This window comes from Sporosarcina sp. P32b (genome assembly GCF_002743335.1).
In the GTDB taxonomy this organism is placed as follows: Bacteria; Bacillota; Bacilli; order Bacillales_A; family Planococcaceae; genus Sporosarcina.
On the sequence record NZ_PDZB01000024.1, the window covers coordinates 1 to 45,859 of the forward strand.

Below are 45,859 nucleotides of genomic sequence, written 5' to 3' on the forward strand. Positions count from 1 at the left end.
TTGTAATCTCAAAATCCGTATCGAATGGAATGGTTATGTACATATCTATCACCTCCGCTTTAGTATGCGAGAGATCGGTAGATTTGTACATATTTATCCCGGCGACAGTGTACATATTTATTTTAGCGTTTATAGTTGGCTGCATGTAGCCGTTTTTTCTCTTCGGTTTCCGTTTTCAGCCATCCGAATTGTTTGGGAATTGTTTGGGGACCTGGTACCGTATTTGGAAACTTTCATGATTATTTAAACATTCACATTTGTTTCTTGCACAGGTACCTAGTTTTAATAAGAAGACTCTGGAATGCTTATGAATTCGAGTACGTCCTTCAGTCTGAATTCTTCTTTGAGTTCGAATGATAGCGCTGTTTGTGCTTTTCGAGATACCCGTCCGGATCCATCTGAAAAGCTTTTACCTTTTTTATGTACGCTACCTCTAGACGCAAGAGCTCTTTCTAATTTCTGTTCACGTGTCATTTCTTCTTGCAGGGCAGGCTGTGTACGTGTGATGTTTTTCGATTTATGTGACATAGGAGGCCGTCCTTTCGGTTGGTCCAGGGCTACTTCACCGCCTTTAACAAACTTCTTTTTCCATGAAGAAATCATCGATGGATTCGTCTGGTTGAAATGAAGTGCGGTTTTCATCTGCGAAGCACCTATCCTTTTCATAATGCTTAGTACATCTAGCTTGAATTGAACAGAATAAACTTCATGAGTTTTCTTCCTGTATTGTCCATTCACGCCATATTTCCCGTACGCGATACCCAATTTTTAATTTGTCAATCTGACTTTATTTAAAGGTACCTTGCACTAATATTAAGTTTCATTTTCGCAGAGGTATCTTGCTTTTACCTATCTAATCACTCAATCATATTTAAACAAGCAATGATAGCAAAGATATTCTTCACCATAATACTCACCTTCTTCATCTCCAACTACGTGTGTAATTAAACAATCTCCACATTCTACATAATCACTAGGTTCTATAACTCTTAGGCAACTTAAACAAACACATTCTTCCAAGGCAACTATCATAGAATTTTTAAAGCAATATGGACAGCATTTAATTTTATTAAACTCTTTATAAGTAAATACATCTTGCTCATTAGTAAATTTCGGTATAAGTTCTCTAGCTAAATTTCTGAAATGTGTATTACAAAAATAGCAATATGCTTCATCGAGCCTTAGTGTTTCTTTTTGCATACAGTACGGACAGTCAAGTAATTTTATATTATCAGATACTTCTTTTAACATTGAAGTGATTTCTTTATATCTTTGAGTAATATAGCTATCCATTTGTAGCAGTTTATTGTTTATGTAATTCAATAATTCACTATCTCTACTAACTAGTTCCTCTCTATGAATGAAGGGTATTAAAAAAGAGAGAACCTCAAACGTTGTGGCTTCAAGGGCCATTATATGTATATTAAGATTATAATGCTCCATTTTATTCCTATGCATTTTGAGATTTTGTAATCTTTTTTTTGTCCTATCACTAATTTCAATTTGACAAATGTTCACAAGCCTACTTAAAAGATTTTCAAAGGATACACTTTTAAATTCTCCACTTACATAATTTTGATAATTAGCTTTGTTTATGTCTTCAAATAAAAATGACCAATGTTCTTTTTGTAAGCGTGACTTTAGAATTAACTCTAAACCTGCGCTCAAATGAAGAACAGCGTATTTAATACTTAATTCGTCGGCTTCTTCCATTTCCTTTAGAGAACATTTTATAAAATCAAGCCCATTGTCCGTCATTGAAATTTCAACTGAAAAATTACTATCCATAGCTAGCACCCCAATATGTATACTTATTAATTTTATTTAAAGGTACCTGTGCGTCAAACTTTCATGATTGTTTAAACATTCACGTTCGTTTCTCACACAGGTACCTTAGTTTAGGTACCCTCTTTTCAAGTTACTTTTATACTCTGTTCGGATTTGTTAGCTTATTTTCAATTCATTTCTGATTTATCACTACTCAGTCTCTGAATAGTTTCATAGTTCTTCACAATTGTACCGTACACTAAAAGTACAAACATGAGAATTAAAATCAGCCACCAGCTTACAACAAAATAATTGAAAAAGAGTGAAGCAGTTATTGCTAAATTGATGACAACCGTAATCAGAAACCCTGTTTTTCTCCAACTGTACAATTGACTAAGCAACGACTTATACTTCGGTGGATGACACAGTTCTTCATGGAACTTTACATGATTTAACCGTTCTCTAGAATAAAACAAGTACCCTCCATCCTTCGCTTGTAGTAGATATGTATGCTTATTAACCTTTTTCACAACCTCTAGCGGTTCTTCATCCACTATATGAAAGGATGTCTTTACACTGAATATGGAAAAGAAACCGTATACGAAGAGTAAAAGTAGAGTCACAAAAAACACCGCAAGAGAATATGATAGTCCCGCTATCAGTTTCCATGAAATTTCAGAATCTCCCCCTGCTCCCACGCTCACACCGTCTAACACTAGCGTGAATATTGCTGTACCAATCAATGCAGACAAGGTAAGCCATTGTGCAATCTGCACTGTTAATCTCTCACTTTCCGTTAAACGCAATTTTTCAATCGGCCTCATAAAAAATGAATTGTGGGCAATGCGAAAAAAAGGTAATAAGGAGATAGCAAGCAATATCACTACCTTCCACGGCTCCTGGATATAATCGAGAATCTGCACATTCATCTACTCCTTACTATCACATCTTAATTTGTGTTGCCATGATTGCAGTATAAGAATTATAAAATTGTAAAGGTACCAGGTCCTCACACAACTATTCTTAATAATACCCATGTTAGAGAATGATGAATTTGGTTCATCATATAACCCAGTGGAACTCCTATAACAGCTAGAAAAGCTCCTATAGCTACTACATCTATATTTTCTGACAAGTCTTTTATTTCTTCTTGATAAATAAAAAATATATTAATTAAATAAACCAGGTCCTCACACAACTCTAGTTCAATTCAAAATTGTTTCCAATTTGCGTGTGGACCTAGTACTCTGTTTGTGTTTTTCACACAGCAGCCTCACTACAAATCTTTCTTCCGCCTTTGGATTTATAAAAGCCAAGAATATATCAAGCAATAACTAACTCTTTTTTAGTTTCTTCTAGCTGTTTTCTGTGTGCAATAGTTTGTCTATAGTCTTCAGCTAAAGCAGTTGTTTTAAATTCAATTGTTTTATCATGATTTCTTTCTACAACGTCTTGTATTTCTTCTAGAGACACCTTGAAAAATTCTTTTCTTTCATTAATAAGGTTTAACCGTTTATCATTAAATGTTCGATGTAAAGTGTTTTCTAATGTTGGTGCATCTTCACTAAAAATCATTGCATGGACATCGAATAAGAATGGAACAGAAGCACTTCCTAATTCTTTAACTCGATCCAACGGTTCCAATCTTCTTGTCATTCCTATTTTATAAACATCTTCTCCGAATGATCCTATATTTGATATTACATATACATAACCAGCTCTAGTATTTCTTTCTCGGTTTAAAACATCCTCTTTTTGCTTATTAACTTCTTCTAATTTTTGATTTAATTCAGCGATTTTTAATTCTATTTCTGATAGTTGTTCTTGCGTTGCGTTTTCTTTTTGACTCTCTAACTTTTCTAAAGCTTGAATGAAATGTTTTTCTTCTTTTTCAATTGCTTCTTTTAATTTCGCAATTTCACGTCTAGCTTTTTCTTCTTCTTTTATCTGCTCACGGATTTCTCGTTGCTCTTCTTTTTCTTTTTCTAATTTTTGATTGTATTCAAGTGCCAGATATAACTCTTCATGTTTCAAATTTAAATAATTTACTTTCAATTGAATCTGATTGCTAGCGTTTAGTTTATTAATTATTTCAAATGTCCGATTAATCCGATCTTCCATAGACTTAATATTTGATACTTTAACTTTAGATATAGCTACATCACATTCATTATTAAATGAACGAATTGCAAGTTTAAGTAAGTTATTATTCATTTTCCTTCCTTCAGCCTTACTGCCATTTACTGTCCAATTAGAATTAAACGAGGCAGCATCTTTCTTAATTACCATTTCCTTCTGCTTATTTCTTATTTCGCTCAAACGTATTTTATATGCAGCAGAATCTTCTAAGTCATATTTAGGTTCGAAAAATCCAAAAGACTGCAAAAGCACTTCATCTTCAAGTTCAACATACTTAGTTTTCAAATTAGCATATTCAGTTTTATATGCGTTTAGAGATTCGGTTAACTTTAAATACTCTTGTTGTTTAACTTCCAGTTCTTCTTTCTGCTTTACAATAAGGTCAGCTATTTCAATCGATTCATCATAGCCATTGTTTTTTAGTTCTGATAGTAATTCTGCTTTTCCCTTAATTTTATTCAGTCTCTTTGTATGTAAGATTATTAAGATCGGTATAATTATTAGTCCAGGCAAAATTATTAGCATTGGATTAATTATGGCTAATAATACTGTTAGCAACGAAATGAACCATGCGCTTAATAACCATGGCATTGAGTCCTTGTTCATAATAAACCTCCATTTTTATGTTGTTAATTGTGATGAGATAGAAATATTTGATTGTAATAAATTTCATCGATAATTAAAGTAGCTGCGCCTGAATTTTTCGCGATTATTTAAACTATCACTTTCGCTTCTTACACAGACTTTTAACCTCTCATTTCTCACAAACCAGCTTGATCAACAGCTTACCCTTTCAAATCAACTTCGATTTTCTCAACTGCATAGGCAGCATAAATGTTGTCGAAGCCTTCAAACTCTAACTGTTTTATTAAGCCTATAAATTATGATAAAAATAATATCAAGAAAATAAATTGTTCATTCTATTATACTTCTAGTTGACGTTAAATAAATGGTTTTACTATACAATTTCTGTCTTTCAATTGTCCTTTCTGAAATCTAAATATCTAAAGTAGTTTTACACTATCCTTTAAACAGCCTATAGACGACAAATCTCATTAATAGTTTCAAAAATTATTACTATATTTATGATTTGAAAATCAATAACCTTCCCGCTCATCCACCAAATACAACAGCTGCTCCTGATCCCTACGATTCGCTGTCACTCTCTTCAATCGTTCTTTCAAATAAGACTGCAACTCTGGATCCGTACAATAAATAAAACATCCCTTTTGCCCCCGTGTCATAAGGGTCCGATACGTATTCCGGATAATCGAATCCGCCACCTCGTAAGCTTTTTCAGGATCTTCTCTAGCTAGCTTCTTAATACCTCTCAGTGATTGATCCGACTTTGCGCGCTTAGTAAAATCCGTGACCAGTTTCCCGTCCTCCATGCGGAGATCGTCCCCTATAATCACACCGACATAGTCAAACTCCAGTCCTTGAGCTGTATGGATACACCCTGCTTCACGAACAGAGGAATTCTCTATAGCCCACGTATTTTCTATGTTCCAACTAATACCGAAATCATGCTCCGGAATCGTAATGTCAAAATGATCTACGTCACGCCGATTGGATTTCGGCCACTCCCAGCAGTACCCCGCCATCAGACGTGATTTGTTGTTTCTCTTATTTAGCTTTTCAATTTCATTAAGCATTTCATTCGGATCATCAAACATCCTGAAATCGTAGTCCATCCCCATATCATTGATGTTTGCTGTATGTCTAATTTGCAATACATCATCCAACCATGCAATATAACCGTCTGATCCGCCACAACGGAATTGTGATACTAGCTCACGTGAGATGATCTCAGCGCCCAGTTCTTTTGCATATTTTTCAATGGTTTCTATACTGCCAATGTCGTGTATGGTAACTTTCTGATGTTCATCAATAAAGAAAATTGTAAATTGAGAGCCCTTAATCAGCTCTTTAACCTGATTCTCTCCTAGATTACGAAATAAGCCTGACTTCTCATTTAATCGATGAGCTTCATCGACGATTAAAATATCAAATTCATTTGGCTCTACTTCTGTAAAGCTGCCAGATCCTTTGAAGAGATTATCAATATGCGACTTTTTAAAATCCTTTTTCAGCTTTGTAGAATAAATATGCCGCGGCGCAGCATTCTTCGTTACATACATCGCCACCAGTTCTTCAGCTATCAACTTCACCATTAAATTAATAGCGAGCACAGATTTACCTGTACCGGGTCCCCCTTCCACTATCATCACTTGTTTAGTTCCTGTCCGGATACTATTGAGCGCTAAGTGGAATGCCTCTTCATAAAACACTTTCTGCTCATCGATCATGATGAACTCTTCATTTCCTTTTAACATATTGTTCAATGCATCCTGAAGAGATTTTGACGGTCGGATTCTACCATTTTCAATCTGATAAATTAAATGATTGCGGTCACCTTCGCGTATGTACTTTTTAATGAATGTCCGCAACTTGGAAATTTCACCTTTAACAAAAACAGGTGCCTTTTCTAGATGATCCGTATAGTGATCATCTGTTAACGGATCATTATCTGTTTTACGATAGTTATGTAAGTAAGCACACGGTTCCAAACGAATTTCTTGTTGCTGAACGTTTTCATTGAAATCTTCAATGAGGGCCGCATACGACCATGCCTGATAGGAGGGATGGACGACTTCTCTAACACCTCCACCGACATATGTGCGAACCAACGCATCACGGGATGGTACTTTTTCTACTTCTTCCCACTGCTTTAATTCTACAATGACTACATGATCTTGCGTCCCGTCATTACCCGCAATAAGAAAGTCCACCCGCTTGGACGTATTAGGAATATTGAATTCAATAGCGACTGCTGCATCGCGCGGTATATCGTCATCCTGCATCACATTGGACATTTTCTGCAAAGAATTTTCCCACGAACGAATCTCCGCTTTACTCGTTCTTCCTATTTTCTTTTGATAGGAGCTATATAACCGATCAATCAACAGTTCATTTACGACATCACCAACAAATTGTTCTTTCGTCGATTCATATATAATCAATACATCACCCACATACTTTATATTTACGTTCTATCCACATCCTACCATTATAATAGTATAACGACAATACTTGACAAAATAATCAGTATACTAAGAATTACTTTTTCATACATTTCATAAATCCAACATACATACCCCATCTATCATGTATAGTTAAACTAAACTCAATAATCACACACCTAATAAAATACAAACAGGAGGCGACATACAATGAATAAAATCATCTTAACAACAGAAAGCGGTGCCGATTTGCCGGAGTTTTTAGCGAAGAGACATAATGTACAAGTAGTACCCATGCACGTCATCATGGACGGCCAGGACTATTTAGACGGTCATCTACCCGTACAAGACATCTTTGATTTTTACGATCGTACTAAAAAAATTCCGTCCACCGCCGCCACGAATACCCATGAATACCAAGAGTTCTTCAAAAAGATTCGAACAGAATTTCCTGATCATACAATCGTTCATATAGGCTATACATCGAAGGCATCTGTTTCCTATCAAAATGCGTTAACCGCAGCGGAAGATGTAGAGGATATTTATTTAATCGATGCATTAAACGTCACAGGCGGATTAACTGCGGTGATTATGTATGCGGTTGCTCTGCTGGAGGAAGAACCTGAAATGGATCCTGTCCACTTGCTAGAAAAGATCGAAGCAAAGGTTCCCAAAGCGAGACTTGCCTTCCTTCCGGGTAGCTTAGACTTTTTACGGGCTGGCGGACGAGTCAGTAATATGGCGTATCTAGGCGGGGCTTTGTTAAAAATCAAACCGTGTATTGAATTAGTGGAAGGGAAGCTTGTTTCGACTAAAAAATATCGTGGGAACATGAGCAAAGTGGCTGAAAGTTTGCTACTAGACTATTTACAGCAATATGACATTGATAGACAACAAATTTATTTTATATACTCTATCGGGCTTAGTGAGACTATTAAAGAACGGATCAATGAAATTGCACGAGAACGAGGATTTGAAAATAGTCTTTGGATGGAAGCGGGTGCGATGATTTCGTCACATTCTGGTCCTGGAGGATTTGGGATTGCGGGGATAGAGGTTTAATATCAAAAAGGTATCTGTGTTATACAGGTACCTTTAATTATGTTGAGCTCTATCTAATAAAACACAAATACCGTCCTCAACAACAAACGAGCTCCATTGCCATCAGTGGAGGTATTTTCCAACCCGCTATGGAGAATTACAGTTTCGTACACAACTATAGATCAGTTACTTGTTTTTCATAAGAGAACTCTCATTTAAACCCTTACTGAATATAATTCCAAACATCTTCCACAGATTCATAACCGAAAATATTAGACAATAACAGCCCCAATTCAATCGAGTCCGCTCGCATTATCGCTTCTTTAATGTCTACTTGTGCCTCTGCATCATATTAATTTAGTTTCGTATATTTCAAGCTTAAAAAGCCAACAATGGAATTAATATCGAATTTTACCGTTCTTCCAAAATGCTTTTTAACATATAGAAGTGAGGAATGTACATGTTTTGGAAAAAACAATCAGATGAAAATAAGCCTGATTCTCAATCAAATGCAGAATCAGAAATATCAATAGAGACTCTAAAAAAAGCCCTCGTTCAAATGGATGATGCGGAATTTGTGGAAATCAACATTTCTGAAAATCAACATGTTGATCTTATCTACGTAAGAACTCTGATTGACCAAGAAAGATTAAATGAAAGCATTCTAAAACCTTTATCTAACTGTTCCAAACAATCCATTCAGGAATGCAATGTTCACTCAACAATAAACCCCATTTCCACTTTTAATGAGGCAAAAAAGCAGCTGTTTAAAGGATCTGTTTTGTTATTTGACTCTTCGTCAAATCTTTGGTTCGCTATCCCTTTAGAAAATCCACTTGGACGAGCAATTGAACCATCCGATACTGAAACCATCCTTTTAGGAGCAAAAGACAGCTTCAGTGAACAGCTAGAACAAAATATTACGCTCATTCGTAGGCGTCTTCCAACACATGATCTGAAAACAGAGAAGTTCACCGTTGGTTCTTTAAGTGAGACAAATGTGGTCTTATTGTACATAGAAGGGCTGACCAATCCAGAATTTGTTTCAACCGCCAAAAAGAAGATTTCGGAAATTAATTATGATCTCTTATCTGATTCTTCTCAAGTAGCGGAATTCATGGAGGAACATCAAGATAGTATTTTTCCTCAGTTTCAGCAAACTGACCGACCTGATGTTGTTGCTTATTCTCTGGGATCAGGAAAAATTACGATTCTGGTAGACAATACACCTTTTGCTCTCGTTGCCCCAATTACTTTTTTTCATTTGTTCCAATCACCAGAGGATTATATTAATCGATGGGTAGTTGCCAGTTTTTTGCGCATCATCCGATATGTAAGTTTTATTCTGTCTATCACATTGATCCCATTCTACGTGGCATTAACAACTCATCACTATCAAATGATTCCTTTACAAACACTTTTCGTCTTGGTGGAGTCAAGGAGCAAGCTTCCGTTCACTCCTTTTTGGGAAGCATTTATCATGTTGATTTTTATTGAAATTATAAAAGAAGCAAGTTTAAGGATGCCAACAAAGACTGGTCAAACGCTTGGGGTTATTGGGGGCATTGTAATCGGTCAAGCAGCAGTTGAGGCTGGTATGGCAAGTCAGGTGTTAATTGTCTTGGTAGGGATTTCAACTATTGGATCTTTTCTTGTTCCTAATTACCTTGTGACAAAGGCGAATTCATTGATTCAATTCATTCTTCTTATATTTTCTTCGTTTCTTGGGATAGTAGGGATTGTTTTGGCAATGATTATCATTTTAGCCCACCTTAATGGCTTGTCTTCACTCAAGCAGCCATATTTATCTCCTGTTGCCCCTTTCTACGGAAAAGATTGGCTTGACCTATTCATTCGAGGGCCTTTAGTCAAAATGAAGGAGCGTCCAGAACATCTTAAACCGCTGAAGATGAAGAGATATCAAACTAGGAGATGAACTGATGGAAGCCCTTCAATTATTTAATAAGAATGAAACCTATAATGGGTTCTATGTCATGTTGATGGTAAATCGCCTCCAAATGCTTTACTTTTTTTTGATTATGCCAAGGTTTTTGATCCATTCATATATGATTTGGGTGATTATAGCGGTCGGCATATTGTCTCAACTAAACATTCTTCTTTTATCCAAATGGTTTTTAACCCGGTTTTCTAGCGAAGGATACAACGGATTTGTCCAATTATTCGGAAAAAAACTTGTACGTCTCCTCTCATTCATCGGGTTGTTCTTTATCCTGCTTAAACTTTTCGTGATTTTGTTAGGATTCTCGGAAATGGTTCAAATATTTATGTTTCCAGCTACAGATTCAAATTGGCTTATCTTTTTTATTCTGTTGTCTTGTTTGTATGTAGCATGGAAGGGCGTTGAAAAAACTATACGTTTCGTCGTGATTTCATTTTTGTGTACATTTTGGATGTTCTTATTCTTTGCTTTTTTCTTCTTTCCTCCAATAGCTCAACTCAGTGATTTGTATCCGATTATTCCAATGGAATTAAGTGTGGATTCCTGGAAAGGAATATTTTTAATTTTATCTTCATTTTCAGGGCCTGAATTTCTGGTATTTTTAGGACCGTGGTTTAAAACAAATAATAAGACATTTCGCTATTTGTCTTATGGCAATGCTCTAACCGTTATAGAGTATGTATTTTTATATATGGCGTCCTTATTCTATTTCGGTTCCAATTATTTAAGTAAAAGTCAATTTCCAATTGTCACTATGGCTCGTTATTTTCAAAATCCAGTAATTGAACGTATTGATATGGTCATGCTTTCTTTAGAATTATTTAACATCGTATTTGCGGTTTCAATTTTTCTACTGTTGTTTTATGGAGCATCTAAAATAGCTAGTGGGAAAATGGAGAGACCACCCAGTCGAGTAGGCTTTTTATTCAGTGTATTCATTATTTTAATTGGAATGATTCTTGTAAATGAATGGATTTGGAAGTCAGATGAAAAGCAGGTTATTTTACTTAATCTTCAAATTTTAGCAGGAAGCTTAAGTTACTTAGTGGTTCCAATTACTATGATCGTAGTGATGAAGATAAAGGGGTTTAATAAACATGAGACTACGAAAGAAGATGGCTAAAAAATTGTCAATCATATTTATGGCGTTATGGTTAACTGGATGTGCCCCTTTTACTGAAAATAACATTATTGAAGAGCTTACTCCAGTCACATTTTTATCACTTAGTAAAGGGGATGAAGGTAAAATAAAAATCAGTACGATTTTGCCTTCTCTAAGCAAAGAAAAAAAGAGTGTAATAACGCAAGAAGTAAGCTTAATAAAGGAGGTACTAAGGAGTTTTAATTTAAGCTTCTACCAGGAAATGAAATTTGGGCAAATGCGAATGCTGATAATTAATGAAGACCTCGGAAGAAACGAAGGTATTATGTCCATTATTAATGTGTTATTGACTGATCCGGATATTTCTTTGAGAATCTATTTAGTTATCGTAAAAGGAAATTTTGAAGAATACTTGGAAAATCAATTGGACAAACAAGAAAATCTTGATTACTCTTTTTACCGAATGCTGAAGCACTATGAGGAAAAAAATCAGGGAGAATTAAGTGTCGTTAATCTACATGAATTTAAAAAATTGTTATATACTCCTTATTCAGATCCTTTCTTACCTGTATTCAAAATAGAAAATGACGCTATCAGCTATGAAGGTACAGCCCTGTTTCAAAATGATAAACTAGTTGAAATAATAACAACTTATGATGATCGTATCTTCCAACTGTTACACAACGATCACTACTTAGCAGTTTTACCGATCCCAGAATTACAAGTTGTTCTAGGTCATGTTAGGTCTAAAACGAAAGTGGATATCAATAAAAGCTTGTCTACAATGACCTATACAGTGAATATAGACTCAAGAATTGAAGAATACCGGGGAGAAAAGCAATTATTTGACCCACAGGATTTAGAAGATTTTAAAAAAGATATCCAATCCAATCTTGAAAAACAAACACAAGAACTAGTAAAAAAGATGCAAGAATTGAATGTGGATCCATTACAGCTAGGCATTCATACATTAAAACCATTCTCAAAACCAATGGATGAAAAAAAATGGATTGAACTTTACAAGAAGATGGACATTAAAATAAAATACAATATTAATATTAATCCTTTGACGGATGCAAATTCAAAAAGGCAAAACCTTTAATTCTTCCTATTGCAATCTCTTTCTCATTAATCGGACGTGCGTCTTCTTCAGCCTGCTTTTCCTTTAACCATTGTTCACGTTCGGCCTTCGGCTTCCGTCCGCGCTTTTTCGGTACCTGCTTCTTTTTCTTTTTGGCGGCTTGGACTCGTCTCTTGCCTCAAAATGTGTGGCATCGAAGGCGACATATTCATCGCTGATATGCCCTTGTAGAATTAGTTCATCATGGATCTGTGGAACTACTACAGCATCAGGTGGCGTATGAGAGGCACCTGATATGATTACATTCTGCTCTCTATACTTCCCTGCATTTGTTCTGTCTATTGAATGCAAGACGATGCCATGCAATTCTTTAATCACTATTTCTGAGAGGGGCTGATCTTGCTGCACCATTTCTTCGGCAACTAAAATTGCTTCTTTATGATTAATAGCTTCTAGGTGCTCTCTCATGGATTTTCCGGCAATAACTATGCCATCATCTAGCACTGCTTTTGTTTCATAAATCGATAATCTATTTCCTTCAATCGCATTGGAATGATATGTATTTTTAATTAAAAAGTCTTCTTTCAGGCTACGAATAAGCCCTTTTGAAATTGGTCGTCGTTGATCGACATTCTTTTTTAACAGTGAAAGTCGATCCGTTTTTTCTATCACAGCTTACATCCCCTTTATTAAAATAAGGGATATTGTGCAAGAGCTCACTCTTGTACAATATCCCTTCATCGAAAAAGTATAGAAAACCGATTCATCACTGGATATATTTCCAGATGTATTCAACGTCTTCGTATAGCTGCTTCACTACAATTCATTTTCTAAAATTCGATCTATTATTCGTATGATTTCCTTTACAGATATATCTTCTTGTTCGTTTTTAGAGTAAATGGTTAACGGATATATTTCTAAGGCGGCTGTGACTAAATACCATATTACACGGAATCCGCCACTCTTGCCTTTGTCTGCATTTGGATTACTCAATCTGGTTTTATATACGACATTTCCTTTGGTTCTGGGAATTCGGTCCCCATATAATTTACCTTCTTCAAAATCTGCAAAAAGGGAATCCACTAAATCAACCACTACTGGATATTTTCTAGCGATTTTTAAAAGCTCTTTTTCGAACGCTTTAACACCAAGCACTTTATACTTCATTATTTTTCTTCTAAGCTCTTCCTCACTCGGTTCATCATATCCTTATATGAATGTTTGGGTAGCTTTCCCTTTCTCATTTGGTTTACTTCTTTTATAGATTCTGTCAGTATTTTTTTACTATCTGCCTGATTGTCTTTTAAAATGGCCATTTCATTTTCCTCCTTCTCATCCACACATACCACATCCTTTCAGATTATGTATATGTGTAAGTATGTAATGAGCATGATGATTTAAACATCGTTTTACTTTATTTTTAAAAATAAGGGATATCACACAAGAGGTTCTCTTGTACAATATCCCTTACATCTTATTACACCTTAATCTCATAATGGAGACGGTGGGAGTCGAACCCACGTCCAAAGGCTCTGCTACTTCAGCGTCTACGCGTGTAGATTGACTACTTAGGTTTCGCGCAAGCATTCTGCCATCAATCAGGGCGTCCTGTGCGCTATTCCGGGAATCTCTTATGACACCCTCAGAATGCAGATGTCATCGTAGCTCACTAATAAGTGAACCTTACGCCTCCACATGAGCGATGGAAACGGAAGGTAGATTCAACAGCTTACGCTGCGAATGCTAGGTTGTTGTTTGTTTTGCCAGTTATTATTAACTGTCGTTTCTGACGGAGACGATCCCTCCGACGCGCGGCTCAAGCCCAGACCACCCCTGTCGAATCCGTAACGTCCCCGAAGGAAAGTCCGGAACCCAGACCCGTTTCACTTAAAACGGCGGGTCGTACTTGATACTTCATCTAGTATATAATAAATCGGTTCGATTATCAATCTTGTTGATTGGATTTGAATACTCGTTGCATATCACGCTTATGCTCTTTTTCTTTCAAGTCTTGGCGCTTATCATAGAGTTTCTTCCCTTTACCTACACCGATCAATACTTTAGCGAAGCCATTTTTAATATACATTTTCAACGGGATGATGGAATAACCTTGTTCTTTCATCGTGCCTGCGAGTGAAGCAATTTGTTTTTTGTGCAACAGTAATTTCCGCACACGAACGGGATCGTGGTTATGAATATTCCCTTGTTCATACGGGCTGATGTGCATATTTGACAACCATGCTTCGTTATTACGGATTAGAATAAATGCGTCGCGCAACTGGACTTTCCCTTTGCGGATCGATTTGATTTCCGTTCCTTTTAGCACGATGCCTGCTTCAATCGTTTCTTCAATTGCGTAATCAAAGTTCGCCTTTTTATTGACGGCGAGTACTTTTCCAGATCCTTTGGCCATGCAACTTCCTCCTTGCTAGAAGACCGGAGACGTGCTCCAGTCTTATTTTTTCTTCGGTCGTTTCTTAGATTTCTTTGGCATACCTTCGTAAAACTTCTTCTTTGGCTTTTCGTACTTTTTATTGCGCTTGTCGCTAGAACTTTTCGCTCCGCCACCTACACTTGGTTTACTACTAGACGCTTGGCTTCTTCCTCTGCCTGCACCTTGGCCTCTGCTCTTGCCTCTACTAGCTTGGATGACTGTTGGTGACTCTTTACGAGAACCTCTGAAGTTTTCTTTCATGCCGACGATTTCGAAGTCTACTGCTTGTTCTTCTGGTTTAACAGATGTCACACGCACTTTTACTTCGTCCCCGATACGGTATTGTTTCGCTGTCCGTTCGCCGATCATCATCATTTGGCGATCGTCGAAACGATAATAGTCGTCGTTCATGTTTTTGACATGTACGAGTCCTTCTACCGTGTTCTCCAGTTCGACAAAGATTCCGAAGTTCGTCACAGAAGAAATAACGCCTTCAAACTCTTCTCCGATTTTATCTAACATGAACTGTGCTTTCTTCAGTGCGTTCGTATCACGCTCTGCGTCTACTGCACGGCGTTCACGTTCAGACGTGTGTCGAGCAATCTCAGGCAGTGTAGCAGACCAATGTGCAACCGTTTGTGCCGATGTGTCTTTATTGAATAAATACGTACGGATCAGACGGTGAACGATTAAGTCTGGGTATCTTCTGATCGGTGCAGTGAAGTGCGTGTAGTATTCTGTAGACAAACCGAAGTGACCGATACTGTCTTCAAAGTACTTCGCTTGTTGCATCGAACGTAATAACATCGTCGAGATCAGTGATTGTTCTGGCATTCCTTCGATCGATTTCACGATTTCTTGCAATGCACCTGAATCGATTTCTTTCCCTGTTCCTTTGACGACGATACCGAATGTCGTAAGGAACTCGAAGAAGCGTTGTAATTTCTCTTCTTTAGGATCTTCGTGGATTCGGTATAAGAACGGCACTTTCATGCGGTCGAAGTGCTCGGCGACGGTTTCGTTGGCAGCTAGCATAAATTCCTCGATCAAACGTTCAGATACTGTACGCTCGACAATGATGACGTCTGTTGGCCATCCTTCTTCATCTACTAGAATTTTGGATTCTTTGAAGTCGAAGTCGATTGCACCACGATCTTGACGCTTCTTACGGAAAATGCTTGCCAGTTTCGCCATGTCGTTTAACATTGGGACGATTTCTTCGTATTTCTTTGAAAGTTCTTCGTCTTGATGATCGATGATTTGATACACTTCATCGTATGTCATGCGGTAACTGGAATTGATAACACTCGGATAAATATCATGATCAATGACTTTACCATTTGCATCGACTTTCATTTCGCATGTCAAAGTTAAGCGATCTTCTCCTGGATTGATAGAACAGATACCGTTAGACAAGCGATGCGGTAACATCGGAATGACGCGGTCTGTTAAATAGACACTCGTACCACGGTCTGCAGCTTCTACGTCCATTGGAGAGTTCTCTGTGACATAATAGCTGACGTCCGAGATATGCACAAATAGACGATAAGATCCGTTGTCTTCTTTGAAGACGGAAATCGCATCATCCAAGTCTTTTGCATCGGCACCGTCAATGGTCATCGTCAATTCTTTACGTAAATCTCTACGACCTTCGAAGTCTTCTGGCTGAACTGTCGTCGGTACACTGTTCGCGTGTTCCATAACATCTTCAGGGAATTCGATTGCAATACCATGTTTGTGAATGATCGATAGGATGTCTACACCTGGGTCGTTTTTATGCCCGAGAATCTGTGTGATCATGCCCGTTGCATTGTTTTCATCGGTTGGCCAGTTCGTAATTTCCGCGATCACTTTCTGACCGTCTACCGCTTCTAGTGAATGACCTTTTTCGATATATAAATCCATCGGCAATTTCTTATCGTCTGGTAGAACGAAACCATAGCCTTCATGGGCTTGATACGTTCCGACGACTTGTGTCGTTTTACGCTCGACCACTTTCGTGATGACGCCTTCGCGACGATCTCCGAATGAGCTGCCGGATACGCGTACAAAGACGATGTCGCCGTTCATAGCGCCGTTTACTTCATGGGGTGGGATGAAGACATCATCGCCCTCTACTTCCTCTGGTACGACAAAGCCGAAGCCTTTTGCGTGACCGATGAATTTACCGCGAAGTAGATTCATTTGTTCTGGCAAGCCGTAGCGGTTATTGCGTGAACGAACAATTTTCCCGCTCTGTTCTAATTGTACGAGCATTTTTACTAAGTCTTTAAATTCGTCCGCCTGTTCTAAGTTGAGTGCTTCTTGTATTTCGTGGACAGTGGACGGCATATAGGATTTGTCTTTTAATAAAGACATAACCCGTTCTTGTAACTCTTTTATATTTGGTTCCAAACAATCATCTCCTCCTTTTGTTCCTTTAGTTATATCTTCCCCTGTTTTCACTCTTGCCAATCAAGGGATTCTAAAAAATGTAGTACGTTTTCGTGAAGTTGTGCTTTTTCGGGACCTAGTGTAATGACGTGGCCGGATTCTTCGTACCATTGTAGTTCTTTGTCCGTGGATTCTGCTTCGTCATAGATGATTTGCGCGGAATTTGGATCGATTACGTCGTCATGACGTGATTGAACTACGAGTAATGGTGTGTAGATGCAGTCGACTTGGTCGCGTACGCCTTGTACCATCGATTGCAAACCGTCTAGACCTGGCATCGACTTCGTTTTTAAGTCGTCCATTTCTTCTTTGATTTGCTCGTCTGACAGGCCTGCGAACTTTTTGTAATCTCGTGCATATTTCAGCACGCCTGACCACATCAAGTCAGTCGTTTTCATCGTCATCGGTGCACACATCGTGACGATGCCTTTGAGCGGAAATTGCGCTGCGAGTTTCAATGAGAATACACCGCCGAGCGATAATCCCGCCACGGCAATCTCTTCATATCCTGCCCCTTTTAGCTCATTATATGCATCCAATACATCTTGCCACCACTGGTCAGGATTCGTCAGGATTAGTTCCTCAGGCGGCACACCATGACCGCGGTAATGTGGTGCTAATGAAGTATAATTATGTTTTTCAAGGAAGCGGCCGAGCATCCGCACGTCCGCGGATGTTCCTGTGAAACCATGCAACAGTAATACCGCACGTTTTCCATGTTGAAAGAAGAATGGTTTCGGTTGGGCAATTCGCATGTCTTTCGTTCCCTTCTACGAAAAGCGCCTGACCGTTCAAACATGGTCAGGCGCTTGCATTTTATATTTTCATAATCGCAATGGTTAGGACAAAAAATAAGACGGATAAGACGATTGTCGCTCTTTGTAGAACGAGATCTAATCCACGTGCTTTTTGTTTTCCGAAAAGTTGCTCTGCGCCTCCGGAGATGGCCCCTGACAGTCCCGCACTTTTACCGGATTGCAATAAAACGACTACTATTAATGCTATAGCTACGACTATCAGCGATGCTGTGAAAACTGCATGCATGTTTTTCCACCTCCAAAAATAGCAAGTTACAACATTTCTATTCTACCAAAGCAAGTCTCTCGGCACAACCTTTTGTTACAAATTATGCCGATTGACCAGTAGTAGCGTTTATTATTTATTCAAATTATAGAATGTGTCTTTGCCTAGGTACTGTGCTGTTTCAAACAATTGGTCTTCGATACGAAGCAATTGATTGTATTTCGCGACACGATCCGAACGAGAAGGTGCACCCGTTTTGATTTGGCCAGCGTTTGTTGCGACTGCGATGTCTGCAATCGTGACGTCTTCTGATTCACCTGAACGGTGAGAGATGACTGCCGTATAGCCTGCGCGTTTCGCCATTTCAATCGCATCGAATGTTTCAGTCAATGTACCGATTTGGTTCACTTTGATAAGGATCGAGTTACTGATGCCTTCTTTAATTCCACGTGATAATTTTTCCGTGTTTGTCACGAATAGATCGTCACCGACTAATTGAACTGTATTGCCAAGACGTTCTGTCAATAGCTTGTGGCCAGCCCAGTCGTTCTCGTCCAAACCGTCTTCGATTGATACGATTGGGTACTTTTCGCAAAGCTCTTCATACCAAGCAACCATTTCTTCAGATGTTTTACGAATATCTTCACCTGCAAGGTAGTAGTTGTTTTGGTCTTTATCGTAGAACTCAGAAGAAGCTACGTCCATTGCAAGCAAGATATCTTCGCCTGCTTTGTACCCTGCTTTTTCGATCGCTTCGATAATCGTTGATAGTGCTTCTTCGTTAGATGCTAAGTTCGGAGCAAATCCGCCTTCGTCTCCAACCGCTGTGTTCAAGCCTTTACTGTGAAGTACAGATTTTAGGCTGTGGAAAATTTCCGTACCCATGCGAAGTGCATGTCGGAAAGATTCTGCGCCAACTGGCATGATCATGAATTCCTGGATGTCGACGTTGTTATCTGCGTGCTCTCCACCGTTTAGGATATTCATCATCGGTACCGGCAATTGCTTCGCGTTGAATCCGCCAAGGTACTGGTACAATGGAACGTCTAGGTAATCTGCTGCTGCGTGTGCAACTGCCATAGATACTCCTAGAATTGCGTTCGCACCGAGCTTGCCTTTATTGTCTGTACCGTCTAATTCGATCAATGCTCTGTCGATGACGACTTGATCCAATACCGAATAGTTTTCTTCTAGTTCAGAAGAGATCACTTCATTGACATGATCGACTGCTTTCAATACGCCTTTACCGTTATAACGATTTTCGTCGCCGTCACGCAATTCTACCGCTTCATACTCCCCAGTAGATGCACCAGATGGTACGATGGCACGTCCAAAGGCACCGCTTTCTGTGAATACTTCTACTTCTACAGTTGGATTGCCTCGTGAATCCAATACTTCTCTAGCTTGAATGTGGGTAATGATTGGCATGAAAATCTCTCCTTAGAATAATGATTTTCCGGTCATTTCAACCGGTTGTGGAATTCCTAACATTTTCAACATCGTCGGTGCCAAGTCTGCAAGAATACCGTCTGTGCGCAGCACTACATCTGGATTCGTCACAATGACAGGTACAGGATTTGTCGTGTGCGCCGTCATAGGTTGTCCACCGATAGTAGTGACTTCATCCGCATTGCCGTGATCCGCTGTAATGATAGCCGATCCGCCTTTTGCAGATAAGGCATCAATGATTCGGCCTAAACAAGTATCGACCGTTTCAATGGCTTTAATCGTCGGCTCTAGCATTCCGCTATGACCGACCATATCCGGATTCGCGAAGTTCAGGATGATGGCATCTTGTCGTTCCGCTTCGATTTCCGCCACTAACGCATCTGTTACTTCGTATGCGCTCATTTCCGGTTGCAAATCATACGTCGCGACTTTGGGCGAATTGATCAGAATGCGGGTTTCCCCTTCAAACGTCTCTTCGCGTCCGCCACTCATAAAGAACGTCACATGCGGATACTTTTCCGTTTCCGCAATACGCAACTGACGCTTGCCTTGGTCTTCTAGCACTTCACCGATTGTTTTGGTTAGATTGACAGTATGAAATACAATGTCTGCTACTACATCATCATTATAATGCGTAAAGCCGACAAAATGTAAGTCCGTAAATTTTTTCACGCCGCGATCGAAGCCATCAAAGTCAGGTTGCGTTAAAGCGCGTGACAATTGAATCGCACGGTCTGGGCGGAAATTGAAGAATATAACCGCGTCTCCGTTATGAATCGTCGCTACTGGTTTGCCGTCTTGTTGAACGACAAATGGTTCGACAAACTCATCATGTATTTCTTCGGCATATGAAGCGCGGATTCCTTCTTCTGCTGAATCACAATGAGGTCCGATACCGTAGACCATCGCGTCATACGTTTTCTGCACGCGTTCCCAGCGCTTGTCGCGGTCCATCGCAAAATATCTGCCGGACACCGTTGCGATTTGGCCAACACCGACTTCTTCCATGACATCTTCTGTACGTTTGATATAAGGAAGTGCTGTCGTTGGTCCTACGTCACGTCCGTCGAGGAATGCATGCAAGTAGACACGCTCCACGCCATGTTCTTTCGCCATTTTCAATAAAGCGAATAAATGCTCATAATGACTGTGGACGCCGCCGTCAGATAGTAACCCCATCACGTGAAGTGCAGAGTCTTTCGTTTTGACGTGCTCCATCGTTTCAAGCAATGTCGCGTTATCAAAGAACTCGCCTTCACGAATCGACTTGTTGATGCGCGTCAAGCTTTGATAGACGATACGCCCAGCCCCAATGTTCAAGTGTCCTACTTCAGAGTTCCCCATTTGTCCTTCTGGTAACCCTACCGCTTCTCCACATGCCGTCAATGTTGCGTGAGGGTAGTTCTCCCACAGCAAATCAAAGTTTGGAATGTTAGATTGCGCTACCGCGTTGCCGTACGATTCATCTCGTAAGCCAAAACCGTCCAAGATAATTAACGCGACCGGTTTATTCGCCATGAGTTCCAGCCTCCACTAATTTTACGAATGCTGTCGGATCAAGACTTGCTCCTCCGACTAACGCACCGTCAATATTGTCCTTGCTAAGTAATTCAGCGATGTTTTCTGGTTTTACACTGCCGCCGTATTGAATACGCACTGCATCTGCTACATCTTTTGTATAAAGTGTTTCGACCTTATGACGGATCGCTGCACATACTTCATTGGCATCGTCAGCTGTTGCGGTTTTGCCTGTGCCGATTGCCCAGATAGGTTCGTACGCAATGACTGCTTGTTTCGCTTGTTCCGCTGTTACGCCGTGAAACGCTTTTTCTACTTGTGCGGAAACAATTGAAACCGTTTCAAGTGCTTCGCGTTGTTCTAACGATTCCCCTACACAAACGATCGGTACGAGGTGATGGTTGAACGCTGCGAGTACTTTTTTATTTACCGTATCGTCTGTTTCATTGAAATACTGACGACGTTCAGAGTGTCCAAGAATGACATACTGTACGCCTAAGTCTTCCAGCATAGCTGGGCTGATTTCGCCTGTGAATGCCCCTTCGTCTGTATCATGCATCGTTTGAGCGCCTACTTTAATCGCAGTCGTTTCAAAACGTTGTTGTAAATCGTTCAGATACAATGCCGGAGGGCAAATGACTGCTTCGACTTGATCTGATGCCGTGAGTTGTTCTTTAATGTGTTCCGCAAAATCTGCAGCTTCACCAGATAATTTAAACATTTTCCAGTTGCCCGCAATTATTCGTTTTCGCAAAAGAATTCCTCCTTATTCTCGATCTTGTAGTACAGCGACTCCTGGCAATTCTTTACCTTCCATGAACTCGAGTGAAGCGCCGCCACCTGTAGATACGTGATCCATTTGTTCTGCTACTTCAAACTTTTCCACAGCCGCTGCAGAGTCTCCTCCACCAATTACCGTGTAAGCTGCTGTTTCTGCCATCGCGTCCGCCACTGTTTTCGTACCGTTTGCGAATGGTTCCATTTCGAACACACCCATCGGCCCGTTCCAGATGACAAACTTCGAGTTTTTAATCACTTGCTCATAACGCGCTGCTGTTTCCGGTCCGATATCGAGACCCATCCAGCCTTCTGTAATCGCATCGACTGAAACCGTTTTCGTTTCTGCATCCGCTGCAAACTTATTCGCTACGACTGCATCTGTCGGCAAGTATAGAGTCACTGCCCGTTGCTTCGCCTTTTCAATGAAAGATTTCGCCAACTCTACTTTATCTTCTTCTACTAGTGAATCTCCAGTTTCGTGACCTTGTGCGCGTGTGAATGTATATGACAATCCGCCACCAATTAACAAGTTGTCGACATTATCCAACAAATTATCAATAACGCCGATTTTGTCTTTTACTTTCGCACCGCCAATGATCGCTGTGAACGGACGATCAGGATGAGACAAGGCTTTTCCGAGAACATCTAATTCTTTCTCAAGTAAGAAGCCAAGAACGCCTGGTATGTACTCTGCAATGCCAGCAGTGGAAGCATGTGCGCGGTGCGCTGTTCCAAATGCGTCATTCACAAAGACGTCAGCAAGCTCTGCATATTGCTTGGACAGTTCTGTATCATTCTTTTCTTCGCCTGGATTAAAGCGAACGTTTTCCAGCAAGATCACGTCGCCGTCTTTCATTTCGGCAATCGCTTTTTCTACTTCTTCACCTATTGATGAATCGAGTTTCTTCACTGTTTTCCCAAGAAGCTCAGACAATTTATCGCCAGCAGGTGTCAAACGCATTTCTTCTTGTACTTCACCTTTAGGACGTCCGAGGTGGCTAGCTAAAATCACTTTTGCCCCTGCGTTTGTCATATATTCAATTGTTGGTAGTGCCGCTCTAATGCGTGTATCATCCGTTACCGCTCCATCTTCCATCGGTACGTTGAAATCCACGCGACAAAATACGCGCTGGCCGTTCAATTTAATATCTCTGATCGTCTTTTTCATGTTCATACAATAAGTCCTCCTCGGCTTAAATACAAAAAGAGGAACGGGGTTCTCCGTTCCTCTCACCCATATTTATTCATTATAATCGGTTACTTGTGGAATGGCTACGATTTATAACAGAATTCATGGTTTTCTCGGCTTATAGGCCTTGTTTGCTCATATATCGTGCAAGATCGATACAACGAGCAGAGTAACCTGACTCATTATCGTACCAAGAAATTACTTTTACCATATTGTCTTCCATCACCATTGTAGACAATCCATCTACTGTGGAAGAAGCAGTGTTTCCATTGTAATCAACAGATACTAATGGCAAGTCACTGAAGAATAGAAGTCCTTTTAATTCGCCTTCAGAAGCTTTCTTCAATGCAGCGTTGACTTCTTCTACCGTTACGTCTTTTTCTAATTCCGTTACAAAGTCCACAAGTGACACGTTTGGAGTTGGCACACGTACGGCCATTCCATCTAGTTTCCCTTTCAGTTCAGGAATTACTTTCGTTACAGCAGAAGCTGCACCCGTTGTCGTTGGAATCATCGACACGCCAGCCGCACGCGCACGTCGGTAGTCGGAGTGTGGTAGATCAAGAATTTTCTGGTCGTTCGTATACGAGTGAATCGTCGTCATCATACCGCGCTTAACGCCGAATGAATCATTCAATACTTTCACGACAGGTGCTAAACAGTTTGTCGTACAAGACGCGTTCGACACGATGTGGTCGTTCGCTGCATCGTACGTTCCTTCATTGACACCCATCACAAGTGTTGTCATGTCACCTTGTGGTGGAGCTGATAAGATGACTTTCTTTGCACCTGCGTCGATGTGCTTTTGCAATGCTTCTTTTGAACGGAAGACACCTGTACAATCGATCACGATATCTACGCCAAGGTCTTTCCAAGGTAAGTTCGCAGGATCTTTTTCTGCAAACACGCTAATCTTTTTGTCATTTACCATGATTGAAGATTCATCTGATTGCACATCTGTATCAAAAATGCCGTGCACTGAATCATATTTCAATAAATGAGCCAACATCGCTGCGTCTGTCAAATCATTAATTGCCACTACTTCTACATCTTTTGTTGCAAATGCTTCGCGAAGTACCAATCGTCCAATTCGTCCAAATCCATTAATCGCTATTTTTACTGTCATACTAAATCGCCTCCGTTAAAGTGGTTGTTATGTTTTTGCCTTCTAGGCATTGTGTTCGCGTTTTACATGAGCGACAGCATATTTTCCGCTGCCCCTTCGTCTGTTACTAAAATCGTCTGAGACGGTGCACTGGCTAAATACGACAGCAGTGCTTCCGCTTTACTTGCTCCGCCGGCTACTGTGAGCACGAGCGGAACGTCTTGCAATTGCTCCATCTGAATTCCAACTGTACGGATCCGATGGACAATTTCACCTTGCTGATTGAAATAAAAGCCGAACGCTTCTCCCTTCGCTTGCCGATCCTGTAGAATCTGCTGTTCCTCTTCAGGAGAGTTTCGCAATACAGCCATTTTCGTCGCATTCCCGACACCGTGGATCACGCAATCGGTGCGACTATATAACTCCAGCATCTCTTTCGCAGCAGGCTCATGCTGGAATACCGCATGTGCTTCTTCACTCAAAGTATCTGGATAATAAAACGCTTTGTATGTCGCTTGACACGTTTCTGCAAACGAAGCAGCAATCATATTCGCCTGTAACCCAATTTCTTCCCCTACGCCACCTCTTGCTGCAATGAATTGCACATCCGGCAATTCATCTTGCTGCATAAACGATGGAATCGCGGCTACTGAACTGCCGCCAGTTACTGCGACAATTTCATTGCCTTTAATGCGCGAGCGAAATTGTTTCGCCGCTTGCATACCAAGCAACTTTTTCGTTAAAGGTGAATCATCGGAATCCCCTTCTACTACATGTACTTTTAGAATGCCGAGACGCTCCGCCAACTCATTCGCAAGTTGTCGTCTGCCCGATCTTTCCTCCATCGTATCATGCAATGCAAAGAGCACTTCTATACCTTTTTCTGTAGTCGATACGCCATCTTTCGCAATATGCACCAATTCCTGCTCTTTCAATAAATCAAGCATCGTGCGCGTTTCCCGCTCGGAATAACCAGACACAGAACTAAGTGTTCGTCTGCCAACAGGTCCCGACGCTTTGATTAGCTTCAACATATGGTAGCGTTGCTCGATCAACAGCGGAAGTTCAGGTATAAGTGCGAGTTGCGCTTCATAAAATGACAAGTTCACTCACATCACTCTTTTCAAGTGGGTTATATTTGATCCCTGTTGTTTATTCTTGTCCCACCTAGTGTAAAAAAATACTATACGTGAAGTATAGCATGTTTGAAAATGAAACACAACAAGAAAGCGTTTTCATTGTTCAATTAATTCCAAAACATCGACATAGCCGATATTTCCATATGCCAACACTTGTCCTTCGTGCTCGATGACCGGGATCATCAGCATATATTTCTCGTGGATTTCGTCATCTTCTTCTATATTGATCGTCTGCCACTCGAGTCGGTAATCTTCCGCGACCAAGTGAAGCATTCGTTCCGCTTCTTCGCATAGCTCACAATTGGGTTTTGTGTAGAGTTGAATTTTCATATGTGGATCACCTCGTTTGTACTTATGATGGCATGGATTGGGTTGTTTTTCTAGGGATTTGCATTTTTTGGAGTGGGTGGGTGTTGAGGTTGAGGTTGGGATGGGGTATGAGCGGTTGTGGGGTTTGATAGAGCGGGTAACTTGGATTTATGAGCGGTTGTGGATTGGGATAGAGCGGATGGCATTGCGGATAGAGCGTTGGCGGGATTACATTGAGCGGATTTTGTGATTCATTGAGCGGCAAACAGCAAATGCCAAAGATAGATGGCGCGGCGGATTGGATACGGGTGGACGAGCTGTCGTGCCGCGGGCTTTGAGCGGATACGCAGCTACTTAGAGCGAATAACATGAAACTATGAGCGGCTGCGGATCGCGATAGAGCGGATATCGCTACGTATAGAGCGCTGGTGGGATGGGATTGAGCGGATTTTGTGATTCATTGAGCGCTAAATCGCAAATGCCAAAGATAGATGGCGCGGCGGATAGAATGTGGGAGGACGAGCTGTCGTGCCGCGGGCATTGAGCGGATACGCAGCTACTTAGAGCGAATAACATGAAACTATGAGCGGCTATGGACCGCGATAGAGCGGATAGCATTGCGGATAGAGCGCTGGCAGGATGGGATTGAGCGGATTTTGTGATTCATTGAGCGCTAAATCGCAAATGCCAAAGATAGATGGCGCGGCGGATAGAATGTGGGAGGACGATTTGTCGTGCCGCGGGCATTGAGCGGATACGCAGCTACTTAGAGCGAATAACATGAAACTATGAGCGGCTGCGGATCGCGATAGAGCGGATAACGCTATGGATAGAGCGTTGGCAGGATGGGATTGAGCGGATTTTGTGATTCATTGAGCGGCAAACAGCAAATGCCAAAGATAGATGGCGCGGCGGATCGGATACGGGTGGACGAGCTGTCGTGCCGCGGGCATTGAGCGGATACGCAGCTACATAGAGCGAATAACATGAAACTATGAGCGGCTGCGGATCGCGATAGAGCGGATATCGCTACGTATAGAGCACTCGCGAAACTTCATAGAGCAGATAGCGTGAATCATTGAGCGCTTAGCCTACCTCATTGAGCGCCCCGTGGCCACATAGAGCACTCAACCAACCAATCCAAACAAAAAAGTGACGATAACTCAAAATTCGAGTTATCGTCACTTCCCGCGAAGTAAGCTATTACCAACTTCGGCCTGCTCCGCCACCACCACCCGAACCACCGCCGCCGAAGCCACCAAAGCCCCCGCCGCCACTTCCACCTCCGAAGCCACCGCCACCGGAGCCAGGGAAGAATATCGGGCCGACACTAGATCGACCACCTGGACCGCCGCCACCGCCTCTTCCTCCACCGCCGAAAAAGATGCGGAAGAGAATATAGAGAACGATGATCACGAAAATAATCGATGGCATGCCTACGTCTTCTTCACCTTGCTCAGGGTATACGACTGGCAACTCATCGCCTTCGAGTCCGTATTCCGCGGCTATTTCATTATAAAAAGCTTTGTATGCTTCCATAATCGCGAGGTCTGGTTGTTCTTGCCTTAAATACGGCATCGCTAGTTCATCAATATAACGTCCCACTTTACCGTCAGGAAGTGCTCCTTCCAAACCGTAGCCGGTCGTTAAATAAAACTTCCGCTCAATACCTGCAGCTTCATTTTTTTCTGTGGAAACGACGAGCAATGCGCCGTTGTCCATTTCTTTATCGCCTAATTGCAATTCACGGAGCAAGCGTAATGCGTATTCCTCAACCGACTCGCCTTCTAGGGAATATACTGTACGAACAGCGAGTTCGGCTTTCGTTGCTGCTTGCAAGCGAATGCCATACTCTTCTATCTCTGCTTCTTGCTCGGGTGATAAAATGTCCGCATCGTCCACTACTACTTCTGTAATCGCATGAACGGTCGTAGTACCAGTAAGGGCCACTAGTAGTGCTACGAAGAACATGCAGATGCGGTTGATCACTTCGCGTCATCCCCAAAATCGACTGATGGCGGTTGTTGCGCCCCTTCGACCGCTTTGAAGTATTCTTTTTCATCGAATCCGAAGATCGAAGCAACGATTTTACCTGGGAATCGTTTAACGGTTCTATTAAAGACCGACACGACGTCGTTATAATCTTTGCGTGCAACCGCGATACGATTTTCCGTACCTGCTAACTCATCCATTAATTGTTGGAAGTTTTGATTTGCTTTTAAGTCAGGATAGTTTTCTACAACGACTAGTAAACGACTTAATGCGCTCGATAGTTCTGAATCTGCGGCTGCTTGTTCTTCAGGACCTTGTGCCCCGGCCATTTTACTACGTGCGTTGGCAATGTTTTCAAGCACCTCTTTTTCATGTGAGGCATACCCTTTCACTGTATTGACTAGGTTCGGGATTAAATCTACTCTACGTTGTAATTGCGTTTCAATCTGCGCATACGACTGGTCGACGTCTTCTTCTAGATTGACTAATTTGTTGTAAGAAGGAACGATCATAATCGCTGCGATTACTACTAACACTATGATGGCTATAAGCGGGCCAGCTACTTTCTTCATACATCACTACTCCTCTCATCATCTCATTAGTATGTACTTACCCTACTTCTTTCACTCACCAAACTTCCAGTTGCAATAATTTTAAAGCGAGTCATTGGGTTTATGTCCAGTTTACTTCCTATATATAAGCATAAACTACATACAATATGACGCATCTATTCAAATACATGTGCTTCTTGAGGAAATCTGCAAGAATATATTTTCAATTACCGCTTTACAGATATTTTTGAGTAAGTTATACTAATAAATGTTGCACGAAGGAAACAATATAGTACCAATCATGCATTAGAGTTGCATAAGGGAAACTATTGTTTTATATTATTACTTATAAAAAAACTATACTGCTTCTTGAGTAAAATAAAAGTTGTATTCCTTTTATCTGAAAGTTGCACTAGGGAAAGAAAAGAGGAGGAAACTGGATGATAGATCCGATAACGGTCAGCAATATAAGTGTTTCGTATGACGGCAATGAAGTCGTAAAAGACGTTTCGTTTTCATTTGGATCTGGTAGTTTGATTGGTGTTCTCGGGCCGAATGGTGCGGGTAAATCTACATTGATGAAAGCTATGCTTGGCTTAATCCATAAAGATCAGGGGGATGTAAAAATCGGTAGCAAGACGGTGGATTCCATGCGTAAGCAAATCGCTTATGTTCCTCAGCGTTCCAATATCGACTGGAACTTCCCGATCATTGTGAAAGATACGGTTTTACTAGGAACGTATCCAAAAATTGGTTTGCTCAGACGTCCGCGTAAAGCAGATAAAGAATGGGCAATGGAGTGTTTAAAGCAAGTAGGAATGGAAGGTTTCGCAAATCGCCAAATTGGTGAATTGTCGGGTGGCCAGCAACAACGGGTATTCCTTGCACGCGCACTAGCCCAAAAGGCGGACTATTTCTTTCTTGACGAACCATTTGTCGGAATTGACGTATCCAGTGAAGAAATCATTATTGGAATCTTGCGCGAAATGCGAGAGGCCGGCAAAGTGATTTTCGTTGTTCACCATGATTTGTCTAAAGTGAAAAAGTATTTTGATGGGTTGGTCCTCATTAATAAAGAGTTAATTGATGCAGGTCCTACTAGTAAAGTGTTCCAGTCAGACAATATGGCGAAAGCATATAACCGTGAATTTATGATCGACGGCTTGGAGGTTTCTATGTAATGGAGTTTATTCAAGACTTAATGACGTACGGTTTCTTACAGAAAGCATTGATTACGTCGATCATGGTCGGCATCATTTGTGGAGTCATTGGTAGTTTCATCGTTCTTCGAGGTATGGCTTTGATGGGTGATGCGATTTCCCACGCGGTTCTACCGGGTGTTGCCATTTCTTATATGCTTGGAATTAGTTATTTCTATGGTGCCGTGTTTACGGGTGTTCTTACCGCATTCAGCATCGGTGCCATATCTCAAAATAGTCGAATCAAGAATGACTCCTCTATCGGGATTGTCTTTTCAGCGTTTTTTGCTCTCGGGATTATTTTAATCACACAAGCCAAAAGCGCGACGGACTTAACGCAGATTTTATTCGGTAACGTGTTATCTGTCCGTAGTTCTGATATGTGGCTGACATTGATCATTGGTGCCATTGTCATTTTAGTAGTCGTGTTGTTCTTTAAAGAACTTCTCGTTTCTAGTTTTGACGAGACGATGGCCGCAGCATACGGTTTGAAAACGCGTTTAATTCATTACGCGATTATGTTTTTATTAACGTTGGTTACAGTTGCTTCATTACAAACTGTTGGAGTAATTCTTGTTGTCTCTTTATTGATTACACCCGCTTCTACGGCGTATCTATTAACGAATCGCCTATCCATCATGGTCGTACTGGCAGCATTTTTCGGTGCCGTGTCTTCCATCACTGGATTGTATTTCAGTTTCTTGTACAACATGCCATCTGGACCCGTGATCGCCTTAGCCGCGACAGCCATTTTCGTCCTGGCATTTTTATTCTCACCTAAACAAGGTCTTGTGGTCGGTATGTTCCGGAAGAAATTCAAACGTAAATCAATGACAGGCGCAACCGAGTAAGGAACCAACCGCCACGGCGGTAAAATAAATTTAATATCCATAAAGGAGTAGAGTGTATTACATGAAGAACTTAGCAAAGTGGCTAACGTTGTCATTGCTCGCTGTATTTATGTTAGCGGCATGCGGTAATGATGATGAAGGCAAAAAGACAGAAGGTACGGACGACGGAGACAAAGTAGCGGAAACAGGCGACAAGCTGAAAGTCGTTACGTCATTTACTATCATTGCGGATATGGCACGTGAAATCGGTGGGGACTACGTTGACGTATATAACTTAGTACCAACTGGAACGGACCCTCACGAATATGAGCCATTGCCGAATGATATCAAAGCGGCAACAGATGCTGACGTATTATTCTACAACGGTTTAAACCTAGAAGGCGGAGAAAAAGGCTGGTTCTTCAAAATGATGGATTCCGTCGGTCAGAAGGACGAAAATATTTTCAGCTTGACTGAAGATGTAGGGCCGAAGTATATCGGTGGAGAAGACGGCACTGATGAGGAAATCAATCCACACGCGTTTATCGATCCAGCGGTTGGTGTCAAGATGGCAGAAGCTATGCGCGACGTATTGATTGAAAAGCACCCGACAGAGAGCGAAAAAATTCAAGCGCAAGGTGACGAATACGTAAAACGTCTTCAAGAATTGGATGATGAATTCGCAGAGCGTATTTCTACAATACCTGAAGAAAACCGTGTACTCGTAACAAGTGAACGTGCATTCCAGTACTTGAATGATCACTACGGCTTAAAAGAAGCGTTTATCTGGGAAATCGATACAGAAGAGAATGGTTCTCCTAAACAAATTAAAGAACTCATTAACTATATCAAAGAGCACAAAGTTCCTGTGTTATTTGTAGAATCCAACGTAGACACTCGCCCAATGGAAACTGTTTCTGCAGAGACTGGCGTTCCAATTGCCGAAAAGCCGATCTACTCTGATGAAATTGGTAATCCTGGTGACGAGATTGATACGTATGTAAAATATTTGAGCTACAATATGGATCTCATTCATGATGAGTTGAGCAAAGAACGATAAGTAACTCGGTCAACCAACTCGAGATAAAAAGGAAGCCACACTCCCCTTGTGGCTTCCTTTTTTGTTTGTATAAAAGTATTGAATATATAAGTCTTAGCTTATATGCTATAGATACTAAAAACAAAGGAGTATTTTATGAATCCTAAACAAATGGAACGTTTCTTAAAAACGATTGGCGATCAATCCCGATTACAATTATTGAAGGCATTGGAGCAAAAGCCTTTATGCATTTGTGATTTGAATACTTTACTAGACGTATCACAACCTGCAATTAGCCAGCATATGCACAGACTAAAGAGTGATGAAATTGTGCTGAATGAACGACGTGGACGTTGGGTGTTTTGGTCATTAAATGATTCCCATCCCCACTACTTGTTACTACAAGAATTATTGAAGTTATTACCGGTTCCTACTATTGAATGTAGTCAGGAGGAGAATCGATGCAAATAATACTAGCTGCTACTATATTTCTACTCACGTTGGTCCTGGTTATTTGGCAACCGCGTAACCTATCCATCGGCTGGTCCGCTATCGCTGGTGCGGTTCTCGCCTTACTTTTTGGTGTCGTCAGCTTTACTGACGTCATTGATGTAACGTCTATCGTATGGAATGCTACATTAACGTTTGTTGCACTGATCATCATTTCCTTGATCCTCGATGAAATCGGATTTTTCGAATGGTCTGCATTACATATGGCGCGTTTTGCCAAAGGAAGCGGCGTGCGGATGTTTTTACTAGTCATCCTGCTTGGTGCCAGTGTATCGGCTTTATTCGCAAATGATGGAGCCGCATTAATACTCACGCCCATAGTTCTCGCGATGGTGCGTGCGCTTAATTTCAAAGAGAAAATGATCTTACCCTTCGTCATGGCGTCGGGATTCATTGCGGACACTACTTCCCTGCCATTTGTCGTCAGCAATCTCGTGAACATCGTCTCTGCTGACTTCTTCGGCATCGGCTTCGCTGAATACGCGAGCCGTATGATCATTCCGAACTTCTTCAGTCTTGGCGCAAGTATTGTCGTGTTGTATTTGTACTTCCGCAAATCGATACCGAAACGTTTTGATGAGAAATTGCTACGTACACCTGCCAGTGCGATACGTGACCATAAACTATTCCGTATTTCCTGGGTAGTACTCGGCGTATTATTGTTCGGCTACTTCATTAGCGAATCACTAGGTTTACCAGTCTCCTTTATCGCAGGTTCCATTGCGATCATATTCTTGCTGATCGCAAGGACAAGCGAAGCGGTGCAGACTAAAACGGTAATCAAAGGCGCACCCTGGGCTATTGTGTTCTTTTCTATCGGGATGTACGTAGTCGTCTATGGATTGCGCAATGCAGGATTGACGACTGTACTGACAGGTTTGATCGAGTGGACATCGAGCCATGGCTTGTATGCTGCAACGATTAGCATGGGGTTCATCGCAGCGATCCTATCGTCGATTATGAATAATATGCCGACTGTCATGATCGACGCGCTCGCAATCCAAGATGCCGCAGTTCCGCCTGATGTGCGAGAAGCGCTAATTTATGCGAATGTGATTGGGTCTGATTTAGGTCCGAAGATGACACCGATCGGCTCGCTCGCGACGTTGCTTTGGTTGCATGTGCTATCGTTAAAAGGCGTGCGTATTTCATGGGGGTATTATTTCAAGGTAGGTATCGTATTGACTGTGCCTACGCTTCTGATTACGTTGACGGGGTTATGGTGGTGGCTTTCGGTTTCTTGAAAGTAAGGAAGGCCAAGGATTGGCACTTCCCCTATTTAGATACTAGCGAACTCTCACAAACGTTTATGCTGATCTCCGGAGTATTACTTTGGTTCTCAATTTCTATCGATGATTTATCCATAGGGAAAAGTAAACAAAATGAATATAACGAATTAAAAAAGAACACACTCAATGAGATTACTTACATGTTCTCTCATCAAGTGTGTTCTATTTATATGTTTCCAACGGCATAAAAAAAACAACGATTGTCTGCACGATCCAATTGGACCATGGCAAACAACCGTTGTTTAGATAGAACCTTGATGCCCTCGGCGGGAGTCGAACCCACATTTTGAGCTTCGGAGGCTCACGTGCTATCCATTGCACCACGAGGACTAAACGTGTAGTATCAAACTTTAACTATAATTACTCCACTACAGAAAAAAGCTTTTCTTCTGTAAGAGACATCTTCCATTATATCGTAGAATATAATGAAAAGCAATGTGTATTTTTAAGGCAAATGATTTGACCTTTGTTGACCTTAATAGGTAAAATACAGTTATAGTTGAAATACGAAATGATTTCAACCGAACGAATATTATGAAGTAATTAAAGGAGGAAGTCTAATTGAATCTAATTCCTACAGTTATTGAACAAACAAACCGTGGTGAGCGAGCGTACGACATCTACTCTCGTCTATTGAAAGACCGTATTATCATGTTGGGGAGCGGTATTGACGACAACGTAGCAAACTCCATCGTGGCACAACTGCTATTCTTGGAAGCTGAAGATCCAGAGAAAGATATCTCCATTTATATCAACAGCCCAGGTGGAAGCATCACAGCAGGTATGGCAATCTATGATACAATGCAATACATCAAACCAGACATCCGCACAATCTGTGTAGGAATGGCAGCATCTATGGGTGCATTCTTGCTAACAGCTGGTACAGAAGGTAAACGTTACGCTCTGCCAAACGCAGAAGTAATGATTCACCAACCACTAGGTGGCGCACAAGGTCAGGCAACTGAAATTGAAATCGCTGCAAAACGCATCTTGCACCTACGTGAAAAACTAAACCAAATCCTATCCGATCGCACGGGCCAGCCAATCGACGTCATCGCAAAAGACACAGACCGCGATAACTTCATGACTGCCGAACGCGCTAAAGAATACGGTCTTATCGACCACGTTCTAGAACGCAGCGACATCGAAAAGAAATAAATACCACAGGTTGTCGCAGAAAGCCAAAAGGCCTTCCGCGACAACCTTTTTATTTTGTATTTTTATTTGGGTTTTGGTTTTGGTTTTATCTTTACCAATCAAATGGACTAGCTCTCTAACTCCAGAAAGAGACACTTGTTGGTCGGAGTGAGAGCCGTGGCGAAGTACGGCTTTTGCGAGTAAAAGCGAAGCGTTAGAAGCACATCTTTGCACTTAAGGCGGCGACTCCGGGAGGATCAGCGTGAGTTCGAGACCCTGGACTGAACGAAGTGAAGGAAGCGGCTCGGGCCACGCCCTCCGGAAAGCGTCCGCCTGGAACGCAGACCAACAACTTCTCCACGTCTCCCCTCCCTTATACCAAAAAACAAAAAAAGATGACGAAACCTCAAAAGGTCATCGCCACCCATATCCAACTCATTGCTCATCTTCCACTAAATCAGCCAAATTCTGAAGAGCTAACTCCTCATCAATCCCGTCCGTAATCAACGTGATCTCCGTACCCTTCGCAATCGCCAAACTCATAATCCCCATGATGCTCTTCGCATTCACCTGACGACTATCCTTCTTCAAATAAATATCAGCCGAATACTTATTGGCCTCCTGTACAAATAACGCTGCCTGCCTCGCTTGTAAACCGGGTTTAATCCCTACTGTAATTGTTTTTTCTACCATATTGTGTGCTCCTTTTCTTCCTCTTCTCATGAAGGATCTACTAGTAATTTAACGTAATCGATCTGCGATTTCTTCAATCTTACGCAAACGATGATTGACACCTGATTTACTGACCGGTGCACCCGTCACCAGCTCGCCTAACTCCTTTAGCGTCACATCTTGGTGCGTGACACGTAATTGAGCAATCTCTTGCAGACGTTCTGGTAATTGATCTAAACCAATCGTGCGTTCAATCAACTTAATATTTTCAACTTGTCTTTGTGCTGCACCGATCGTCTTATTCAGATTGGCCGTTTCACAATTGACTAGCCGATTTACACTGTTGCGCATATCACGCATGATCCGCACATCCTCAAATTTCATAAGAGATACATGCGCACCAATGATGCCAAGAAAATCGGATATTTTTTCTGCTTCTTTAAGATACGCAATAAATCCTTTTTTCCGTTCAATTGATTTCGCGTTCAAATGGAAATGGTTCATCAACTCAACAAGTGATTGACTATGTTCTTGATAGCTCGAGAAGACTTCCAAATGATAAGAAGACGTCTCCGGATTATTCACGGAACCTCCTGCCAGGAAAGCTCCCCGTAAGTATGCGCGTGCACAGCAATCTTTTTCAATTAACTGTGGATCGATCGTATTGATCATTTGGAAATCATGCGTCATGATCGATAATTCTTCCAATAAGTGCTTAGCCCCATCACGGATTCGGCAAATATAGACATTATTTTTCTTTAAGCGCATTTTTTTTCGTACCAGCAATTCCACTTTATATGGATACAACGCCTTCATGTTCGAATACAGACGACGCGCAATAGATGCATTTTCTGTTTGAACGTCAAGACTTAGTTGTTTATTAGAAAAAGACATGACACCATTCATACGGATGAATGCCGCAATTTCTGATTTCGTACAGCAGTCATCCGCCTCAATCTGCGTCAATTCTTTTTTCGTTTTGGATGCAAAAGACATGATATTCCCCCTCTTCGGCGATCTTCATATCTATCCGCCTTCTACGTTCTCTCTATATAACGCATCAACATATCTGATACTTCCATCGTTTTATGCATAATCGTTCCATCTAATATTGTCGCGATCTCCTGCACAAATACTTCAGACACTAGTGATTGCAGTATTTCTAAGTCGTTCTCTACAAGCCAAGGCTCTTCATTTTCATTCAGGTTATACGTACGTCTGAACGCTTCTGCATTATTCACTAGTACTGCATCAAGAAAAGGTTCTCCCGCGTGATCATAGAGCGCCTGAACATGCTCAGAAGCAGTATAACGATAAGTTTCGCCACGTTGCGTCGTTAAATTACCAACATAGACCTTTTTCGCAGTACTTTCGAGAATTGCTTCGCGGATATCTTGCACTAAAAGTGTTGGCAAAGTACTAGTATACAAGCTTCCCGGCCCAAATACGATTAAATCTGCATTTTTTATCGTATCGGCTGTTTCCGGCAAAGGTTTTACATCTTGAGGCGTGATGAAAACGTTACGGATCTTCCTTCCATAGAGAGGAATTTTCGATTCACCTGTAATGATTGAACCATCTTCGAGCTCGGCATGCAAGGTAATTCGCTGATTTGCTGCAGGTAATACTGTTCCTTTAATATTCAGAACAACGCCCATCTGCTCGACTGCACGTGCGAAATCACCCGTGATAGTCGTTAGGGCTGTAAGCATTAAATTACCAAGAGAATGTCCCTTCAAACCATCCGTTCCCTCAAATCGATGCTGGAACATTTTCTCAATCATCGGCTCCACATCTGAAAGCGCTGCCATAACCTGTCTTATATCTCCAGGTGGCGGGACGTTATACTGGTCGAGTAAACGGCCTGAACTTCCCCCGTCATCCGCCACCGTAACAATCGCTGTCAGTTCAATTGGGTAGCGTTTTAAACCGCGAAGGATATTGGATAACCCTGTGCCGCCACCGAACACAACAACTCTTTTCATCGTAGTGGATTGCATATTCATGTCAACCCTTTCTTTTTTCAACATCCCGATGTGATACATAGGTCGGGTAGTCGCCTTTAAACACACTTGTAAAGTATTCAGCAAGTGTAACAGAGCGGTGTTGACCACCTGTACAACCGAACGCAATGACTGCTTGACCTTTTCCTTCTTGTTTATACTGCGGAATCAAGAACTTGAATAAATCGGTTAGTTTTTCGATTAATTCTTTCGTGTCCGACCATTTCAATACGTAATCTGACACTTCACGATTCAAACCTGTCAATGGACGTAATTCTTCCAAATAAAACGGGTTCGGTAAAAACCGTACGTCGAACACTACGTCTGCATCAATCGGCATCCCATGTTTAAATCCGAATGAGACAAAATTTAAGGTGAAGTTTGGCTCGCCAGCTTCAGAAAATTCGCGTGTGATTTTTTCTCGTAATTGCTTAGGCTTTAATTTGGATGTGTCGATAATCGAACGGGATAGTCCTTTTATTTCTGTTAATAAAAGACGCTCTTTGCGAATACCTTCGAGTAACGTGCCACCTTCAGATAATGGATGTGACCTACGCGTTTCTTTATATCGTTTCACAAGTGCTTCGTCATCTGAATCGAGGAATAGCAAACTCGTTTTAACATCTTCCATTTTGAATAACCCTTCGAGTGCAGTAATCATGGAGTCGAATAAACTTCCTCCGCGCGTATCCATCACGGCTGCAATACGTCTCATTTGATTATCTGACTTCATCATCAAATCCAGGAATGTTACAAATAATTCGGGTGGTAAGTTGTCTATGCAATAGAACCCCATGTCTTCAAAGCATTGCATGGCGACTGTTTTACCTGCACCTGACATACCCGTAATTATGACAACTTCGTATTCATTTACCACTTGTGGTTGATCCATAAATGTTAGTCACCTTCCATTGATTGTTGAAGTGATTCCAGCAAGAAGCGGAATTGCTCTGTATAATAGAACGTTCCATACTGCATACCTTTCTGACTAACCGCAAAAAGTAAGTTCTTGCGATCCCCTTCCGCCATTGGTAGTGTATGCAAACTTTCTAGCGGATGCCATTCCAGTTCACCTTCGATGGTGGTTTTCATTAACTCTCCGGAATAGTCGTGTGCGACAAATGTGAAGAGTAACCATTCATTCAATAATTCTTTTCCTTCATCATCCATGATCATCATCGTATATACGCCTTTTAAATGTGGCGAGATCGCTTGCGCACCGGTTTCTTCGAGAAATTCACGATTAGCGGCTTCATAAATAGACTCACCTTCATCAATTTTCCCACCCGGCGCCACATACCAACCACGCCTCGGCTTCTTCAGCAAAAGGACTTGACCGTCTTTTACCACGAGCAAATTAGCAATTTTTTGCATATGTAGTTCCCCACTTTTCAAGTATGTATTTATAGTATACAACGCTTTCATTGAAAACGAAAAAAAAAGGTGACTATTCACGGAAGTTTGTACCGTAAATAGCCACAAAGTTGCTATATTATGAAAGGGGTGTCTTTCTTTTTCTATTATCCCCCTTTTTTATTGCAAAACGATTACATAGACGTTACAAATTGATAACCTATTTTACGCCTTCGCTTCTACTTCTTCCATCAACTCTTCGATATACTTCTGAGCTGCTTGAGCTGCAATACTTCCGTCTCCTGTTGCTGTTACGACTTGACGTAATAACTTCTCACGTACATCGCCTGCAGCAAAGATACCTGGAATTTTCGTTTCCATAATGTCATTTGTTTCAATATAGCCGTTTTCATCCAAAATGCCGAGATCTTTGAAAGGCTCTGTGATTGGGTCCAATCCGATATAAACGAACATACCTTCAGTTTCCATTTCACGTTCAGAACCGTCTTCAGTAGAAACTAGCGTTATGGAACCAATCTTACCGTCTTTTTCATTCACTTGCTTAACCGTTGAATTCCAAATGAAATCAATCTTTTCATTAGCAAACGCTCGCTCTTGAACGATTTTTTGTGCACGCAATGTATCACGACGGTGGATAATAGTTACCTTATTAGCAAAACGCGTTAAATATGAACCCTCTTCTACCGCAGAGTCACCGCCACCAATAACGACGATATCTTTATTGCGGAAGAATGCTCCGTCACATACCGCACAATAACTTACGCCACGGCCAGTCAATTCTTCTTCACCCGGTACACCGATCTTGCGGTATTCTGCGCCCGTAGTCAAAATAATTGCACGTGCTTTATAACTTTTTCCACCTGCGTGAACCGTCTTAAATTCGCGACCGTCTTCGATTTTCGTTACGTCTCCATAAGCATATTCAGCTCCGAAACGTTTCGCATGATCGAACATTTTTGTCGAGATATCTGGACCTAAAATACTTTCAAATCCTGGATAGTTCTCAATTTCTTCTGTATTGGCCATTTGACCGCCTGGCAAGCCTCTTTCTAACATCAATGTGGACATGTTTCCACGTGATGTATAGACAGCTGCTGTCATCCCTGCTGGTCCTGCCCCAACGACAATTACGTCATATACTTTTTCTTCCGTTGTCATAGTAGTTTTCCTCCTTCAAAATACGCATCCTTTGGCTTTCATTGACTTCACCAAAGATTTCATCCGACTGGCAGATAAAACTATCGCTATATAAAATCGTACGAGAAATACACTTGAATTTCAACTTAAATGCAACATCTGCAAGTAGTTATTCTTCTGTATAAGGCAGAAATTGAAGAAGTTCCTGAATATACTTGGATAACGTCGCAACAGATACGCTGTAATTTTCCGCAACAGACTTTTTCGTCACTTTTTCGTCATGTGAAGATTGGAACATATAATCCGCTGCCGCAGCAATTGCATGCACATTACTGAACGTATACTTCTGTTCGAGTGCATGTTCACATAGCGTGAACCACATTTGAAAGAACTGTACACCTTGCTCATCAAGCGGTTTATAGTCTTCATACAATAAATCACAAATGGCCAGTGCTTTTTTCAAAGCCTTCTCAAATGGATTAGTCACCTTGAATGAATAATTCAAACTGTGCGCTAGAAACAGTTGTTCCGCAGCTGTCAATTTTTCTACATCTATATATCCGGGATGTGAAAGAATTTCCTGTAAATGTGACGACTTTCCTACTAAGTACAAGCCGAACATTCGCTCACTGCGATACGGGTTTGAAATCTTTTCGATCAAGAACGGTACATCCTCTTCGTAGGAATCCATATCCAACTCTTCATCCAGTGATTTCCAAGGTTCGAAGCCTTCTTTCGTAGGATCCAATTTCAGTAACGCTTCATTCGCTTGCTCCGCTACTTTACGATGACCCGTAAAATATGCAGCGTTCGCTAGCCAGAAGTAATACCCGACATCTCCTTCGAATCCGCGTTTTTGCAGACTGCGAAGCCAGTGATACGCTTCTTCATAACGACCTGTCAGCGCAAATGTCGCACCTAATTTATAGCGCTGTTCGAATTGATACGGTTTAATCTTCGACAACAGCTCCATCATACTTTTCAAACGCTCTTCATCCCGGTTGTAATAAAAGAATACCGCCAAGTTACACAGCGCATGGATGTTGCCTTTTTCTTCACGCAAGACTTCATATAGAATGTCTTCCGCATGCTTCTCTTTGCCGATATAAAAATACGCAAGCGCCAAATTATTATGGACAGCCCACGTTTTCGGATAATCCACTAATAAATCCTCTAGCACTTCAATGGCATCTTCAAAATCTCCTTGTTCCATCATGCGACGTGCTTTTTCTTGCCTGAATATTACTTCACTATCCAGCTGTTCGCCTTCTTCAACGAACATTTCTTCCTGATCAGCGAATTCAGAGATTTCATGGGCTTCTTCTACAAATATGCCATCGGGTGCTATAGCCACATATTTCAATGCATACTGCTTCGCTTCACGCAGTAGACCGAGGTGTGCATGAACTTCAGCTAAATAGAATGTCGTCTCTTCATTGTTTGGATCTAGATCATCAGCTGTTTGCAAAAGCTCATAGGCATCTTCAAAGCGGCCGACTTCCATGATGAACACACCGTATTCCATATGGGTCAGTGCATCATCTGGATTCAAATCCAGTGCACGTTTATAATATTTTTCCGCATCAGAAAATTGTTCACGCTGCATAGCTTGCATTGCGCGTTTACGATAAAAATCACCGTCTGGCAGGAATGAAATAATTTTATCTTTTATAAATCGTTGGTTGTTTTTCAATCGAACTCCTCCGAAAAAGTAAGAGGAACGCACTTGACGTCCCCCTGCAATGTATCCTCTAGTATAGCACAACTACATAGCCCGTCATTCATTTGCTTTCACGTGCTGCACGTTCCGCCATTTGTTCGGCTGTATATATAATGCGTACTGGATTCCCGCCAGCAAATGTACCGGCAGGAATGTCTTTATTGACGAGTGAGGCAGCGGAAACAATGGCACCATCGCCTATTTTAACGCCCGGCAAAATCGTTGTATTGGCTCCAATCAGTACATTATTGCCTATTTCCACATCGCCAATACGGTATTCATCTATCAAGTATTCATGTGCTAAAATCGTCGAATTAAACCCGATTATGGAGTTTTCACCAACAGAAATTCGTTCTGGAAACATGACATCCGGTACAACCATCAGCGCAAAAGCCGTATGCTTCCCGACTTTCATCCGCAAGAACACTCGATACAAGACGTTTTTCCATGAAACAAATGGCGTATACCGCGCAATTTGAATCACGATGAAATTCTTAGCTACTTTAAAAATGGAGACCGTACGGTAAATATGCCAAAGTGAATTTGCATCTCCTTTGGAAGGATGCCGCTCTGTGCGTCTCATAGTTTGATTCCCGCAGTGATTTTAAGTAAGTCGGACATATGTTGCAACATGAAGTCAGGTTTGAATGTCTGCAAATATTCTTCACCTTTTAACGCCCATGCAACAGCTGCAGTTCGTGTTCCTGCATTTTGTCCGCCCAGTATATCGTGGAAGTTATCCCCGATCATCAGTGACTCTTCAGGTGCTCGGCCAAGACGTTTTAATGCCAATACAATCGGCTCAGGATCCGGTTTAGGATTCGTAATATCATCGAGTCCAATCACTGTCTCAAAATAAGGGGCGATATCGAGAAGGTCGATCCCTCTTTCTACCATATCGCGCTTCTTTGTAGAAACGACCGCCATCTTAAAGCCTAGATCATATAATTTACGGAGCGTATCTGTGACACCTTCGAATTCAGTTACATAGTCATCGTGATGAGCCAAGTTCCATTCACGGTATTCGTCAATCAATTGTTCTGTCTTATCTGGTGCAATCGAGGAAAACGTATCATGTAATGTAGGTCCGATAAACGGCAACATCTCTTCCCGCCCAAAACGTCCAGGGAAATGCTTCTCAAGGACATGTTCAAAAGAAGAAAGTATTAACTCATTTGTATCTGCAAGCGTTCCATCAAAATCAAATAATAATGTAGTAATCGGTTGATTAGTCAATAACAGCTTCCCCCTTCTCTCTCGGCTGCTTCCATAGAATACTCACTGTAATCGTCAGTACAATGGCAGTTACAAGCCGAATGATCAATAATGGCCAAATCGGTATACCGAGTGGCAAGAATAATAGTGTATCCTCAATCACTGCATGGCATGCCATCAAGAATATGAAAGCCAATGTAATATCCCGTTTCGAGACGCCATCTTCCTGCACTGCTTGAATCATGACGCCTGCACCGTATGCCAGGCCAATCAATAATCCCGCAACGAGTGTCATCGAGGCATTGGGTTTCACACCAATCAGTTTTGTAAACGGTGCCAAACCACTAGAAAAACGCTCTAAATAATTGCGATCTTTCACGTACTGCACAAACAACATTAATGGAATGACAATCAATGCCAGCTGCAAGACGCCAAATGCCGCTTTTTCAAGTCCGAGCAAGAAAATCTGCACAAAGCCTTCTGGCACAACTTCCGCTTGTGGCGTTAGACCGTATTGCGCGATTTCATTGCCGCCTGTCCAAAATACATTGATCAAAACTCCAGCCAGCACAGCCAATCCGAGTCGAACGACAAGCACTGTCCAAAGTTTGACGCCTACTTTTATGGCGACAGCTGTCTCAATGAACAAATTATGCGCAAAACTGATCATCATAGCAATGATAAATACTTCTTTAACCGTTAATTCTAATGAAATGATGCCGGCAATTCCAGCATATAAATTTAATGCATTGCCAAGCACGATGGGCACAGCTGCTTCACCGCGCAAGCCAAAAAGATGCATAATAGGTTCAACCAATTGCACAAGCCAAGGTAAGATAGGTGTAAACTGCAAAATGGTTACAAGCAACGTAATAGGGAAAATAATTTTACCGAGCGACCACGTTGTTTTTAATCCCACTTGTAAACCATTTTTCAACGTACTAGATAATGCGATATTATTTTTGTTTGTCATCATAGTTCTCTTTCACTTTCATTATATATCTGCGATACAACAAGATGGCGATCCCTATGACAACTCCTGCTACAGATACTAACTGCGCAGCACGTAAACTGCCGATGACGTACAGACTATCCGTCCGCATCCCTTCAATGAAGAATCGGCCGATTGAATACCAGATGACATAAAACAAGAAAACTTCTCCACGTTTCATCTTCAGCATTCTTCGGATTACTAAAATCAAAATGAGTCCGACCACATTCCATAACGACTCATACAAGAATGTCGGATGATACGTGATCCCATCAATCGTCATTTGATTCATAATCCAGTCAGGAATGATCGTACTTTCTTTAAACGCTTCTGAAACCGGTCCGCCATGCGCTTCCTGGTTCATGAAGTTTCCCCAGCGTCCGATAATTTGTCCAATTAATAAGCCCGGTGCTGTAATATCTGCCACTTTCCAAAATGACACACCGCGCTTCTTACAGAAAATCACAGCTGTAATGACCGCACCGATCAAGGCACCATGGATTGCTATTCCACCATTCCAAATTTGAATGATTTGGTCTGGATGATCACGATAATAATCCCACGTGAACAGAACATAGTAAATTCGTGCACTGATAATGGAAATCGGAATCGCCCAAATGAGCATGTCCGTTAGTAAGTCCGGATGCATTCCCCGCTTCAGCATTTCTCGTTGTACAATCATAAATCCTAAAATAATTCCGAGCGCAATCAAAATACCGTACCAGCGAACTTCTAAGCTGCCAATACTGATCGCGACGGGGTTAATCGCTAGCATGGAAACATTCACTTAGTCGCGCCCCTCTTCTTCTAATAGTTCCGCATTGTCTGCGATCGCTTGATCCAAACGCTTGGTAAATTCCTCTGCAGCATTAATTCCAAGACGCTTCATTCGATAATCCATCGCCGCTACTTCAATGATGACTGCGATATTCCGCCCAGGTCGTACAGGAACGGACAATTTCGTAATTTGCGAATCGAGAATTTCTACTTTCTCTTCATCGATTCCGAGACGATCATAGTGCTTCTTATCATCCCAAATTTCTAAATCGACCGCTAACAATACACGCTTATCATCTTTCACGGAACTTGCACCAAACAACGTCATCAAATCGATAATACCGACACCGCGAATTTCCAACATATGTTTCAATAGTTTCGGTGACGTTCCGATTAAGATATTATCGGATACTTGTCGAATCTCGACCGAATCATCCGCTACAAGTCTATGCCCTTTTTTAATGAGTTCTAACGCCGTTTCACTTTTCCCTACTCCGCTACCACCCGTGATTAATACTCCGACACCATACACATCCACTAGCACACCATGAACAGTCGTCATCGGAGCGAGTTGTCCAACCAAGTAATTCGTCAGCATGCCTGAGAACTGCGTAGTCTTATAATCTGTCCGCAGAACCGGAATGTTTTTCTCCTCTGCTAACTGGCTCAACTCTTTCGGACCTTCTTCGCCATGAGCAATAATGAATGCCGGCGTATCGACCGAGCAAAGTCGCTCCAAACGCTTTCTTCGCGTAATGGCAGGCAATGTTTCAAGGAAGGACATCTCCTTCCGCCCAATCAACTGCACACGCTCCGCAGGATAATAATCAAAATAACCAGCCATCTCAAGGCCAGGCCGTGAAATATCACTCATTAGGACTTGCTTATGAATGCCCTCGTGTCCAGCAATCAATTCCAATCCGAAACGATTCATAATATCTTCTACTGTTAATTCACCCATGAAATCCCTCACTCTCTGCTACGATGTACGTATTCTGACAGTTTCTTGCCGTATCATCATTTCCTGTGCTTATGTACAAATCATTCCAACCTATTTTAACATGAAGGTAACGAAAAGAAATGGATTACTTCTTGATCTATATTCCCTTTTTGTATCCTTTTCAAAAGTCTTCTCTATATAGAGGATAAAGGAGAGTGGACAGAATTGACACTAATCATTCTTGATGCGGGTCACGGCCCAGATACACCCGGCAAACGAACACCTGATGGAAAGCTTCGCGAGTATTATTTTAATGCGGCAGTAGCCGCACTCGTCGGAGAGTTTTTAACGAAAGAAGGCCTGACAGTAAAGTATACACACACGTCTGCTCGTGACGTGCCTTTAAGCGAACGAACGACTTCAGCTAATCGAATGAAAGCAGATGCATTTGTCTCAATCCACGCAAATGCATTCGGCAACGGCTGGCACACCGCACAAGGAATTGAGACCTATATTTATCCACAAGCAAGCCAAAGTTCCGCAGTGCTCGCTTCTGCCGTGCAGAAATCCTTGATCTTTGCTTGCCTGCGTCCCGATCGCGGCGTGAAAAAGGCCGATTTCGCTGTCTTACGTGACACGAATATGCCTGCAATTCTAGTAGAGTGCGGCTTCATGTCGAATCAGACAGAGGCCGCGTTATTGCAAAGCAAAGCCTATCAACGCCAATGCGCACGAGCTATCGCTTTTGGGATTTTGTGTTGGGAGTATGGGAGGTGAATTGGGAGGGGTTGTTTTGTTTTGACTGAGATGTGGGGGCATTGAGCGGTTGCGCGGCAGGGTTGATCGCTTAACCCGTAAGTATGAGCGGATACGGACCACGATAGAGCGGACATCCACCCTCATAGAGCGAAAACGCAGCAACAATGAGCACTTACACGAATTATTGAGCGGCACAGGCGATTGACCTCTAGGAGCAGTGTGTAATGAGCGG

The 45,859-nt window shown here is 41.5% G+C and carries 45 protein-coding genes, 1 tRNA gene and 1 other RNA gene; 11 read left to right on the plus strand and 36 right to left on the minus strand.

Features of this window, described 5'->3' with window-relative positions; genetic code table 11:
- Positions 1 to 282: 282 nt before the first annotated feature.
- The 6 genes from CSV64_RS13780 to CSV64_RS13800 form a co-directional block, all read right to left on the minus strand.
- Entirely contained in the window at positions 283 to 738 is a 456-nt protein-coding gene (locus CSV64_RS13780; protein ID WP_369823540.1) for a helix-turn-helix domain-containing protein, read from the minus strand.
- A 123-nt stretch (positions 739 to 861) separates the two neighbouring features.
- The gene (locus CSV64_RS13785; protein WP_099635165.1) at positions 862 to 1,788 is read right to left on the minus strand and encodes a hypothetical protein; all 927 of its coding nucleotides are present in this window, start codon (positions 1,786 to 1,788) and stop codon (positions 862 to 864) included.
- A 167-nt stretch (positions 1,789 to 1,955) separates the two neighbouring features.
- Entirely contained in the window at positions 1,956 to 2,690 is a 735-nt protein-coding gene (locus CSV64_RS13790; RefSeq protein WP_099635166.1) for a hypothetical protein, read from the minus strand.
- Between the two features lie 86 nt (positions 2,691 to 2,776).
- Positions 2,777 to 2,965 (minus strand): BA5345 family protein, encoded by a 189-nt coding sequence (locus CSV64_RS17135; protein ID WP_483315628.1) that lies wholly within the window; start codon positions 2,963 to 2,965, stop codon positions 2,777 to 2,779.
- 125 nt (positions 2,966 to 3,090) lie between these two features.
- Entirely contained in the window at positions 3,091 to 4,512 is a 1,422-nt protein-coding gene (locus CSV64_RS13795; RefSeq protein WP_233190475.1) for an SNIPE associated domain-containing protein, read from the minus strand.
- Between the two features lie 491 nt (positions 4,513 to 5,003).
- Positions 5,004 to 6,929 carry a DUF2075 domain-containing protein gene (locus CSV64_RS13800; RefSeq protein WP_099635202.1) on the minus strand — a complete coding sequence of 642 codons (1,926 nt, stop codon included), beginning with the start codon at positions 6,927 to 6,929 and terminating at the stop codon, positions 5,004 to 5,006.
- Positions 6,930 to 7,139: 210 nt separating this feature from the next.
- On the opposite strand from CSV64_RS13800, the gene CSV64_RS13805 reads away from it, so the two are divergent.
- The 4 genes from CSV64_RS13805 to CSV64_RS13820 all read left to right on the plus strand — a co-directional run bounded on the left by CSV64_RS13805 (position 7,140) and on the right by CSV64_RS13820 (position 12,134).
- Positions 7,140 to 7,991, plus strand: a complete 852-nt coding sequence (locus tag CSV64_RS13805) for a DegV family protein (RefSeq protein ID WP_099635167.1) — start codon at positions 7,140 to 7,142, stop codon at positions 7,989 to 7,991.
- A gap of 439 nt (positions 7,992 to 8,430) precedes the next feature.
- Positions 8,431 to 9,906, plus strand: coding sequence for a spore germination protein (locus CSV64_RS13810; RefSeq protein WP_099635168.1), 1,476 nt, complete (start codon positions 8,431 to 8,433; stop codon positions 9,904 to 9,906).
- Between the two features lie 4 nt (positions 9,907 to 9,910).
- Positions 9,911 to 11,053, plus strand: a complete 1,143-nt coding sequence (locus CSV64_RS13815) for a GerAB/ArcD/ProY family transporter (protein ID WP_233190476.1) — start codon at positions 9,911 to 9,913, stop codon at positions 11,051 to 11,053.
- Positions 11,028 to 12,134 (plus strand): Ger(x)C family spore germination protein, encoded by a 1,107-nt coding sequence (locus CSV64_RS13820; protein ID WP_099635170.1) that lies wholly within the window; start codon positions 11,028 to 11,030, stop codon positions 12,132 to 12,134. The genes CSV64_RS13815 and CSV64_RS13820 overlap by 26 nt, the downstream gene beginning before the upstream one ends.
- Before the next feature lie 63 nt (positions 12,135 to 12,197).
- Here CSV64_RS13820 and CSV64_RS17110 read toward each other — a convergent pair whose 3' ends face one another.
- The 17 genes from CSV64_RS17110 to CSV64_RS13900 all read right to left on the minus strand — a co-directional run bounded on the left by CSV64_RS17110 (position 12,198) and on the right by CSV64_RS13900 (position 28,056).
- Positions 12,198 to 12,785: a Fic family protein gene (locus tag CSV64_RS17110; protein WP_099635171.1), complete on the minus strand. Its 588-nt coding sequence runs from the start codon at positions 12,783 to 12,785 to the stop codon at positions 12,198 to 12,200.
- 144 nt (positions 12,786 to 12,929) lie between these two features.
- Complete coding sequence (locus CSV64_RS13830; protein WP_099625630.1) at positions 12,930 to 13,280, minus strand: type II toxin-antitoxin system RelE/ParE family toxin; 351 nt, start codon at positions 13,278 to 13,280, stop codon at positions 12,930 to 12,932.
- A complete protein-coding gene (locus tag CSV64_RS16685; RefSeq protein WP_155979509.1) occupies positions 13,280 to 13,429 on the minus strand; it encodes a hypothetical protein in 150 nt (49 codons plus the stop codon). Before CSV64_RS16685 ends, CSV64_RS13830 begins: the two co-directional genes overlap by 1 nt.
- Before the next feature lie 177 nt (positions 13,430 to 13,606).
- Positions 13,607 to 13,968: a transfer-messenger RNA gene (gene ssrA / locus CSV64_RS13835) on the minus strand.
- 90 nt (positions 13,969 to 14,058) lie between these two features.
- Positions 14,059 to 14,526 (minus strand): SsrA-binding protein SmpB, encoded by a 468-nt coding sequence (gene smpB / locus CSV64_RS13840; protein ID WP_099635172.1) that lies wholly within the window; start codon positions 14,524 to 14,526, stop codon positions 14,059 to 14,061.
- Between the two features lie 42 nt (positions 14,527 to 14,568).
- The gene (gene rnr / locus CSV64_RS13845) at positions 14,569 to 16,905 is read right to left on the minus strand and encodes a ribonuclease R (RefSeq protein WP_233190478.1); all 2,337 of its coding nucleotides are present in this window, start codon (positions 16,903 to 16,905) and stop codon (positions 14,569 to 14,571) included.
- Between the two features lie 83 nt (positions 16,906 to 16,988).
- A complete protein-coding gene (locus CSV64_RS13850; RefSeq protein ID WP_099635174.1) occupies positions 16,989 to 17,735 on the minus strand; it encodes an alpha/beta hydrolase in 747 nt (248 codons plus the stop codon).
- A 61-nt stretch (positions 17,736 to 17,796) separates the two neighbouring features.
- The gene (secG, locus tag CSV64_RS13855; RefSeq protein WP_029054061.1) at positions 17,797 to 18,024 is read right to left on the minus strand and encodes a preprotein translocase subunit SecG; all 228 of its coding nucleotides are present in this window, start codon (positions 18,022 to 18,024) and stop codon (positions 17,797 to 17,799) included.
- 111 nt (positions 18,025 to 18,135) lie between these two features.
- Complete coding sequence (gene eno / locus CSV64_RS13860; protein WP_099635175.1) at positions 18,136 to 19,431, minus strand: phosphopyruvate hydratase; 1,296 nt, start codon at positions 19,429 to 19,431, stop codon at positions 18,136 to 18,138.
- Between the two features lie 12 nt (positions 19,432 to 19,443).
- Positions 19,444 to 20,970: a 2,3-bisphosphoglycerate-independent phosphoglycerate mutase gene (gene gpmI, locus CSV64_RS13865; RefSeq protein ID WP_099635176.1), complete on the minus strand. Its 1,527-nt coding sequence runs from the start codon at positions 20,968 to 20,970 to the stop codon at positions 19,444 to 19,446.
- Positions 20,960 to 21,724, minus strand: a complete 765-nt coding sequence (gene tpiA, locus CSV64_RS13870) for a triose-phosphate isomerase (RefSeq protein ID WP_099635177.1) — start codon at positions 21,722 to 21,724, stop codon at positions 20,960 to 20,962. The genes gpmI and tpiA overlap by 11 nt, the downstream gene beginning before the upstream one ends.
- A 12-nt stretch (positions 21,725 to 21,736) precedes the next feature.
- Positions 21,737 to 22,924 (minus strand): phosphoglycerate kinase, encoded by a 1,188-nt coding sequence (locus CSV64_RS13875; protein ID WP_099635178.1) that lies wholly within the window; start codon positions 22,922 to 22,924, stop codon positions 21,737 to 21,739.
- A 133-nt stretch (positions 22,925 to 23,057) separates the two neighbouring features.
- Positions 23,058 to 24,065, minus strand: a complete 1,008-nt coding sequence (gene gap, locus CSV64_RS13880; RefSeq protein ID WP_099635179.1) for a type I glyceraldehyde-3-phosphate dehydrogenase — start codon at positions 24,063 to 24,065, stop codon at positions 23,058 to 23,060.
- A gap of 62 nt (positions 24,066 to 24,127) precedes the next feature.
- The gene (locus tag CSV64_RS13885; RefSeq protein WP_099635180.1) at positions 24,128 to 25,153 is read right to left on the minus strand and encodes a sugar-binding transcriptional regulator; all 1,026 of its coding nucleotides are present in this window, start codon (positions 25,151 to 25,153) and stop codon (positions 24,128 to 24,130) included.
- Positions 25,154 to 25,279: 126 nt separating this feature from the next.
- Positions 25,280 to 25,513 carry a glutaredoxin family protein gene (locus tag CSV64_RS13890; protein WP_099635181.1) on the minus strand — a complete coding sequence of 78 codons (234 nt, stop codon included), beginning with the start codon at positions 25,511 to 25,513 and terminating at the stop codon, positions 25,280 to 25,282.
- A gap of 1,182 nt (positions 25,514 to 26,695) precedes the next feature.
- On the minus strand, positions 26,696 to 27,481 hold the full coding sequence (locus CSV64_RS13895) for a TPM domain-containing protein (protein ID WP_099635182.1): 786 nt from the start codon (positions 27,479 to 27,481) through the stop codon (positions 26,696 to 26,698).
- On the minus strand, positions 27,478 to 28,056 hold the full coding sequence (locus CSV64_RS13900; protein ID WP_099635183.1) for a LemA family protein: 579 nt from the start codon (positions 28,054 to 28,056) through the stop codon (positions 27,478 to 27,480). Before CSV64_RS13900 ends, CSV64_RS13895 begins: the two co-directional genes overlap by 4 nt.
- Positions 28,057 to 28,475: 419 nt before the next feature.
- Here CSV64_RS13900 and CSV64_RS13905 point away from each other — a divergent pair, with 419 nt between their 5' ends.
- The 5 genes from CSV64_RS13905 (at position 28,476) to CSV64_RS13925 (ending at position 32,857) form a co-directional block, all read left to right on the plus strand.
- Positions 28,476 to 29,216, plus strand: coding sequence for a metal ABC transporter ATP-binding protein (locus tag CSV64_RS13905; RefSeq protein ID WP_099635184.1), 741 nt, complete (start codon positions 28,476 to 28,478; stop codon positions 29,214 to 29,216).
- Positions 29,216 to 30,085: a metal ABC transporter permease gene (locus CSV64_RS13910; protein WP_099635185.1), complete on the plus strand. Its 870-nt coding sequence runs from the start codon at positions 29,216 to 29,218 to the stop codon at positions 30,083 to 30,085. The genes CSV64_RS13905 and CSV64_RS13910 overlap by 1 nt, the downstream gene beginning before the upstream one ends.
- 61 nt (positions 30,086 to 30,146) lie before the next feature.
- Positions 30,147 to 31,124, plus strand: a complete 978-nt coding sequence (locus CSV64_RS13915) for a metal ABC transporter solute-binding protein, Zn/Mn family (protein WP_199168559.1) — start codon at positions 30,147 to 30,149, stop codon at positions 31,122 to 31,124.
- Positions 31,125 to 31,259: 135 nt separating this feature from the next.
- Entirely contained in the window at positions 31,260 to 31,574 is a 315-nt protein-coding gene (locus tag CSV64_RS13920; RefSeq protein WP_099635187.1) for an ArsR/SmtB family transcription factor, read from the plus strand.
- Complete coding sequence (locus CSV64_RS13925; protein WP_099635188.1) at positions 31,565 to 32,857, plus strand: arsenic transporter; 1,293 nt, start codon at positions 31,565 to 31,567, stop codon at positions 32,855 to 32,857. Before CSV64_RS13920 ends, CSV64_RS13925 begins: the two co-directional genes overlap by 10 nt.
- A gap of 303 nt (positions 32,858 to 33,160) precedes the next feature.
- Here the strand turns inward: CSV64_RS13925 and CSV64_RS13935 are convergent.
- A tRNA-Arg gene (locus tag CSV64_RS13935) sits at positions 33,161 to 33,232 on the minus strand.
- A gap of 231 nt (positions 33,233 to 33,463) precedes the next feature.
- Here CSV64_RS13935 and clpP point away from each other — a divergent pair.
- Entirely contained in the window at positions 33,464 to 34,060 is a 597-nt protein-coding gene (gene clpP / locus CSV64_RS13940; RefSeq protein WP_099635190.1) for an ATP-dependent Clp endopeptidase proteolytic subunit ClpP, read from the plus strand.
- Positions 34,061 to 34,474: 414 nt separating this feature from the next.
- On the opposite strand, the gene CSV64_RS13945 is transcribed toward clpP, so the two are convergent.
- The 12 genes from CSV64_RS13945 to hprK form a co-directional block, all read right to left on the minus strand.
- Entirely contained in the window at positions 34,475 to 34,732 is a 258-nt protein-coding gene (locus CSV64_RS13945) for an HPr family phosphocarrier protein (protein WP_099635191.1), read from the minus strand.
- A gap of 48 nt (positions 34,733 to 34,780) precedes the next feature.
- Positions 34,781 to 35,707 (minus strand): DNA-binding protein WhiA, encoded by a 927-nt coding sequence (whiA, locus tag CSV64_RS13950; protein ID WP_099635192.1) that lies wholly within the window; start codon positions 35,705 to 35,707, stop codon positions 34,781 to 34,783.
- Positions 35,708 to 35,748: 41 nt separating this feature from the next.
- Positions 35,749 to 36,711 (minus strand): gluconeogenesis factor YvcK family protein, encoded by a 963-nt coding sequence (locus CSV64_RS13955; RefSeq protein ID WP_369823541.1) that lies wholly within the window; start codon positions 36,709 to 36,711, stop codon positions 35,749 to 35,751.
- A gap of 7 nt (positions 36,712 to 36,718) precedes the next feature.
- Positions 36,719 to 37,606, minus strand: a complete 888-nt coding sequence (gene rapZ / locus CSV64_RS13960) for an RNase adapter RapZ (RefSeq protein ID WP_099635193.1) — start codon at positions 37,604 to 37,606, stop codon at positions 36,719 to 36,721.
- Positions 37,607 to 37,611: 5 nt separating this feature from the next.
- Positions 37,612 to 38,088, minus strand: a complete 477-nt coding sequence (locus CSV64_RS13965) for an 8-oxo-dGTP diphosphatase (protein WP_099635194.1) — start codon at positions 38,086 to 38,088, stop codon at positions 37,612 to 37,614.
- A gap of 204 nt (positions 38,089 to 38,292) precedes the next feature.
- Entirely contained in the window at positions 38,293 to 39,246 is a 954-nt protein-coding gene (trxB, locus tag CSV64_RS13970) for a thioredoxin-disulfide reductase (RefSeq protein ID WP_099635195.1), read from the minus strand.
- 148 nt (positions 39,247 to 39,394) lie between these two features.
- Positions 39,395 to 40,918 carry a tetratricopeptide repeat protein gene (locus CSV64_RS13975; protein ID WP_099635204.1) on the minus strand — a complete coding sequence of 508 codons (1,524 nt, stop codon included), beginning with the start codon at positions 40,916 to 40,918 and terminating at the stop codon, positions 39,395 to 39,397.
- Between the two features lie 88 nt (positions 40,919 to 41,006).
- Positions 41,007 to 41,528, minus strand: a complete 522-nt coding sequence (locus CSV64_RS13980; protein ID WP_099635196.1) for an acyltransferase — start codon at positions 41,526 to 41,528, stop codon at positions 41,007 to 41,009.
- Positions 41,525 to 42,181 (minus strand): pyrophosphatase PpaX, encoded by a 657-nt coding sequence (gene ppaX, locus CSV64_RS13985; RefSeq protein ID WP_099635197.1) that lies wholly within the window; start codon positions 42,179 to 42,181, stop codon positions 41,525 to 41,527. The genes CSV64_RS13980 and ppaX overlap by 4 nt, the downstream gene beginning before the upstream one ends.
- The gene (locus tag CSV64_RS13990) at positions 42,174 to 43,133 is read right to left on the minus strand and encodes a nucleoside recognition domain-containing protein (RefSeq protein ID WP_099635198.1); all 960 of its coding nucleotides are present in this window, start codon (positions 43,131 to 43,133) and stop codon (positions 42,174 to 42,176) included. Before CSV64_RS13990 ends, ppaX begins: the two co-directional genes overlap by 8 nt.
- A complete protein-coding gene (gene lgt, locus CSV64_RS13995) occupies positions 43,117 to 43,938 on the minus strand; it encodes a prolipoprotein diacylglyceryl transferase (protein ID WP_233190477.1) in 822 nt (273 codons plus the stop codon). The genes CSV64_RS13990 and lgt overlap by 17 nt, the downstream gene beginning before the upstream one ends.
- Positions 43,939 to 44,889 (minus strand): HPr(Ser) kinase/phosphatase, encoded by a 951-nt coding sequence (gene hprK / locus CSV64_RS14000; RefSeq protein WP_099635199.1) that lies wholly within the window; start codon positions 44,887 to 44,889, stop codon positions 43,939 to 43,941.
- A gap of 204 nt (positions 44,890 to 45,093) precedes the next feature.
- Between hprK and CSV64_RS14005 the strand changes: the two genes are divergently transcribed.
- Entirely contained in the window at positions 45,094 to 45,645 is a 552-nt protein-coding gene (locus tag CSV64_RS14005) for an N-acetylmuramoyl-L-alanine amidase (protein ID WP_099635200.1), read from the plus strand.
- The last annotated feature ends 214 nt before the right edge of the window (positions 45,646 to 45,859 follow it).

Excerpts from the sequence above, each read along its gene's own strand:
- CSV64_RS13785 (WP_099635165.1), bottom strand. The coding sequence starts at position 1,788 with ATGGATAGTAATTTTTCAGTTGAAATTTCAATGACGGACAATGGGCTT.
- CSV64_RS13795 (WP_233190475.1), bottom strand. The coding sequence starts at position 4,512 with ATGAACAAGGACTCAATGCCATGGTTATTAAGCGCATGGTTCATTTCG.
- CSV64_RS13805 (WP_099635167.1), top strand. The coding sequence starts at position 7,140 with ATGAATAAAATCATCTTAACAACAGAAAGCGGTGCCGATTTGCCGGAG.
- CSV64_RS13810 (WP_099635168.1), top strand. The coding sequence starts at position 8,431 with ATGTTTTGGAAAAAACAATCAGATGAAAATAAGCCTGATTCTCAATCA.
- CSV64_RS13815 (WP_233190476.1), top strand. The coding sequence starts at position 9,911 with ATGGAAGCCCTTCAATTATTTAATAAGAATGAAACCTATAATGGGTTC.
- CSV64_RS13820 (WP_099635170.1), top strand. The coding sequence starts at position 11,028 with ATGAGACTACGAAAGAAGATGGCTAAAAAATTGTCAATCATATTTATG.
- CSV64_RS13830 (WP_099625630.1), bottom strand. The coding sequence starts at position 13,280 with ATGAAGTATAAAGTGCTTGGTGTTAAAGCGTTCGAAAAAGAGCTTTTA.
- CSV64_RS16685 (WP_155979509.1), bottom strand. The coding sequence starts at position 13,429 with ATGGCCATTTTAAAAGACAATCAGGCAGATAGTAAAAAAATACTGACA.
- smpB (WP_099635172.1), bottom strand. The coding sequence starts at position 14,526 with ATGGCCAAAGGATCTGGAAAAGTACTCGCCGTCAATAAAAAGGCGAAC.
- rnr (WP_233190478.1), bottom strand. The coding sequence starts at position 16,905 with ATGTCTTTATTAAAAGACAAATCCTATATGCCGTCCACTGTCCACGAA.
- CSV64_RS13850 (WP_099635174.1), bottom strand. The coding sequence starts at position 17,735 with ATGCGAATTGCCCAACCGAAACCATTCTTCTTTCAACATGGAAAACGT.
- secG (WP_029054061.1), bottom strand. The coding sequence starts at position 18,024 with ATGCATGCAGTTTTCACAGCATCGCTGATAGTCGTAGCTATAGCATTA.
- eno (WP_099635175.1), bottom strand. The coding sequence starts at position 19,431 with ATGCCAATCATTACCCACATTCAAGCTAGAGAAGTATTGGATTCACGA.
- gpmI (WP_099635176.1), bottom strand. The coding sequence starts at position 20,970 with ATGGCGAATAAACCGGTCGCGTTAATTATCTTGGACGGTTTTGGCTTA.
- CSV64_RS13875 (WP_099635178.1), bottom strand. The coding sequence starts at position 22,924 with ATGAACATGAAAAAGACGATCAGAGATATTAAATTGAACGGCCAGCGC.
- gap (WP_099635179.1), bottom strand. The coding sequence starts at position 24,065 with ATGACAGTAAAAATAGCGATTAATGGATTTGGACGAATTGGACGATTG.
- CSV64_RS13890 (WP_099635181.1), bottom strand. The coding sequence starts at position 25,513 with ATGAAAATTCAACTCTACACAAAACCCAATTGTGAGCTATGCGAAGAA.
- CSV64_RS13900 (WP_099635183.1), bottom strand. The coding sequence starts at position 28,056 with ATGAAGAAAGTAGCTGGCCCGCTTATAGCCATCATAGTGTTAGTAGTA.
- CSV64_RS13905 (WP_099635184.1), top strand. The coding sequence starts at position 28,476 with ATGATAGATCCGATAACGGTCAGCAATATAAGTGTTTCGTATGACGGC.
- CSV64_RS13910 (WP_099635185.1), top strand. The coding sequence starts at position 29,216 with ATGGAGTTTATTCAAGACTTAATGACGTACGGTTTCTTACAGAAAGCA.
- CSV64_RS13915 (WP_199168559.1), top strand. The coding sequence starts at position 30,147 with ATGAAGAACTTAGCAAAGTGGCTAACGTTGTCATTGCTCGCTGTATTT.
- CSV64_RS13920 (WP_099635187.1), top strand. The coding sequence starts at position 31,260 with ATGAATCCTAAACAAATGGAACGTTTCTTAAAAACGATTGGCGATCAA.
- CSV64_RS13925 (WP_099635188.1), top strand. The coding sequence starts at position 31,565 with ATGCAAATAATACTAGCTGCTACTATATTTCTACTCACGTTGGTCCTG.
- CSV64_RS13945 (WP_099635191.1), bottom strand. The coding sequence starts at position 34,732 with ATGGTAGAAAAAACAATTACAGTAGGGATTAAACCCGGTTTACAAGCG.
- whiA (WP_099635192.1), bottom strand. The coding sequence starts at position 35,707 with ATGTCTTTTGCATCCAAAACGAAAAAAGAATTGACGCAGATTGAGGCG.
- CSV64_RS13955 (WP_369823541.1), bottom strand. The coding sequence starts at position 36,711 with ATGCAATCCACTACGATGAAAAGAGTTGTTGTGTTCGGTGGCGGCACA.
- rapZ (WP_099635193.1), bottom strand. The coding sequence starts at position 37,606 with ATGGATCAACCACAAGTGGTAAATGAATACGAAGTTGTCATAATTACG.
- CSV64_RS13965 (WP_099635194.1), bottom strand. The coding sequence starts at position 38,088 with ATGCAAAAAATTGCTAATTTGCTCGTGGTAAAAGACGGTCAAGTCCTT.
- trxB (WP_099635195.1), bottom strand. The coding sequence starts at position 39,246 with ATGACAACGGAAGAAAAAGTATATGACGTAATTGTCGTTGGGGCAGGA.
- CSV64_RS13980 (WP_099635196.1), bottom strand. The coding sequence starts at position 41,528 with ATGAGACGCACAGAGCGGCATCCTTCCAAAGGAGATGCAAATTCACTT.
- CSV64_RS13990 (WP_099635198.1), bottom strand. The coding sequence starts at position 43,133 with ATGACAAACAAAAATAATATCGCATTATCTAGTACGTTGAAAAATGGT.
- hprK (WP_099635199.1), bottom strand. The coding sequence starts at position 44,889 with ATGGGTGAATTAACAGTAGAAGATATTATGAATCGTTTCGGATTGGAA.